At 61.4% G+C, this 54483-nt stretch carries 57 protein-coding genes and 2 tRNA genes (2 of these 59 cut by a window edge); 33 read left to right on the top strand and 26 right to left on the bottom strand.

The window, feature by feature from the left end; all coding sequences use genetic code 11:
- On the bottom strand, positions 1–825 hold the 5' portion of the coding sequence (locus N4Q37_RS08300; RefSeq protein ID WP_260956825.1) for a LysR family transcriptional regulator. Its footprint begins 87 nt before the window's first position; only the first 825 of its 912 coding nucleotides appear in the window; its start codon is at positions 823–825; the stop codon falls past the left edge of the window.
- Positions 826–930: 105 nt separating this feature from the next.
- On the opposite strand from N4Q37_RS08300, the gene N4Q37_RS08295 reads away from it, so the two are divergent.
- The 3 genes from N4Q37_RS08295 (at position 931) to N4Q37_RS08285 (ending at position 3989) form a co-directional block, all read left to right on the top strand.
- The gene (locus tag N4Q37_RS08295; RefSeq protein WP_260956823.1) at positions 931–1530 is read left to right on the top strand and encodes a short chain dehydrogenase; all 600 of its coding nucleotides are present in this window, start codon (positions 931–933) and stop codon (positions 1528–1530) included.
- A gap of 61 nt (positions 1531–1591) precedes the next feature.
- Positions 1592–2266, top strand: coding sequence for a COG3650 family protein (locus N4Q37_RS08290; RefSeq protein WP_260957050.1), 675 nt, complete (start codon positions 1592–1594; stop codon positions 2264–2266).
- Between the two features lie 109 nt (positions 2267–2375).
- Complete coding sequence (locus tag N4Q37_RS08285; RefSeq protein ID WP_260956822.1) at positions 2376–3989, top strand: NAD(P)/FAD-dependent oxidoreductase; 1614 nt, start codon at positions 2376–2378, stop codon at positions 3987–3989.
- Between the two features lie 54 nt (positions 3990–4043).
- Here the strand turns inward: N4Q37_RS08285 and N4Q37_RS08280 are convergent, their stop codons facing one another.
- Complete coding sequence (locus N4Q37_RS08280; RefSeq protein WP_260956820.1) at positions 4044–5138, bottom strand: PLP-dependent cysteine synthase family protein; 1095 nt, start codon at positions 5136–5138, stop codon at positions 4044–4046.
- A 265-nt stretch (positions 5139–5403) separates the two neighbouring features.
- Here N4Q37_RS08280 and nhaA point away from each other — a divergent pair, with 265 nt between their 5' ends.
- Positions 5404–6591 carry a Na+/H+ antiporter NhaA gene (gene nhaA / locus N4Q37_RS08275; protein ID WP_260956818.1) on the top strand — a complete coding sequence of 396 codons (1188 nt, stop codon included), beginning with the start codon at positions 5404–5406 and terminating at the stop codon, positions 6589–6591.
- Positions 6592–6922: 331 nt separating this feature from the next.
- Here nhaA and N4Q37_RS08270 read toward each other — a convergent pair whose 3' ends face one another.
- A complete protein-coding gene (locus N4Q37_RS08270; protein ID WP_041021792.1) occupies positions 6923–7387 on the bottom strand; it encodes an outer membrane lipoprotein in 465 nt (154 codons plus the stop codon).
- 169 nt (positions 7388–7556) lie between these two features.
- Between N4Q37_RS08270 and N4Q37_RS08265 the strand changes: the two genes are divergently transcribed.
- The gene (locus tag N4Q37_RS08265) at positions 7557–7841 is read left to right on the top strand and encodes a hypothetical protein (RefSeq protein WP_260956815.1); all 285 of its coding nucleotides are present in this window, start codon (positions 7557–7559) and stop codon (positions 7839–7841) included.
- On the opposite strand, the gene pdxH is transcribed toward N4Q37_RS08265, so the two are convergent.
- From pdxH to dinG, 4 genes are all read right to left on the bottom strand, one after another.
- On the bottom strand, positions 7789–8436 hold the full coding sequence (pdxH, locus tag N4Q37_RS08260) for a pyridoxamine 5'-phosphate oxidase (RefSeq protein WP_260956813.1): 648 nt from the start codon (positions 8434–8436) through the stop codon (positions 7789–7791). The two genes, N4Q37_RS08265 and pdxH, sit on opposite strands and share 53 nt — an antisense overlap.
- Before the next feature lie 23 nt (positions 8437–8459).
- Positions 8460–9473, bottom strand: a complete 1014-nt coding sequence (locus N4Q37_RS08255; protein ID WP_260956811.1) for an OmpA family protein — start codon at positions 9471–9473, stop codon at positions 8460–8462.
- 111 nt (positions 9474–9584) lie between these two features.
- Positions 9585–10730, bottom strand: a complete 1146-nt coding sequence (locus N4Q37_RS08250; protein ID WP_260956809.1) for a serine hydrolase domain-containing protein — start codon at positions 10728–10730, stop codon at positions 9585–9587.
- 237 nt (positions 10731–10967) lie between these two features.
- Entirely contained in the window at positions 10968–13112 is a 2145-nt protein-coding gene (gene dinG, locus N4Q37_RS08245) for an ATP-dependent DNA helicase DinG (RefSeq protein ID WP_260956808.1), read from the bottom strand.
- 98 nt (positions 13113–13210) lie between these two features.
- On the opposite strand from dinG, the gene N4Q37_RS08240 reads away from it, so the two are divergent.
- The gene (locus N4Q37_RS08240) at positions 13211–13675 is read left to right on the top strand and encodes a CopD family protein (protein ID WP_260956806.1); all 465 of its coding nucleotides are present in this window, start codon (positions 13211–13213) and stop codon (positions 13673–13675) included.
- Positions 13676–13749: 74 nt separating this feature from the next.
- Here N4Q37_RS08240 and N4Q37_RS08235 read toward each other — a convergent pair whose 3' ends face one another.
- The 3 genes from N4Q37_RS08235 to N4Q37_RS08225 form a co-directional block, all read right to left on the bottom strand.
- Positions 13750–14508, bottom strand: coding sequence for a collagen-like protein (locus tag N4Q37_RS08235; protein ID WP_260956804.1), 759 nt, complete (start codon positions 14506–14508; stop codon positions 13750–13752).
- Positions 14501–14773, bottom strand: a complete 273-nt coding sequence (locus N4Q37_RS08230; protein ID WP_260956802.1) for a DUF1145 domain-containing protein — start codon at positions 14771–14773, stop codon at positions 14501–14503. The genes N4Q37_RS08235 and N4Q37_RS08230 overlap by 8 nt, the downstream gene beginning before the upstream one ends.
- Before the next feature lie 178 nt (positions 14774–14951).
- Positions 14952–15647, bottom strand: coding sequence for an OmpA family protein (locus N4Q37_RS08225; RefSeq protein WP_260956800.1), 696 nt, complete (start codon positions 15645–15647; stop codon positions 14952–14954).
- Between the two features lie 192 nt (positions 15648–15839).
- Here N4Q37_RS08225 and N4Q37_RS08220 point away from each other — a divergent pair, with 192 nt between their 5' ends.
- From N4Q37_RS08220 to N4Q37_RS08205, 4 genes are all read left to right on the top strand, one after another.
- Positions 15840–16337 carry a DUF6231 family protein gene (locus N4Q37_RS08220; protein ID WP_260956798.1) on the top strand — a complete coding sequence of 166 codons (498 nt, stop codon included), beginning with the start codon at positions 15840–15842 and terminating at the stop codon, positions 16335–16337.
- Between the two features lie 14 nt (positions 16338–16351).
- Complete coding sequence (locus N4Q37_RS08215; protein WP_260957049.1) at positions 16352–16828, top strand: YchJ family protein; 477 nt, start codon at positions 16352–16354, stop codon at positions 16826–16828.
- A gap of 70 nt (positions 16829–16898) precedes the next feature.
- A complete protein-coding gene (locus tag N4Q37_RS08210; protein ID WP_260956797.1) occupies positions 16899–17384 on the top strand; it encodes an LEA type 2 family protein in 486 nt (161 codons plus the stop codon).
- Positions 17385–17389: 5 nt separating this feature from the next.
- Positions 17390–17593, top strand: coding sequence for an SEC-C metal-binding domain-containing protein (locus N4Q37_RS08205; RefSeq protein ID WP_053153014.1), 204 nt, complete (start codon positions 17390–17392; stop codon positions 17591–17593).
- A gap of 88 nt (positions 17594–17681) precedes the next feature.
- On the opposite strand, the gene N4Q37_RS08200 is transcribed toward N4Q37_RS08205, so the two are convergent.
- Positions 17682–18239: a cysteine hydrolase family protein gene (locus N4Q37_RS08200; RefSeq protein ID WP_260957047.1), complete on the bottom strand. Its 558-nt coding sequence runs from the start codon at positions 18237–18239 to the stop codon at positions 17682–17684.
- 161 nt (positions 18240–18400) lie between these two features.
- Here N4Q37_RS08200 and N4Q37_RS08195 point away from each other — a divergent pair, with 161 nt between their 5' ends.
- The 6 genes from N4Q37_RS08195 to N4Q37_RS08170 all read left to right on the top strand — a co-directional run bounded on the left by N4Q37_RS08195 (position 18401) and on the right by N4Q37_RS08170 (position 25340).
- Positions 18401–20851: a penicillin acylase family protein gene (locus tag N4Q37_RS08195; protein ID WP_260956793.1), complete on the top strand. Its 2451-nt coding sequence runs from the start codon at positions 18401–18403 to the stop codon at positions 20849–20851.
- 289 nt (positions 20852–21140) lie between these two features.
- Positions 21141–21923, top strand: coding sequence for a transporter substrate-binding domain-containing protein (locus tag N4Q37_RS08190; protein ID WP_260956792.1), 783 nt, complete (start codon positions 21141–21143; stop codon positions 21921–21923).
- A 57-nt stretch (positions 21924–21980) separates the two neighbouring features.
- Positions 21981–22709 (top strand): ABC transporter permease, encoded by a 729-nt coding sequence (locus N4Q37_RS08185; protein ID WP_260956790.1) that lies wholly within the window; start codon positions 21981–21983, stop codon positions 22707–22709.
- Positions 22706–23416 carry an ABC transporter permease gene (locus tag N4Q37_RS08180; RefSeq protein ID WP_260956789.1) on the top strand — a complete coding sequence of 237 codons (711 nt, stop codon included), beginning with the start codon at positions 22706–22708 and terminating at the stop codon, positions 23414–23416. The genes N4Q37_RS08185 and N4Q37_RS08180 overlap by 4 nt, the downstream gene beginning before the upstream one ends.
- 27 nt (positions 23417–23443) lie before the next feature.
- A complete protein-coding gene (locus N4Q37_RS08175) occupies positions 23444–24562 on the top strand; it encodes a succinylglutamate desuccinylase/aspartoacylase family protein (protein WP_260956788.1) in 1119 nt (372 codons plus the stop codon).
- Positions 24563–24575: 13 nt separating this feature from the next.
- Positions 24576–25340: an ABC transporter ATP-binding protein gene (locus N4Q37_RS08170; protein WP_260956787.1), complete on the top strand. Its 765-nt coding sequence runs from the start codon at positions 24576–24578 to the stop codon at positions 25338–25340.
- Between the two features lie 204 nt (positions 25341–25544).
- On the opposite strand, the gene N4Q37_RS08165 is transcribed toward N4Q37_RS08170, so the two are convergent.
- The gene (locus N4Q37_RS08165) at positions 25545–25751 is read right to left on the bottom strand and encodes a hypothetical protein (protein ID WP_260956785.1); all 207 of its coding nucleotides are present in this window, start codon (positions 25749–25751) and stop codon (positions 25545–25547) included.
- A gap of 100 nt (positions 25752–25851) precedes the next feature.
- The gene (gene dcd, locus N4Q37_RS08160; protein ID WP_260956783.1) at positions 25852–26418 is read right to left on the bottom strand and encodes a dCTP deaminase; all 567 of its coding nucleotides are present in this window, start codon (positions 26416–26418) and stop codon (positions 25852–25854) included.
- Positions 26419–26770: 352 nt separating this feature from the next.
- Between dcd and N4Q37_RS08155 the strand changes: the two genes are divergently transcribed.
- Entirely contained in the window at positions 26771–26980 is a 210-nt protein-coding gene (locus N4Q37_RS08155; RefSeq protein ID WP_002554837.1) for a cold-shock protein, read from the top strand.
- A 116-nt stretch (positions 26981–27096) separates the two neighbouring features.
- On the opposite strand, the gene N4Q37_RS08150 is transcribed toward N4Q37_RS08155, so the two are convergent.
- A complete protein-coding gene (locus N4Q37_RS08150) occupies positions 27097–28104 on the bottom strand; it encodes a DUF481 domain-containing protein (protein WP_260956781.1) in 1008 nt (335 codons plus the stop codon).
- A 147-nt stretch (positions 28105–28251) separates the two neighbouring features.
- Here N4Q37_RS08150 and N4Q37_RS08145 point away from each other — a divergent pair, with 147 nt between their 5' ends.
- The 4 genes from N4Q37_RS08145 to N4Q37_RS08130 all read left to right on the top strand — a co-directional run bounded on the left by N4Q37_RS08145 (position 28252) and on the right by N4Q37_RS08130 (position 33046).
- Positions 28252–28614 (top strand): MGMT family protein, encoded by a 363-nt coding sequence (locus tag N4Q37_RS08145; protein ID WP_390897914.1) that lies wholly within the window; start codon positions 28252–28254, stop codon positions 28612–28614.
- A 44-nt stretch (positions 28615–28658) separates the two neighbouring features.
- A complete protein-coding gene (locus N4Q37_RS08140; protein WP_260956778.1) occupies positions 28659–30230 on the top strand; it encodes an AmpG family muropeptide MFS transporter in 1572 nt (523 codons plus the stop codon).
- 129 nt (positions 30231–30359) lie between these two features.
- The gene (locus tag N4Q37_RS08135) at positions 30360–32075 is read left to right on the top strand and encodes a proline--tRNA ligase (RefSeq protein WP_260956776.1); all 1716 of its coding nucleotides are present in this window, start codon (positions 30360–30362) and stop codon (positions 32073–32075) included.
- A gap of 17 nt (positions 32076–32092) precedes the next feature.
- On the top strand, positions 32093–33046 hold the full coding sequence (locus tag N4Q37_RS08130; RefSeq protein WP_260956774.1) for a hypothetical protein: 954 nt from the start codon (positions 32093–32095) through the stop codon (positions 33044–33046).
- A 148-nt stretch (positions 33047–33194) separates the two neighbouring features.
- Here N4Q37_RS08130 and dinB read toward each other — a convergent pair whose 3' ends face one another.
- On the bottom strand, positions 33195–34256 hold the full coding sequence (dinB, locus tag N4Q37_RS08125; RefSeq protein ID WP_260957045.1) for a DNA polymerase IV: 1062 nt from the start codon (positions 34254–34256) through the stop codon (positions 33195–33197).
- 284 nt (positions 34257–34540) lie between these two features.
- Between dinB and N4Q37_RS08120 the strand changes: the two genes are divergently transcribed.
- From N4Q37_RS08120 to N4Q37_RS08105, 4 genes are all read left to right on the top strand, one after another.
- A tRNA-Met gene (locus N4Q37_RS08120) sits at positions 34541–34617 on the top strand.
- A gap of 231 nt (positions 34618–34848) precedes the next feature.
- Positions 34849–34925: transfer RNA gene (locus N4Q37_RS08115), tRNA-Met, on the top strand.
- A gap of 152 nt (positions 34926–35077) precedes the next feature.
- A complete protein-coding gene (gene mprF / locus N4Q37_RS08110; RefSeq protein ID WP_260956772.1) occupies positions 35078–37717 on the top strand; it encodes a bifunctional lysylphosphatidylglycerol flippase/synthetase MprF in 2640 nt (879 codons plus the stop codon).
- The gene (locus N4Q37_RS08105; protein ID WP_260956770.1) at positions 37717–39006 is read left to right on the top strand and encodes a virulence factor family protein; all 1290 of its coding nucleotides are present in this window, start codon (positions 37717–37719) and stop codon (positions 39004–39006) included. Before mprF ends, N4Q37_RS08105 begins: the two co-directional genes overlap by 1 nt.
- Before the next feature lie 69 nt (positions 39007–39075).
- Here N4Q37_RS08105 and N4Q37_RS08100 read toward each other — a convergent pair whose 3' ends face one another.
- Positions 39076–40917 carry a potassium transporter Kup gene (locus tag N4Q37_RS08100; RefSeq protein ID WP_390897913.1) on the bottom strand — a complete coding sequence of 614 codons (1842 nt, stop codon included), beginning with the start codon at positions 40915–40917 and terminating at the stop codon, positions 39076–39078.
- Positions 40918–41250: 333 nt separating this feature from the next.
- Here N4Q37_RS08100 and rimO point away from each other — a divergent pair, with 333 nt between their 5' ends.
- The 5 genes from rimO to tsaA all read left to right on the top strand — a co-directional run bounded on the left by rimO (position 41251) and on the right by tsaA (position 45255).
- Positions 41251–42591: a 30S ribosomal protein S12 methylthiotransferase RimO gene (rimO, locus tag N4Q37_RS08095; RefSeq protein ID WP_260956767.1), complete on the top strand. Its 1341-nt coding sequence runs from the start codon at positions 41251–41253 to the stop codon at positions 42589–42591.
- Between the two features lie 126 nt (positions 42592–42717).
- Positions 42718–43191 carry a GNAT family N-acetyltransferase gene (locus N4Q37_RS08090; RefSeq protein WP_260956765.1) on the top strand — a complete coding sequence of 158 codons (474 nt, stop codon included), beginning with the start codon at positions 42718–42720 and terminating at the stop codon, positions 43189–43191.
- A 65-nt stretch (positions 43192–43256) separates the two neighbouring features.
- Entirely contained in the window at positions 43257–43967 is a 711-nt protein-coding gene (locus N4Q37_RS08085) for an rRNA pseudouridine synthase (protein WP_260956763.1), read from the top strand.
- 58 nt (positions 43968–44025) lie between these two features.
- Positions 44026–44487 carry a YehS family protein gene (locus tag N4Q37_RS08080; protein WP_260956761.1) on the top strand — a complete coding sequence of 154 codons (462 nt, stop codon included), beginning with the start codon at positions 44026–44028 and terminating at the stop codon, positions 44485–44487.
- A 69-nt stretch (positions 44488–44556) separates the two neighbouring features.
- Entirely contained in the window at positions 44557–45255 is a 699-nt protein-coding gene (gene tsaA / locus N4Q37_RS08075) for a tRNA (N6-threonylcarbamoyladenosine(37)-N6)-methyltransferase TrmO (protein ID WP_260956759.1), read from the top strand.
- 88 nt (positions 45256–45343) lie between these two features.
- On the opposite strand, the gene fpr is transcribed toward tsaA, so the two are convergent.
- Positions 45344–46123: a ferredoxin-NADP reductase gene (fpr, locus tag N4Q37_RS08070; RefSeq protein ID WP_260956757.1), complete on the bottom strand. Its 780-nt coding sequence runs from the start codon at positions 46121–46123 to the stop codon at positions 45344–45346.
- A gap of 122 nt (positions 46124–46245) precedes the next feature.
- Between fpr and N4Q37_RS08065 the strand changes: the two genes are divergently transcribed.
- Positions 46246–47172 carry a LysR family transcriptional regulator gene (locus N4Q37_RS08065; protein WP_260956755.1) on the top strand — a complete coding sequence of 309 codons (927 nt, stop codon included), beginning with the start codon at positions 46246–46248 and terminating at the stop codon, positions 47170–47172.
- A 4-nt stretch (positions 47173–47176) separates the two neighbouring features.
- Here the strand turns inward: N4Q37_RS08065 and N4Q37_RS08060 are convergent, their stop codons facing one another.
- From N4Q37_RS08060 to N4Q37_RS08050, 3 genes are all read right to left on the bottom strand, one after another.
- Positions 47177–47539, bottom strand: a complete 363-nt coding sequence (locus N4Q37_RS08060; protein ID WP_260956753.1) for a diacylglycerol kinase — start codon at positions 47537–47539, stop codon at positions 47177–47179.
- 71 nt (positions 47540–47610) lie between these two features.
- A complete protein-coding gene (gene erdR, locus N4Q37_RS08055; RefSeq protein ID WP_260956751.1) occupies positions 47611–48264 on the bottom strand; it encodes a response regulator transcription factor ErdR in 654 nt (217 codons plus the stop codon).
- 93 nt (positions 48265–48357) lie between these two features.
- On the bottom strand, positions 48358–49104 hold the full coding sequence (locus N4Q37_RS08050; RefSeq protein ID WP_260956749.1) for a tRNA-uridine aminocarboxypropyltransferase: 747 nt from the start codon (positions 49102–49104) through the stop codon (positions 48358–48360).
- Between the two features lie 184 nt (positions 49105–49288).
- On the opposite strand from N4Q37_RS08050, the gene N4Q37_RS08045 reads away from it, so the two are divergent.
- Entirely contained in the window at positions 49289–49711 is a 423-nt protein-coding gene (locus N4Q37_RS08045; RefSeq protein WP_260956747.1) for a quorum-sensing-regulated virulence factor family protein, read from the top strand.
- Here the strand turns inward: N4Q37_RS08045 and N4Q37_RS08040 are convergent, their stop codons facing one another.
- Complete coding sequence (locus N4Q37_RS08040) at positions 49712–49906, bottom strand: hypothetical protein (protein ID WP_260956745.1); 195 nt, start codon at positions 49904–49906, stop codon at positions 49712–49714.
- Between the two features lie 447 nt (positions 49907–50353).
- On the opposite strand from N4Q37_RS08040, the gene N4Q37_RS08035 reads away from it, so the two are divergent.
- Positions 50354–51472, top strand: coding sequence for an LOG family protein (locus N4Q37_RS08035; RefSeq protein ID WP_260956744.1), 1119 nt, complete (start codon positions 50354–50356; stop codon positions 51470–51472).
- A 45-nt stretch (positions 51473–51517) separates the two neighbouring features.
- On the opposite strand, the gene recX is transcribed toward N4Q37_RS08035, so the two are convergent.
- The 5 genes from recX to N4Q37_RS08010 form a co-directional block, all read right to left on the bottom strand.
- A complete protein-coding gene (gene recX / locus N4Q37_RS08030; protein WP_260956742.1) occupies positions 51518–51985 on the bottom strand; it encodes a recombination regulator RecX in 468 nt (155 codons plus the stop codon).
- Between the two features lie 8 nt (positions 51986–51993).
- Positions 51994–53049 (bottom strand): recombinase RecA, encoded by a 1056-nt coding sequence (recA, locus tag N4Q37_RS08025; protein ID WP_260956741.1) that lies wholly within the window; start codon positions 53047–53049, stop codon positions 51994–51996.
- Positions 53050–53132: 83 nt separating this feature from the next.
- Positions 53133–53633: a CinA family protein gene (locus N4Q37_RS08020; protein ID WP_260956739.1), complete on the bottom strand. Its 501-nt coding sequence runs from the start codon at positions 53631–53633 to the stop codon at positions 53133–53135.
- Positions 53634–53716: 83 nt separating this feature from the next.
- Positions 53717–54181: a lysis protein gene (locus N4Q37_RS08015; protein WP_260957043.1), complete on the bottom strand. Its 465-nt coding sequence runs from the start codon at positions 54179–54181 to the stop codon at positions 53717–53719.
- A gap of 41 nt (positions 54182–54222) precedes the next feature.
- A protein-coding gene (locus N4Q37_RS08010) for a glycoside hydrolase family 19 protein (RefSeq protein ID WP_260956737.1) crosses the window boundary here: on the bottom strand, positions 54223–54483 show its final stretch. It continues 273 nt past the right edge of the window; only the last 261 of its 534 coding nucleotides appear in the window; the start codon falls outside the window, past its right edge — the gene reads right to left on this strand; the stop codon is at positions 54223–54225.

Here is a 54483-nt window from a genome sequence, read left to right as displayed (position 1 = left end):
ACCCTGATACGGATGCACCAGATACATTGGCATGCGACGGGTCTGAAAATCCCGCAGCAACCAGCGCAAGCGCCCGTCGGCCAATTCCTCGTTGAGCAGGTATGACGGCAACCGGGCGATTCCGGCGCCGGCCAGGGCGGCTTTCTTCAACAGGCTGTAATGGTTGCTGGCGAACGGCCCCGAGACGCGGACGCGCAACAGTTCATGGCGCTGGTGATACAGCCACTCCTCCCGACCGCTGTAATGGCTGTTGAGCAGGCAACGATGCTCCGCCAGGGCCTGAGGACTTTCAGGCTCGCCATACTGTTCAAGGTAAGCCGGGCTGGCGCAGGTCATTTCGTACCAGGCCAGCAGTGGACGGGCCACCAGCCGCTCATCGAGGGCGGCGTCGGAGCGAATCGCCAAGTCGAAGCCATCGCGGGACAGGTCGCGATAGCCATTGTTGAGTTCCAGCTCGATCTGCACGTCGGGGTAAACGCGAGCAAACTCCGTCAATAACCCTTCAAAGAAGGTTTCCCCCAACGAAACCGGAACGGTCATCCGTACCGGCCCGCAAATGTCATCCTTCAAACGGGCCAAGGCCTGACGCGCCCTTTCCACCTGGGTCAGCAGCGCCTGGGCCTGGGGCAACAAAGCCGCCCCAGCCGCCGTGAGGCTCAAACGCCGCGTGGTGCGCTGGAGCAACACCACGCAAAAGCGTTGCTCCAGCAAGCTGATGCGCTTGGACAACTGCCCCTTACTGCACCCCAATTGCTGCGCCGCCAACGTGAAACTGCCGGCCTCGATCAACACGGCGAACGCCGCCAGGTCATCCATTTCGCTCATTGGATTGTTTCCAATTGAAAACCAAAGGTTGCCCATTAGCGCGCTTATCAAGAAAAAAAACCACTCTAGACTGATACCTCGTTCAATCCACTCAAGGAGCACCCCATGAAAATCCTGTTGATCGGCGCCAACGGCACCATCGGTTCGGCCATCGATAACGAGTTGTCGCCGCGCCACGAGATCGTTCGCATCGGCCGTCACAGCGGTGAACTGCAGGTCGATATCAGCGACAGCGCGTCAATCCGTGCCCTGTTCGAAAAGACCGGGCGTTTCGATGCACTGGTTTGCGCAGCCGGCAATGTCACCTTTGCCCCCCTGGCTGACATGACCGCGGACAGCTTCGCCCTGGGCCTGAAGGACAAATTGATGGGCCAGGTCAACCTGCTGTTGATCGGCCGCGAATACGCCAACGACGGCGCTTCCTTCACCTTGACCACGGGCGTGCTCAGTCATGATCCGATCAAGAACGGCGCATCGGCCGCTTTGGTCAACGGTGCCCTGGACAGTTTCGTGCGCGCCGCTGCAATCGAGTTGCCGCGCGGGATGCGGGTCAACTCGGTCAGCCCCAACGTGTTGCTGGAAGCCATGGACAAATACGCACCTTACTTCCGCGGCTACAAACCTGTTCCCGCAGCGGATGTGGCATTGGCCTACGCCAAAAGTGTCGAAGGCCTACAGACCGGTCAGACCTTTCATGTGGGCTGACAGCCCTTGTGGCGCAGGATCAGTCTGAGTAACGTGGCGGCACTTATCTGGAGACCCAATGATGCGTGCCGCCCGTTCCCTGCTGTTCGTTGCCCTTCTGCCGCTGTTTGCCGGCTGCCAGTTGCTCGATGGCCCCCGCCAGAGTGCCTCCCACGCCGGCCAGACGCGCATGCAAGGCGAACTCACCGCGGCCGATGGCAAACTGGTTTTCCAGCCCTGCCAGGAACAGCGCCGCTACATCGTCAATGACAGCGGTAACACCAGCGTGCTGCAGCAAGCGGCCAGTCTCGCCAATGACCAGGGCAAGCTGTTTGCCGATGTGCGCGGGCGCATCGTCTCCAGCGCAGCCGCCGGTACCGACAGCCAGTTGGACCTGGAGCAGTTGTATCGCCTGGAGCGCTCGGGCACCGCTTGCGACGACCCGAATTTCAGGTTGTTGGTGCTGCGCGCCACCGGCCATGGCCCGGAATGGAGCCTCAAGGCCAGCGGCAAGGGGCTGGTGCTGGAACGCGAGGGCCAACCGCCACTGGCTGTGCCTTATCTTGAAGAGCAACTGGGCGACGGTCGCCTCAGCCTTAGCACCGAGGCCAACGGCCAGAAGGTCGACCTCTGGGTCGCGCCCCAGCGTTGCGTCGACAGCGTCAGCGGCAGCGTGCAGCACATGAGCGCCGAGCTGCGGGTCAACGGTCAGGTTCAGCGCGGTTGCGCCTACTTCGGCGGTGCACGCAACGATTGAGGCGACGGACAACCGTTTAAACCTCACGGGGATCGCCGATTGCGGCTTATAATCGCCGGTTTGAAAAACGCCCTGGCGCAGTTGTGCGCCCCGCGAACCGGACCCCGTCATGTTACGAATCACCGAACTCAAGTTGCCGCTCGACCATCCCGAAGAAGACCTGCGTGCAGCCATCGTGCAACGCCTGGGCATCGCCAGCGATGACCTGCTCGACTTCACCTTGTTCAAGCGCAGCTACGACGCGCGCAAGAAATCCTCCGAACTGTGCTTCATCTACACCATCGACCTGACGGTGCGCGATGAAGCCAGCGTGCTGCGCAAGTTCGCCGATGACCGTAACGTCAACGAAGCGCCAGATGTCAGCTACAAGATGGTCGGCCAGGCACCGGCGGACCTGAGCGAGCGGCCGATCGTGGTCGGTTTCGGCCCGTGCGGGATCTTCGCCGCGATGTTGCTGGCACAGATGGGCTTCAAGCCGATCATCCTCGAACGCGGTCCCGAGGTGCGCCAGCGCACCAAGGACACCTGGGGCCTGTGGCGCAAAAGCGTGCTCAATCCCGAGTCCAACGTGCAATTCGGCGAGGGTGGCGCGGGGACGTTCTCCGACGGCAAGCTCTACAGCCAGATCAAGGATCCGAAGTTCCTCGGCCGCAAGGTCCTGCACGAATTCGTCAAGGCCGGGGCGCCGGAAGAAATCCTCTACGTCAGCAAGCCGCACATCGGTACGTTCCGTCTGACCGGCGTGGTGGAAAACATGCGTGAGCAGATTCGCGCCCTGGGCGGTGAAGTACGCTTCCAGCAACGGGTTACCGACGTGTTGATCGAGGACGGCCAACTGGTCGGCGTCGAACTGGCCAGCGGCGAACGGATTCATTCCCGGCATGTGATCCTGGCCCTCGGCCACAGCGCCCGGGACACGTTCCGCATGCTCCACGGTCGTGGCGTGTATATGGAAGCCAAGCCGTTCTCGGTGGGGTTCCGTATCGAACACCCACAATCGCTGATCGACAGCGCGCGCCTGGGCAAGTACGCCGGCCACCCGAAACTCGGTGCCGCCGACTACAAACTGGTGCACCACGCCAAGAACGGTCGCTCGGTGTACAGCTTCTGCATGTGCCCGGGCGGCACCGTGGTGGCGGCGACGTCCGAGCCGAACCGCGTCGTGACCAATGGCATGAGCCAGTATTCACGCAACGAGCGCAACGCCAACTCCGGCATCGTTGTCGGCATCACCCCGGAAGTCGACTACCCGGGCGGTCCGCTGGCCGGGATCGAATTGCAGGAACGCCTGGAATCCCACGCCTTCGTGCTCGGCGGCAGCAACTACGAGGCTCCCGCGCAACTGGTGGGTGATTTCATCGCCGGCAAGCCGTCGACGGCACTGGGCAGCGTCGAACCGTCCTACAAGCCGGGCGTCTCGCTGGGCGACCTGGCCCTGGCCCTGCCGGACTTCGCCATCGAAGCCATCCGCGAAGCCTTGCCGGCCTTCGAGAAACAGATTCGCGGCTACTCGCTGCACGACGCCGTGCTGACCGGCATCGAAACCCGCACCTCGTCGCCGCTGCGCATTACCCGCGACGAATCGCTGCAGAGCTTGAACGTGAAAGGCCTGTTCCCGGCCGGCGAAGGCGCCGGTTACGCGGGCGGGATCCTGTCGGCGGGCGTGGACGGAATCCGGATCGCCGAAGCGGTGGCGCGGGATATTCTCGGCCTCAAAGCCTGACGTCCTGCCCCTTGCGGGAGCGAGCCTGCTCGCTCCCGCAAGGGGCTCTGTCGTTCAGATATTGGCCCGCAACACACTCTCCGGCAGCGCCTCACCCCGCTCCGCACTTGCCGCCACGGCCGCGATCAATCCGCTCAGCTCATAGCCCTGTGCCGCCAACCACGCCGGGTCGTAATACGTCGTCGCGTAGCGTTCGCCACCGTCGCACAAAATCGCCACGATCGAACCCGATTCCCCCGCGTCCACCATCTGCCGGGCCGCCATGAGCGCGCCGATCAGGTTGGTGCCGCTGGAGCCCCCGACCCGCCGCCCCAGGCGCTGCGCCAGGTAGTGCATGGCCGCCAGCGACAACGCATCTGGAACCTTGACCATCGCATCGATGACCTTGGGCAAGAACGACGCCTCGACCCGCGGCCTGCCAATGCCCTCGATCCGCGAACCGCAATCGAGGCGCAGGCTGGCATCGCCGCTGCGGTAGCAGTCGAAGAACACCGAACGCTCGGCATCGGCGCATAGCACCCGGGTGCGGTGTTGGCGATAACGCACATAGCGCCCCAAAGTCGCGGTGGTGCCGCCCGTGCCGGGGCTGGAGATCAACCAGCTCGGCTCCGGATACCGCTCGAAACGCATCTGCTGGAAAATCGACTCGGCAATGTTGTTGTTCGCTCGCCAGTCCGTGGCACGTTCGGCGTAGGTGAACTGATCGATGAAATGCCCATCATGCTCGCGCGCCAGGCGCTCGGACTCGGCGTAGATCTGCGTAGGATCGTCCACCAGATGGCTCTGGCCACCGTAGAACGCGATCTGTGCGATTTTTTCCTTGGAGGTGGTCGCCGGCATCACCGCGATGAAAGGCAGGCCCAGCAACCGTGCAAAGTAAGCCTCGGAGATCGCCGTCGAACCACTGGAAGCCTCGATCACCGGAGCGCCGGGCTTGAGCCAGCCGTTACACAGCGCATAAAGAAACAACGAGCGAGCCAACCGATGCTTGAGGCTGCCGGTGGGATGGCTGGACTCATCCTTGAAATACAACTCGATGCCCGGCAGGCCAGGCAAAGGCAGCGGAATCAGGTGGGTATCGGCGCTGCGCTGGAAATCAGCCTCGATGATGCGGATCGCTTCGCGCACCCACTGACGGTGGTCATTCATGGTGTGTTCTCACTGGATCGATTCAACGCGTTTGGGAAACCTGGCGCGCAAGCACGGCGGTTCTCGGAAAAAGCAGTCGCAAGCTTAGGAAAAAACCGACATCACGCACAGGTACAGCTAAGGTCCAATAGTGCGCAGCAACTGCCCGACCTATGGCAGAGGCCTTGTTACCACATATAACAAAAAAGAATATAACTTTTGTTTTAACAACTATGGCCACGGGTTAGGGTGTTGCCCACTTTTGATTTGAAATGGAGAGCATCCCTTGGCTCTACGTAACTCTCTGACACGCTTTTTCCAGCTGGAAGCCGCCAGCGGCTTGCTGTTGATCGCCGCCGCCGTGCTGGCCCTGGCCATCAACAACTCGCCCCTTGCCTGGCTGTACGGCGGCCTGCTGGATACACCGGTGGTGGCCCAGGTCGGCGCATTGAAAATCGCCAAGCCGTTGCTGCTGTGGATCAATGACGGCCTGATGGCGATGTTCTTCCTGCTCATCGGCCTGGAAGTCAAACGCGAGGTGCTCGACGGGCAACTGTCGAAACCGTCGCAGATCGTCTTGCCGGGCGCGGCGGCGATCGGCGGCATGGTGGTGCCCGCCCTGATCTACGGGTTCCTCAACCGCGACAATCCGGCCGCCCTCGCAGGCTGGGCGATTCCGACCGCCACCGACATCGCCTTCGCCCTCGGCGTGCTGGCCTTGCTGGGCAAGCGGGTGCCGGTATCGCTCAAGCTGTTCCTCATGACCCTGGCGATCATCGACGACCTGGGCGCCATTATCATCATTGCCATCTTCTACTCCGGCGCGTTGTCGTCGCTGTCCCTGATGCTGGCCGCTGGCTGCATCGCCGTGCTGGTAGCGATGAACCGGATGGGCGTGGTCAAGCTCGGCCCCTACATGGTGGTGGGCCTGATCCTCTGGGTCTGCGTACTCAAGAGCGGCGTCCACGCCACCCTGGCCGGCGTGACCCTGGCGTTCTGCATTCCGTTGCGCACCAAAAACGCCGAAAGCTCACCGCTGCTGACCCTGGAACATGCGCTGCATCCGTGGGTGGCCTACGGCATCCTGCCCTTGTTCGCCTTCGCCAACGCCGGCCTCTCACTGAGCGGCGTCACCGTCGAGAGCTTCACCCACGACGTGCCGATGGGCATCGCGATCGGCCTGCTGCTGGGCAAGACCGTGGGCGTATTCGGCCTGACCTGGCTAGCGGTAAAAATCGGCATCGCCAGCCTGCCCGTCGGCGCCAACTGGGGCCAGGTGCTGGGCGTGGCGATCTTGTGCGGTATCGGCTTCACCATGAGTCTGTTCGTCGGCTCCCTGGCGTTCGAGCCTGGCGCCAGCGAATATGCCGGCATGGACCGGATGGGGATTCTCACGGGGTCGATATTGGCGGCGTTGTTGGGTTATGCGGTGACGGCGATGGCTAGCCGTAAGCAGGCAGGGTTGCCGGGCTGATCAGATGGTGATCCTGGCCTCGCCACGGGATTTGCGGGTGTCTGGACTGACGTCATCGCGAGCAAGCTTTGCTCCCACAGCGGTTTGAGCAGGTGTTCACAGATATGATGTTCATCATAGCTTCCTGTGGGAGCAAAGCTTGCCCGCGATAGCAATACATCAGGTATGGATAACCGGGCTTTGGCTTTGGAAAGTGACCCGCCGTTGGGCGGAACCCTAAGTGGCCGTTACCGCAGCAACGGATATACACACCAACCCCGAAAACGAAGCCCCAAAAAAAACGGCGCCCCTCCCTTCCAGGAAGAAGCGCCGTCTCTCCAATCATTCCCGCTTAGTGCGAAACGCGACTCGTACCACCCACGGTGGAGATCCGCACCCGCTCACCCACACGGAACACTTCGTTCTCCTGAACCTGTTGGACATAGGCACGCATGCTGCCGTCATCTTCACGAACAGTGATCTCCACGCCCTGGGTACGGGTCAGGCCTTCTTCAGTCGCGGAACCGATCAAGCCACCGGCGACGGCGCCGATCACAGCGGCGACGATGCTGCCACGGCCACCACCGACGGCGCTGCCGCCAACACCACCGACCACCGCACCGGCAGCACCGCCGATCGGCGTCTTGGTGCCTTCGATCTTGACCGGACGCAGGGATTCGATGGTCCCCATGCGAATCGTCTGCACGCGACGCGCTTCGTCACGGGAATAAGAGTCACCGGTCAGGCTCGACTGACAGCCAGTGAGCAACATCGCCATCGTGGAAAAGGAAGCAACCAGCAAAACAGACTTACGCATAGAATCAGCTCCAAAAGACAGGGATCCATTAAACTCCGCAGCTTGACGCCTGTCACGGCCTCGCCGGGATAAAAATGCTCTCATTCAGGTGGGATACAGGCACACCCGAAAAACTCACCAAACAGTAGCGCCAATTCCAGAACCTGCACCATCGACCCAGGGATTTTTCATGGATTATTTCATCATAATCGCGACCACCGTGGCGGGTTTGTACTTCCACTGGTGGCTGTACAGGCGCATCAAGCGCTGGGTAGACCGCGACTTGGCACTGTCGCTGGCGGGTCAGGATGCGCAGAAAAAAGTCTACATGCTGCAACAATTGGCCCGCGCCCACGAGCAAGGCATCAAGCGCCGGGACCTGCCGCAATGGCTGCAAACCGCCGCGGCAGGTTATGGCGATGCTACGGCGCCAGACGCTCGCGAGTCCAGTCCGCCCCTTGCAGGCGGTAATTGAGGCGATCGTGCAGGCGGCTCGGACGGCCTTGCCAGAATTCGATACGCTCGGGCAGCAAGCGATAACCGCCCCAGTGCTCCGGACAATGGGGTTGGTTGTCACTGAACCGCTGCTCGGTGGCCTTGAGCAAGTCTTCCAGTTCACTGCGCCCGGCGATGACCTGGCTCTGGGGTGACGCCCAGGCGCCGAGACGACTGCCCAGTGGCCGGACCTGATAGTAGGCATCCGATTCCTGCGCAGTCACCTTCACCACCTTGCCCTCGATGCGTACCTGGCGTTCCAGGGTCGGCCAGAAAAACGTCATGGCCGCGAATGGATTCGCGGCCAGGTGCTGGCCCTTGGCACTGTCGTAGTTGGTGAAGAAGGTGAAGCCCTGCTCGTCCAGGCCCTTGAGCAGCAGAATCCGACAGTGCGGACGCCCTGCTTCATCCACGGTCGCCAAGGTCATGGCGTTGGCTTCCACCGGGGCCTGCTCGGTCTTCACCGCGTCGGCGAACCACTGGTGGAACAGTGCAAACGGCTCGGCCGGGGCTTGCGCCTCGCTCAGGCCGTCGCGGGTGTAGTCGCGGCGCATATCAGCCAGCGTTTGGGTCATGACGCATTCCTTGTGTTAGCCAATCACTGCTTGGGGGTATCGGCGGCCGCGACTTTCTTGGTATCGGTAGCGGCTTTGGCCGGTTGAGTCTTCTTCGCCGCGGTGGTGGTCTTGGCCGAGGCTTTCTTGGCTGGGGCCTTGGCGGTGGCTTTCTTCGCAGGCGCCTTGGTCGAGGCCTTTTTGGTCGCGGGGGTCACGGCTTTCTTGACCGCGGGCGCCGGAGTCGCTGGCTTGAAGTCCTGGGCCGCGACCATCGTCACCGGAGCAGGTGCCGGCATGTTGTATTTGCCCAGCAGCGCAACCAGGGTGTTTGCCGGGGTGACCAGCAACTCCACGCGACGGTTCAAGGCTCGACCCTCGACGCTGTCGTTGGTCGCACGCGGCTCCACCGCGCCCATGCCACGCAGCATCAAGCGATCACGTTGCAAGCCGCTGAGGCGGAAGATGGCCGCAACGGATTGGGCACGTTCCTGGCTGAGCTTGAGGTTGGCCGGAGCAGCACCGGAAGTATCGCCGTGGCCAAGGATCAACACCGCGGTCTTCGGGTCGGCTTCGAGTACTTTCGCCACTTGGGTGAACGGCCCGAGTGTCACCGGTAGCAGCATGGCCGGACGGTCGGGATTGAAGGAACTGTCCACCGGCGCAGTGACTACCAGCACATTGTCACGACGCGACAATTCGAGCTTGCTGCCCTTGATGGCCGTGCGCAATTTCGGCTCGTAGTCATCGAGCCAGGCCTGGGTGACTTTCGGGTCGGGAGCAGGCGCCGCCTTGGCGACTTCCTGATCCTTGCCACCGAATGGCCACCACCAATGCGTGGACCCCTCTTCCTTGGCCTGTTCCTTGGCTTGCTCCTTGAGTTGCGGTGCGGCAGCGACCGGCTTCAGCGCAGTGGGCGCCACATCGTTGTTCACAATCTTTTCGGAGGACCCGAACGGCCACCAGCCACCGCCGCCCTCGGCATCATTGCGTGGAGTTTGTGCGCAACCGGTAATCGCGAAGCACAGCGCCAGGGCGAGGGTTTTATTCGAAGACATGGGATATCCACAAAATGTTGTAAATGAAAAAAATCAGGTTCGGCCGCATAAACAGACGCTTGGAGACTGAAAAGGGTGCCAGGTTCCTGTATCCACGCCTTCAACGGCGTTTTACAGACAAGTGGCAAGCACTCTCGCCAGGTTCTGCGCGCGCGGATCCATCAGCACGTAGGGCCCCAGCGTGTTCGTCACGAAGCCGAACGCCACGTCATGCTCCGGATCGGCAAAGCCGATGGAGCCACCCGCCCCCGGATGACCGAATGCCCGCGGCCCCAGGCCATAGGTCGCGTTCGGTACATCGGGTTGGTCGAGCATGCAACCCAGGCCGAAACGGGTCCGGGTCAATAAAGTCTTGTCCTCGCCCAGGCTGTGCTGGCGAGTCAGTTCGTCGAGCATTTCGCCTTCCAGCAGGCTGCCGTCCAGCAGCCCGGCGTAGAACCCGGCGAGACTGCGGGCATTGCCATGGCCGTTGGCGGCCGGTTGCTGCATACGCCGCCACTCCGGTTTGTTGGTGCTGGTCATGATCGACGGCGGATTGGTGAAGGCGCGAGTGGTCATCGCCGTGGGCTCGCGCATGGTCACCTGCAACAGGCGCTGGGCTGCCGCATCGCCGACGTTGCCTTTGCCCCGGGCAATGTGGGCCACGCGATGAAACTCTTCATCGGCCAGGCCAACGTGGAAGTCCAGGCCCAATGGCTTGGCAACCCGGGCCACGATCGACTCTCCGGGCCCGCGACCGTCTGCCCTGCGCAGCAGCTCGCCGACCAACCAGCCGTAGGTGATCGCGGCATACCCATGGCCTTCGCCCGGCGTCCACCACGGTGTTTCGGCGGCCAGGGCATCGACCATGGTTTGCCAGTCGTAAAGGGCCTCGGGGGGGAGCAAGTCGTGCAACGCCGGCAACCCGGCCTGATGACACAGCAGTTGGCGCAAGGTGATGGACTGCTTGCCGGCGGCGGCAAACTCCGGCCAGTACTGGGCGACCGGGGCGTCCAGTTGCAACTTGCCTTCGGCCACCAGTTGCAGGGCCGTGACGGCGGTGAATGTCTTGGTGCAGGAGAACAGGTTGGCAATGGTGTCGCTGTGCCAGGCCTCATGGCCATCCTTGTCGGCGGTGCCGGCCCACAGGTCGATCACCGTCCGGCCACCCACCTGGATGCACAACGCAGCACCGCGCTCCTGGGGATCGTCGAACAGCGCCGCGAACGCTTCACGCACCGCCTCGAACTGAAGCTCATAATGGCCTTGAATCTGCACCCGTAACTCCCTTGAAATAAACACTTTTAAGGTGGCTGGCATTGTTTCAGCCATTCAGGGTTTTGGGAACCGCCACAGGACGGCTGGCTAAGCATGGCCCCCTGTAGCAGGAGGATCCTGTGGGAGCAAGGCTTGCCCGCGATGAAGGCACCGCGGCTTCAGAAAGACCACGTCGGCCGAATCGCGGGCAAGCCTTGCTCCCACAAACACATTGCTTCGCTACAAAACCGCAACAGCCTAGGAAATCTCCCGCCGAAACGGCGGCAACGCATTGAGAATCGCCTTGCCATAGCGCTGGGTGACCAGTCGGCGATCAAGCAAGGTGATCGTGCCGCGGTCTTCTTCGGTGCGCAGTAACCGGCCACAAGCCTGGACCAGCTTGAGCGAAGCATCCGGCACGGCGATCTCCATGAACGGATTGCCGCCGCGAGCCTCGATCCATTCGGACAACGCCGCTTCCACCGGATCGTCCGGGACCGAGAACGGGATCTTGGCGATCACCACGTGCTCGCAATAGGCCCCGGGCAAATCCACGCCTTCGGCAAAGCTGGCCAGGCCGAACAGCACGCTGGAATCCCCGCCATCGACCCGCGCCTTGTGCTTGTTCAGGGTTTCCTGTTTCGACAGGTTGCCCTGGATGAACACTTGCTTGCGCCAGTCGCGGTCGAGACCGTCGAACACGTCCTGCATTTGTTTGCGCGAGGAAAACAGCACCAGGGTGCCTCGCGAACCTTCCACCAGTTCCGGCAGGTCACGGATGATCGCCGCCGTGTGACCGGCGGCATCCCGTGGGTCGGCCTTGAGGTCCGGCACCCGCAACACACCGGCATCGGCATGATGGAAGGGGCTGGGCACCACGGCGGTCACGGAATGTTTCGGCAGCCCGGCGCGCATGCGGAAGCGGTCGAACGTGCCCAGGGCGGTCAGGGTGGCGGAGGTCACCAGCGCGCCGTAGGCCACGTTCCACAGGTTGCGTCGCAACATGTCCGCCGCCAGGATGGGGCTGGCATTGACCTCGATGTCGAACAGCGAACCGCTTTCGGCCAAGGTCAGCCACCGCGCCATCGGCGGGTTGTCTTCCGGGTCTTCGGTGGTGAACGCCGTCCACAGTTCCCAATTGCCCTGGGAGCGGGACAACAGGCTGCCGAACAGCGGGTACCACTCCTCGGCCTGGTTGCTGGCAATGCCGATGTTGACCTCGCCGTCCATGCCTTCCTTGAGCAAATCGGTCAGGCGGGTGAACAGGTCCGTCAGGCGGGCGAAACCTTTCTTGAGCTCGATGCCCATTTCGCGCATGTGCTCGGGAATCACCCCGCCGACAAAACGATGGCGTGGCCGCTCACGGCCCTCGACGTCTTCGCCGGGCTTGAAATCGGCCACCTGCTCGCAGGCGCTGAACATGAACTGCTGGTTGGCCTTGATCTCGCGCGCCAGCTCCGGCACCTGCTCGATGAACTTGCCCAGGTCGCCCGGCAGCGGGTGCTGGGCCAGTAGCTTGGTGAGGTTCTTGGCGGTGCTTTCCAGCCAGTCGGCGGTGGAGCGCAGCCGGGTGTAATGGGCGAAATGGCCGATGGCCTTGTCGGGCAGGTGATGGCCTTCGTCGAACACATACACCGTGTCGCGCGGATCCGGCAGCACCGCGCCGCCGCCCAGGGCCAGGTCGGCCAGGACCATGTCGTGGTTGGTGACGATCACGTCGACCTTGCCCATGCCCTCGCGGGCCTTGTAGAAGGCGCACTGGCCGAAGTTCGGGCAGTGGCGGTTGGTGCATTGGCTATGGTCGGTGGTCAGGCGCGCCCAGTCGGCATCTTCCAGGGTCGTGGGCCAGCTGTCACGGTCGCCGTCCCACTTGTTGCCGGCCAGTTTCTCGATCATCGTGGTGAACAGCTTCTGGCTGGCTTCATCGACTTCGATCTTGAAGCCTTCTTCCTCGAACAATTGCGCCGTGGCCGTTTGTGCCTGGCCTTCCTGCAACAACATATCGAGCTTGGACAGGCACATGTAGCGCCCACGGCCCTTGGCCAGCGCAAAGCTGAAATTCAGCCCACTGTTGCGCATCAGGTCGGGCAGATCCTTGTAGACGATCTGTTCCTGCAGGGCGACGGTGGCCGTGGCGATCACCAGGCGTTTGCCGGCGGCCTTGGCAGTCGGGATCGCCGCCAGGCTGTAGGCCACGGTCTTGCCGGTACCGGTGCCGGCCTCCACCGCCACGATGGCAGGCTCGCCGCTGCGCCGGCCTTCGTCGTCGGTGTCGATGTCCCCCAGGACCTTGGCCACTTCGGCAATCATCAGGCGCTGGCCGTATCGCGGCTTGAGGCTCTTGGCTTCGAGAAAACGCGAATAGGCGCCCTGGATCGTTGTTTTGAGTTCGGTGCTGATCATGAATGTCGCGCGCAAAAAACGCTGGATAAATTTTCAGTGGTTCGGATCGGCGGCTATCATACCCCGCTAATGCATCCTGCGCAGAACGGAGTAACGCAATGACACCCTTTGCCCTCATCTACACCCTGCATTTGCTCGCGGCCCTGGTCTGGGTCGGCGGCATGTTTTTCGCCTGGATGATCCTGCGCCCCGCCGCAATCACGGCACTTGAAGGGCCGGCCAGGCTCAAGCTGTGGATTGAAGTGTTTCAACGTTTCTTCGTCTGGGTCTGGATCGCGGTGGTGATTTTGCCGATCAGCGGCACAGGGTTGATCCACCTGCGCTTCAGCGGTTTCGAAACCGCGCCGCGTTATGTACAGGTCATGATGGGTTTGTATGTGGTGATGACGGCTCTGTTTATCCGCATCCAGGGCCTGCAATTGCCAGCCTTGCGCAACGCGGTGATGGCCCAGGATTGGCCGGCGGGTGCGGCGGTGCTGGGCAAGATTCGTCGGCTGGTGGGAATCAATCTGCTGATCGGCTTGCTGGTGGTGGCGCTTGGCGCGGCTCGGCCGCTGTTCTGAAGCGATTATCCAGCAATGGTGTGCCCCCTTTGTGAGCGAGCAGGCTCGCTCACAAAAGTAGATTCGAGCGGATCTTAGAACCGCTGCACCGTCACCACCCCCTCCGCTCCAGCAGGCCCTGGCAGGCCATCGGCACCCGGACGGCCACTTTTGCCGCCGTCGGCTGTGTAGACAATGCATCCCTTGGCCTTGCCCCCGGCGCCAGGCTTGCCCCCGCGTCCCGCCGCACCACCAGCGCCGCCATCCACCGTCACTTTGATCTGTTCGGCCGGGTACGCGCGGGGCAGTTCGAGGCGCACCAGGGCGCCGCTCGCGCCCGGCTGGCCATCGCTGCCGTTGCTGCCATCGGCACCACGCCCAGCCGAACCCCAGGTGCACCCCGGCGCCTGGCCGTTGGCACCATCCAGGCCCACATAGCCCGGCGCCCCAGCGCCACCGCGGGCATCCACCGACAACACCGGCGCATTCAAGGCTTCGAAACTCAGCTCGAGATTGCGCCCCGGCCGCGCCGCCTTTGTATAGGAGCCCGCCGCCCCGCGAGAAGTGATCTGGCTGCCGTCGGCCAGCTCAGCCCGGACCACTTTCATCGCCAACGGCTGTTGCGCGGGCACGATGGCAATCCGTGCCTCGCGCCCCAGGTGCAACTGTTCGATGGACAGTTGCGTGACGTTCGAAGGCACCAGCAACGTGCCATAGTCGGCCACCTCCAACCGCTCAAGGGTCAGGACACTGGCGGTATTGGGCAGGCGCATCACCGAATGGCTTTCCACCTGGACCACCTGGGCCGAGGCCCACGGGCATACGAATAGGGCGAGCAAACACAGTTTACGCATGGGAAGCCTCTGGCGCGGTCGGGAGGGTTTGCAAGTGGAAGACGCCGAACAGCAGCACCCTGAGGCGATCACGGCCTGGCGCGGGGCGGCCACGAAAACTGCCCCGGCACCACAAAAGCTCCAGCAGATGGACCGCCAGCAACAGCGACCCGGCCAGATTGACCAGCAGATGCAGCGGATGGACGAACGGCAAGACCAGGTTGACCAGCACCACCAGCCAGAACAGCAGGGTCAGCAAGCGCCCCAGCCCCCAAAACACCTTCATACGCCCCCCGATGAATATTTATTCTTTGGGCTCACAGTAACGGCTTGCGCAAAGGATAAGCCAGAGGGGTGGGCAAATTTAATGGAGTGTCGAAGGCTCCTGAGTGACCGGCCCATACCGGTCACTCAGGAGAAAGGACCTGCATCCGCAACTCTACAAGCCACGGATGGCAAGGGTTTCAGCGGTTTATCCGGATTTCCGTGCGACGATTCATCGCCCGACCTTCGGCGGTCTTGTTATCGGCCACCGGTTGGCTCTCGCCCGCACCGCTCACCGAGACGAAACTGGCGCGCGGTACGCCGCTTTCGACCAGGTACTGCACCACCGAATTGGCCCGTTTTTCCGACAGCCTACGGTTGTAGGCATCACTGCCGACACTGTCAGTGTGGCCGGTGACCCGCAGTTGCGCGGAGGCATTTTCTTGCTTGAGCCGGGTGGCGACCGAACTCAGGACTTCTTTGTCGGCGGCGGTCAGCGTGGCTTTGTTGAACTCGAAGTGCACGTCACGGATCACCAGGGTTTCTTCCTTGGGCGCCATAGGCTCTTCAACCACCGGGGCCGGCGCGGGCGGAGGGCAACCATCGGCATCGACCTGCACACCCTTCGGTGTGCCCGGGCATTTGTCACGGCTGTCCGGCACACCGTCGCCATCTTCGTCGCCATCACCATGGGCCCAGCACCAGGCTCCCGCCACGGTACCGGCCACCAGGGCTCCCGGTCCGATCCAGGAACTGCTTTCGATGGCGCCCAATCCCGCGCCAACGACACCGCCTGTGGCCGCACAGATCGGCCAGTCGGTTTTCTGCAAACCTGCGCAACCAGTCAACACGCTGGTTAGCAGGACCAGGGGTAACGCTGTCCGAACTATGCTCATCGGTTCTTCTCCTTGAGGGATCGGCCTGACGCCGATTCCGGAAAGTAAAGACCCGAGCTCGGATCTGCGCCAGTCGGGGCTGATCGCAGGTTTTTCCCCGCGTTTGCGACCGTTCGATACCTCCAGGCGTAAACCGCTCTAGGGTTTGCTGCCCGGGCACGCTATCGTGGGGGTTCTGATTGAGGAATTTCGATGACCGTTGCCATTTCTTCGCGCACCCCCCAACAAGCCCTGGCGGCCGTGCTTGACCGTTATGCCCCGCAAAAACTGCTGCTGGTCGGCGCCAGCGGCTTTCCCGCGCTCGAGGCATTTCAGCAGGCACATCCCGACACCGAAGTGGTCGTCGCCGGCCCCGGCCCGCTGCCGGCTGGCGTTGCCGCCCAAAGGTTCGACCTGGCCCTGGCCCTCGACTGCCTGGAACACCTGCCCAAGCGCGACGGTCTGAACCTGCTGGGCGGCATTCGCAACCTCAACGCCAGCCGCATCGTCGTGCTGGCCGACCTCGATGCCTGCGGCTGGCAGGAGACGGATTTCTTTTCCCTGGCGCTGCAAGCCAGCGAACGGTTCCAGCGCGAGGAACAGGTGCTGACGCTGTTTACCTACGATCTGCTTGAATACAAGCAAGTCCCCGACTGGCTCAACTCACGTTTCTGGGCCAACCCGGAAAATTTCGGAAAATACTGGTGGTAGCCGTGAACATAAGCTTGCAGACAACCATTTGCCCCTGCGGCAGTGGCAACCCCTTGGACGCCTGTTGCGGCCATTACCACGACGGTCACCCGGCGCCTTGCGCCGAAGCCTTGATGCGTTCGCGCTACAGCGCCTATGTGCTGGGGCTGGTGGACTATCTGGTAAGCACCACGCTCCCGGTCCAGCAAGAGGGTCTCGATCGCCAGTCCATGGGCGAGTGGAGCGCCAACAGCACCTGGTTGGGGCTGGAAGTGGAAAGCAGCGAAGTGTTCGGCGGCCAGCCGGAACATGCCTTTGTCACCTTCACCGCACGCTGGCACGACGGCCAGGGGGAACACAGTCACCGCGAACAGTCCTCGTTCGTGCAGAACGGCGGGCGTTGGTACTTCATCGATCCGACCGTTGCGGTCAAGGCCGGGCGCAACGACAGTTGCCCGTGCGGCAGTGGGCATAAATTCAAGAAGTGCTGCGCCAGCTACTTCAATCGTTGATTTTCCGAAACGTCCGACGCACGGCCTTCGGTCCGGAGGGCTAGACTGGAGATAAACCAGAGGCGCGGACATGACCCACTCATCACGCTGGCTACGCACTGTTTGCCTGCTGCTTTTCATCGGGCTCGGGGGCTGTGCGTCCTGGTGGGGTGAAGAAGCCCCTGACCCACAGGTTCACCTGGTGAAGGTCGACGTAGTACGGGCCCGCCTGCTGGAACAGAAGTTCATCCTGAACTTTCGCGTCGACAACCCCGGCGACAGCGACCTCACCGTGCGCAGCCTGGCCTATCGCATCCACCTGGGCGGTCTGTTGTTGGCCGAAGGCGAGCATGAGCATTGGTTCACGGTAAGCCCCAGGCACAGCGCCTATTTCAACGTGCCGATCCGCACCAACCTGTGGCCGCAGGTGCGTGAACTGGTGAAACTGCTCGAAAAACCCCGAGAGGAGATTCCCTATCGTCTGGAAGGTGAGCTTGAAACCGGATTATTCATCGCTCACTACGTGCACCTGGCGCGCAATGGCGTGATAATCGCCGCCGATTTTATTGCGGAGTAACCCCGATGACCCAGCAACCCCATGTCCACGGCCCTGATTGCAACCACGATCATGACCATCATCACGATCATGACCACGGCCACGTCCACGGCCCCCACTGTGGCCACGCCCATCAGGAACCGGTGCGCAACGCACTGAAGGATGTCGGCCGCAACGACCCATGCCCATGCGGCAATGGCAAGAAATTCAAGAAGTGCCACGGGGCTTGATCTTGCAGGCGCAGCGTATCTTCGCCTGTTGAGTCGTCATGTCGGGTCCCCCCCCGGAGCAGGCTCTCTATGAGGCCGACGCGTTCAATCAGTTGGCCTCAATGATCTGCCTCGAGCTGACCACCGTCGCATACTCCCCGTGCAAGTTCCCCAGCGACATGGCGTGCACCTCGGCGGCCGTGCGGGCAAGGCCGAAATAATCGGCCTTGTCGAACGTGAAGCAGGCATCCTCGGCCACCCAGGTGTCGAAGCCCAGATTCCCGGCCGTGCGCGCCGTGGACTCCACCGAATTGTTCGTCGCCACACCCACGATCACCAATTGCCCGATCCCAGCCCCGCGCAGGTCCTGCTCCAGAGGCGTGCCGCAGAACCCATCCGGCACCTGCTTTTGCACCAGCCACTCGCCGGCCATCGGTTCGAAGCGTGGCTGGACCTCTACACCCGATTGCCCAGGCCAGAACACCGAGTCCGGCGAGCGGGAGAGATGGTGGACATGGATCACCGGTCGCGCCGTGTGTCGCCAAAACGCCAGCAATTCCAGCATGCGTAACTCCGCCTCGGGGTTGTTACGCGGACCGAGCCGTGGCTCCAGAATGCCTTTTTGCTGGTCGATCAGGATCAGCGCCGCGTCGCCCTTTAGCTCCATATCGGTGTTCCCTTGCTCGGTCATTGAATTTCCACACTTGAGCATCAAGGGGTTTCATCGCCAAATCAACAAATAACCCCCGCCCCCGCTTGCGCGCCCCCCTCCCGCTCACTAACGTAGCGCCTTTATCGCTGCCACCCCCCTCCCGCAGGAGCTTTGCCATGGCCTCGCCAGCCTCGATTTCTTCTTTTCCCCGGCTCGGCGTCGCCGCCGCAGTGGCCAGTGTGCTCGGTTTGAGCGGTTGCCAGTCCTGGAACGCCCAGGACACTGTCTTGCCCACTTCCGGCGTGCAGCCGCTTAAAGGGCTGGCGCAGAATGTCACGGTCCGGCGCAATGCCATGGGCATGCCGCTGATCGAAAGCAGCAGCTTCCATGACGCACTCTTCACCCTCGGCTACGTCCACGCCAGCGACCGCATCAGCCAGATGGTGACCCTGCGCCTGCTGGCCCAGGGCCGATTGGCGGAAATGTCCGGCGCCGAGCGCCTGGACGTCGACCGCTACATGCGCGCGATCAACCTGAAGAAAAACGCTGACGAGCTGTACAAGGCCTCCTCCCCCCGGCTCAAGCGCTTCTTCGAAGTCTATGCCCGGGGCGTCAACGCCTACCTGTTCCGCTACCGCGACAAATTGCCGGCCGACCTGGCTGCCACCGGCTACAAACCCGAGTATTGGAAGCCGGAAGATTCAGCGCTGATGTTCTGCCTGCTGAATTTCAGCCAATCGGCCAACCTGCCGGAAGAAATCGCCAGCCTGGTGCTGGCCCAGACCGTTCCCCACGACAAACTGGCCTGGCTGAGCCCATCCTATCCAGACGAGCAACTGCCGCTGGCCGAGGCCGACAAGCTCCAGGGCATCGCGCTCAACGGCCAGGTTCCGGGCCTGAACGAATTGCGCAAGGCCACTGAGCAGTTGACCGGGCTGAACCTGTTGAACAATTCGTCTTCGAGCAACTGGGCCATCGCGCCGCAACACAGCCGCAGTGGCAAGAGCCTGCTGGCCGGCGACAGCCATGGGCCGTTGGGTGTGCCGTCGCTGTGGAGTCCCGTGCAAATCCGGGCACCGCGGTATCAGGCCGCCGGGGTTTCGGTGGCGGGCATTCCCATGATCCTGCAAGGCTTCAACGGCAAGGTGGCCTGGAGCATGACCAGTGTCCTGGGGGACAACCAGGACCTGTTTCTGGAAAAAATCCGACGCCAGGGCAACGGCCTGTCCTACGAGGTCAATGGCAAGTGGCAACCCGCGGTGGTGCGCAACGAAACCTATTTCGTCAAAGGCCAACGGCCGATCCGTGAAGCGGTGTTCGAGACCCGCCATGGCCCGCTGCTCAACAGTGCCCAAGGCCTGGCGGCGGCCAGCGGCCTTGGCCTGGCCTTGCAGTTGCCAAGCTTTTCCGAAGACAAGACCCTGGATGCGTTCTTTGACCTGTCCCGGGCGCAGAACGTCGAGAAAGCCTCCGATGCCAGCCGGGAAATCCGGGCCCTGGCGGTGAACATGCTGTTCGCCGATGCCAACCACATCGGCTGGCAAGTCACCGGGCGCTACCCGAACCGTCGTGAAGGCGAAGGCCTGTTGCCGTCGCCGGGTTGGGAAGGTCGCTACGATTGGGACGGTTACGCCGACCCCATGCTCCATCCGTACGACCAGGATCCGGCCCTGGGCTGGCTCGGCACCGCCAACCAGCGGGTCATTCCCCACGGCTATGGCATGCAACTGTCCAACTCCTGGGCTTCGCCGGAGCGCGGCGAGCGCCTGGCGGAGCTGGCCGGCGCGGGCAAGCACGACGCCCGCAGCCTGACCGCCATGCAGTATGACCAGACCACGACCTTCGCCGCCAAACTCAAGAAAGTCTTCGAGGCCCCAGGCATAGCCCAGCCGCTCAAGCAGGCCATCGACGCACTGCCAGAGGCGGACCGGGCCAAGGCCCGCGAAGCCTACACCCGCCTGATGGCGTTCGATGGCCGGCTGAGCCCGACCTCCGCCGACGCGGCGATCTATGGGTTGTTCCTGCAAGAGAGCATGAAGCAGATCTTCCTCGACGAACTGGGACCGGACAGCAGCCCGGCGTGGAAGGCGCTACTTGCCAATGGCCAGCTCTCTTATTCGGCGCAGGCCGATCATCTGTTGGGACGTGAAGACAGTCCGTTCTGGGACGACGTTCGCACGCCGCAAAAAGAAGACAAGGCCGTCATCCTCGCTCGCAGCCTGGCCGCGACCATCAGCGCCGGCGATAGCCAATTGGGCGGTGATCACAAGGCCTGGCAGTGGGGCAAGCTGCATCAATACGCCTGGAGGAACGGCAGCGGCCAAGTCGTACGCGGCCCGATGGCGGCCGGCGGCGACGCCACCACGCTCAACGCGTCGGCCTTTGCCTGGGGCCAGGATTTCAACACCACACTGGCGCCGGCCATGCGCCTGATCGTTGACTTCGGCCAGCCCGAACCGCTGATGATCCAGGGCGGCACCGGCCAGGCCGGCAACCCGGCCAGCCCGAACTACGTCAACGGCATCGATCCGTGGCTCAAGGGGCAGTACCAGAACCTGCCCTTGCAGCCGCAGAATTTCGATCGGGCCTATGGCAAGACGCGGTTGACCCTGGTGCCCGGTAAATAAGGCATTCCCTGTTGCAAGGGGGTGCTTGTTGTGGCGAGGGAGCTTGCTCCCCTCGCCACAAAAGCAGGTCCGTTTCAGAACTCACTTGAGCTCCATCCTGGTGCATTTTTTGATGTACGCTCATCTCCGCGCACCAGCGCATTCCGCCGCCTGCCACGCAAGCTTTTAAAACGCTTGTTCGGTACTCTGGTTCGGAAATTGCTACCTTTATGTCGTCATACCTGTTCTGACCTTTACCGGTAACAACTTACGCGCCACAAGCGCCCATTTAGGTTCTAGGGACTCAATAATGAAAAAAGCACTGCTGACCCTTTCTGCACTGGCGTTGTGCATGGCCGCCGGCGTCGCCACGGCCAAGGAATACAAGGAACTGCGTTTCGGTGTCGACCCTTCCTACGCCCCGTTCGAGTCCAAGGCCGCCGACGGCAGCTTGGTCGGTTTCGACATCGACCTGGGCAACGCGATCTGCGAAGAGCTGAAGGTCAAATGCAAATGGGTCGAAAGCGATTTCGACGGCATGATCCCCGGCCTGAAGGCCAATAAATTCGACGGTGTGATCTCCTCCATGACCGTTACCCCGGCCCGTGAGAAAGTCATCGACTTCTCCAGCGAGCTGTTCTCCGGCCCCACCGCCTATGTGTTCAAGAAAGGCTCGGGCCTGAGCGAAGACAAGGCTTCGCTCAAAGGCAAGACTGTCGGCTACGAGCAAGGCACCATCCAGGAAGCCTATGCCAAGGCCGTGCTGGACAAGGCTGGTGTCAAGACCCAGGCCTACCAGAACCAGGACCAGGTCTACGCCGACCTGACGTCCGGTCGCCTCGATGCGGCGATCCAGGACATGCTGCAAGCCGAACTGGGTTTCCTGAAATCGCCCAAAGGCGCCGACTATGAAGTCAGCAAGCCAGTGGACAGCGAACTGCTGCCTTCCAAGACCGCCATTGGTATCAAGAAAGGTAACAACGATCTGAAGGCGCTTTTGGATAAAGGTATCAAAGCGTTACACGACGACGGCAAGTACGCCGAGATCCAGAAAAAACACTTTGGCGATTTGAATCTGTACAGCGGCAAATAATGCGCTGCGCCCATCCGGTCACGGATGGGCGCTTTTTTCCTGCCAAAGGCTTCTTTCATGTTCGAACAATTCCTACAAAATCTGGGGCTCTCGGCCTTCAGCCTGCAGGGCTTTGGCCCGTTGCTGATTCAGGGCACCTGGATGACCATCAAATTGTCGGCGCTGTCCCTGTTGTTGAGCGTGCTGCTCGGCCTGTTGGGCGCCAGTGCCAAGTTGTCCAGCGTCAAGCTGCTACGCATTCCCGCCCAGCTCTACACCACGCTGATCCGCGGCGTACCGGACCTGGTGCTGATGCTGCTGATTTTCTACAGCCTGCAAACCTGGCTGACCTCGTTGACCGACTTCATGGAATGGGAATACATCGAGATCGACCCGTTCAGTGCCGGGGTGATCACCCTCGGCTTCATTTATGGCGCGTATTTCACTGAAACCTTTCGCGGCGCGATCCTCGCGGTCCCCCGAGGCCAGGTCGAAGCCGCCACGGCGTATGGCCTCAAGCGTGGCCAACGCTTCCGTTTCGTGGTGTTTCCACAAATGATGCGTTTTGCCCTGCCGGGTATCGGCAACAACTGGATGGTCATGCTCAAGGCCACCGCGCTGGTGTCGATCATCGGCCTGGCCGACCTGGTCAAGGCTGCCCAGGATGCGGGCAAGAGCACCTACCAACTGTTTTATTTCCTGGTGCTGGCAGCATTCATCTACCTGCTGATCACCAGTGCGTCCAATGTCATCCTGCGCTGGCTGGAACGCCGCTACGCTGCCGGAGCCCGGGAGGCGGTGCGATGATCGAACTTCTACAGGAATACTGGCGCCCGTTCCTCTACAGCGACGGCGTCAACGTCACCGGCCTGGCCATGACCCTATGGCTGCTCAGCGCCTCGCTGCTGATCGGCTTCATGGTGTCGATCCCATTGTCCATCGCCCGTGTCTCGCCCAAGGTCTACGTCCGCTGGCCAGTGCAGTTCTACACCTACCTGTTCCGCGGCACGCCGCTCTATATCCAGCTATTGATCTGCTATACCGGCATCTACAGCATCGCCGCGGTGCGGGCACAGCCCTTGCTCGACAGTTTCTTCCGCGATGCGATGAACTGCACGATCCTGGCCTTTGCCTTGAACACCTGCGCCTACACCACGGAAATCTTCGCCGGGGCGATCCGCAGCATGAACCATGGCGAGGTCGAAGCGGCCAAGGCCTACGGCCTGACCGGCTGGAAGCTGTACACCTACGTGATCATGCCGTCGGCGCTGCGCCGCTCGCTGCCGTACTACAGCAACGAAGTGATCCTGATGCTGCACTCGACGACCGTGGCATTCACCGCTACCGTTCCAGACGTGCTGAAAGTCGCCCGGGATGCCAACTCGGCCACGTTCCTGACGTTCCAGTCGTTCGGAATCGCCGCGCTGATCTACCTGACCGTCACCTTTGCACTGGTAGGCCTCTTCCGTCTCGCCGAACGCCGCTGGCTGGCGTTTCTCGGGCCAACCCATTAAGGCTTTCGTTCCAGGACACTCACGCAAATGCGCCACCAGATCCATGACTTGCTGGCCCCGGTACCGGGGACCGCACGCAAGGTCCACAGTTTTCACTTCGGTCCGGAACAAGCCGCCGGGAAAATCTATATCCAGTCGTCCCTGCATGCCGATGAACTGCCCGGCATGCTGGTGGCCTGGCACCTCAAGCAACGCCTGGCCGAGCTGGAGGCGTCCGGCCACCTGCGCCACGAAATCGTCCTCGTGCCCGTGGCCAACCCCGTCGGCCTCGAACAAGTGCTGATGGACGTGCCACTGGGTCGCTATGAACTGGAGAGCGGGCAGAACTTCAACCGCTGGTTCATCGACCTGAGCGAAGAGATCGGCAACGAAATCGAAGATCTGCTCACTGACGATCCACAGCACAACCTGATGCTGATCCGCACCAGCTTGCGCGACGCCCTCGCCCGGCAGACGCCGGGAACGCAACTGCAATCGCTGCGCCTGGTCCTGCAACGGCTGGCATGCGACGCCGACATGGTGCTGGACCTGCACTGCGACTTCGAAGCCGTGGCCCACCTCTACACCACGCCCGAGGCCTGGCCGCAGGTCGAGCCGCTTGCCCGCTACATCGGTGCCGAGGCCTGCCTGCTGGCCACCGATTCGGGCGGCCAGTCGTTCGACGAATGCTTTACCCTGCTCTGGTGGCAACTCAAGGAACGCTTCGGCGATCGGTTCGATATTCCCATGGGCAGCTTCTCGGTCACCGTGGAACTGCGCGGCCAGGGTGACGTCAACCACGGGTTGGCGAGCCTCGACTGCCAGGCCCTGATCGAATACCTGATTCGTTTCGGCGCCATCGACGGCGAGCCCGCGCCGATGCCCGACCTGCCGTATCCTGCCACCCCGCTGGCCGCTGTCGAGCCGGTGGCCACGCCCGTGGGCGGGTTGCTGGTCTACAGCGCCCTGCCCGGCGAATACCTGGAGGCGGGGCAACTGATCGCCGAGATCATCGACCCGGTCAACGACACCGTCACCCCCGTTCATTGCCGTAACGCCGGGCTCATGTATGCCCGTTCGCTGCGTCGCATGGCCACGGCCGGCATGGTGATCGCCCATGTCGCCGGCACCGAAGCCTACCGCAGCGGCTACCTACTTTCGCCTTGAGGATCCATGCTCCATGTACAAACTGACCATCGAAGGCCTGCACAAAAGCTATGGCGACCATGAGGTGCTCAAGGGCGTGTCGCTCAAGGCCAAGACCGGCGACGTCATCAGCCTCATCGGCGCCAGCGGCTCGGGCAAGAGCACCTTCCTGCGCTGCATCAACTTCCTGGAACAGCCCAACGACGGCACCATGAGCATGGACGGCCAGCCGATCCAGATGATCAAGGACCGCCACGGCATGCACGTGGCCGACGCCAACGAACTGCAACGCATCCGCACCCGCCTGGCCATGGTGTTCCAACACTTCAACCTGTGGAGCCACATGAACGTGCTGGAAAACATCACCATGGCGCCGCGCCGGGTGCTGGGGGTCAGCAAGCAGGAAGCCGAAGACCGCGCCCGCCGCTACCTCGACAAGGTCGGCCTGCCGGCACGGGTGGCCGGACAATACCCGGCATTCCTCTCCGGTGGCCAGCAACAACGCGTGGCCATTGCCCGGGCACTGGCGATGGAGCCGGAGGTCATGCTGTTCGACGAACCGACCTCGGCCCTCGACCCGGAACTGGTAGGCGAAGTCCTGAAAGTGATTCAGGGCCTGGCCGAGGAAGGCCGGACCATGATCATGGTGACCCATGAAATGAGCTTCGCCCGCAAAGTCTCCAACCAGGTGCTGTTCCTGCACCAGGGCCTGGTGGAGGAAGAAGGCGCACCGCAAGACGTGCTGGGCAACCCTCGGAGCGAGCGGCTCAAGCAGTTTCTCAGTGGTAACTTGAAGTAAACCTTGTGGCGAAGGGATCTTGTGGGAGCAAGGCTTGCCCGCGACGGGTGCGATGCGATCTTTCAGGGATCGAGGCGCCTGCTTCGCGAGCAAGCTTTGCTCCCACATAAATCCCTTTCACGGTCGAGCAGGACAGCGATTGCAGGATTTTTTGTCATCGGCGATAACGAAATAGGGCCGATCAACTGAAACCTGACGCTGATGTCATGCAACGGGCGCAGGAGGCGGCTCGTCCGGCAGGGTCGGCTCGCCGGGTTCGGTGGGTTCTTCGTTGGGGGTATCAGGATCGGGCTGGCCAGGAATGCCGCCCGCCGCTTCAACGGGGTGGGCCAGCAAGGACCAGGCGAGGACGCCGATCTGGTTGGGCTCAAGCCTTGCCAGTTCGGCACTGATTCGCGGATCGATCTTCATGGAGCAACTCCTGAGCGAAGGCCCGTTGCGCTGGCGCAAGAAGCGGGCAGTACCCCAATAGAGTATAGGCCCGCCCAGGAATTCCCACAGTTCATCAGAATCAGGTGCGTGGCAAGGTCACGCCGCGCTGGCCCTGGTATTTGCCGCCGCGGTCCTTGTAGGACACTTCGCACTCTTCATCGGATTCCAGGAACAACATTTGCGCCACGCCCTCGTTGGCGTAGATCTTCGCCGGCAGGGTCGTGGTGTTGGAGAACTCCAGGGTCACGTGGCCTTCCCATTCCGGCTCCAGCGGCGTGACGTTGACGATGATGCCGCAACGGGCATAAGTGCTTTTACCCAGGCAGATGGTCAGCACGTTGCGCGGAATGCGGAAGTACTCGACGGTGCGGGCCAGGGCGAAGGAGTTCGGCGGAATGATGCAGACGTCGCTCTTGATGTCGACGAAGCTCTTTTCATCGAAATTCTTCGGGTCGACGGTGGCCGAATTGATGTTGGTGAACACCTTGAACTCGTCGGCGCAACGCACGTCGTAGCCGTAGCTGGACACGCCGAAGGAGATCAGCCGGTCGGCGCCCTCGCCACGCATCTGGCGCTCGACGAAGGGCTCGATCATGCTGTGCTCTTGCGCCATGCGGCGAATCCACTTGTCCGATTTGATGCTCATGGCGGGTTTCCTGAATGCGAGGTGAAAAAAAGACGTCCGGCATCTTACCGGGGCACGGGTCCGGGTTCAAAGCGCGGGACGCAAATCTCACCGATCCGCCAGGGTTTACGGTCCCACCGGTCAATGCCTGCGCCGTCAGTCACCAAAAAAGAGAAACCTTCGCAAAGACCATTGGCACGTTCTGGAAAAAGGGTTAAGGTGGCGCCACTGTGCTGCTTGTGTCACTGAGAATCTCTACACGATATGTTGAATTTCGATCCAACCGTCTACAAGAATTTTTCCTGCTCTTTGCACTCAGTCTCGGCCAGGGTTCTTCCTGAGTCGCAGTTATCTTTGTTCAAGGAGTTACACCATGTCTAATCGCCAAACCGGTACCGTCAAGTGGTTCAACGATGAAAAAGGCTTCGGCTTCATCACCCCACAATCCGGTGACGATCTGTTCGTTCACTTCAAAGCTATCCAATCCGACGGCTTCAAAAGCCTGAAAGAAGGCCAACAGGTTTCTTTCATCGCTACCCGCGGTCAGAAAGGCATGCAAGCTGAAGAAGTTCAAGTTATCTAACTTGTCCTTGCTTTAGTAAAAAGCCCCGCTCTCAACAGCGGGGCTTTTTTGTGCCTGTCATTTTTTTGCCAGTCACACAAAAGCCTGTGGGAGCAGGTTTCCCACAGGCTCCATGACTACCACGTCACGCCAAACCCCGCCGTATAGCGCGTCTTGCTCAAATCACTGTCCTCACTCCCTTCAATGACATCCTTCTCGGCCTTGAGGTTGAGCGACGCCCAGTCGGTCACCTTGTAGCGCAGTCCCATTTCGGCATCGTAGGCGTATTCCGCAACGCCAGACAGCGGCTTGCCCACCTCGCCATTGGTAAAGAACTCGACCCGCTTGCCCACCAGATAACGGTTGTAGTCCCACTTCATGGCGACGGAATAGAAATTGTCCTTGCCGCCATCGCGGTATTCATAATCGGTGTGGTTCAACAACGAACCCAGCGAGAACGCACCTAACTCGTCATCCCAGAACTGATAGCCCGGACCGGTACCCACCACCCGCTGGCGGGCCAGGTCTTCGACCTTGTCGCGCTTGTAGTTCAGGCGGCCCTGCCAGAACCATTTGTCCGTGATGAAACGGTCGAGGGAATATTCCAGCCGCCAGTTGTCGGCCGACACCACATCGTCCTGGAATTCACGGTTGTATTCGCCCTCGGCGGTGTGCCGCCAGCGACCGTGGCGCGCCGAGGTCTTGAAGTCGACGTCATAATCGTCGGTGTCTTTTTCCGCTCGCTGGTAATCCAGCGCTGCATCGATATTGCCTTTCCAGACCAGGTCCTCGACCACCGGCTTGGGCTTGAGGATCTGCTGGATACTCGCCAGTTCGACGGTCTTGGGCGCATCGCCGTTGGCCAGGGTCACTTTGCCATCCTCGGCCGCGTGCAGCGCCTTGGCTTTTTCACCGGTGTAGGCGTCCTGCTTGACCAATAGCTGCTGGTCACTTTCCAGGGTCTTGACCTGTTTCCAGTCGACGGGAATCGCGCCGGCGTATTCGGTCTGGATCAGCAATTTGCCGCCATCGAAAACGGTAATCTTGCCGCTGAGTTTGTCCCCGTTCTTCAACCAGACGGTATCGGCGAGCAAGGGCATGGAAGCGCCGGTAATGGCGAGGCACAACAAGGTTCTGGACAACATAAGCGTACAAAGAGCTCAAGTTTGCGGTGAAAAGACGGCATTCTCCAAAGGAAGGCACCTGAGCAACGACTGACCCGAGCATTTCGAATGAGTTCATTTCTCAATCAGCCGTACTGCGATTAATCTACAGACGGTCCTTTTCCAGGAATTTTCGACGTGACCCAGCCCCTTGCAGACGCCGAGAGCGCCGCCCAGATCCGCCGCACCACGCTCTACCTGACCCTGGCACAGGTGCCCACCGGCAAGGTCGTGACCTACGGCCAGCTCGCCGAAATGGCCGGCCTGGGCCGTGCGGCGCGCTGGGTCGGGCGCACCCTGAGCCAGTTGCCGGACGACACCAAGCTGCCCTGGCACAGGGTCCTGGGTGCCGGCGGTCGGATCAGCCTGCCCGCCGGAAGCGTCTCGGGGGATGAACAGCGCGCGCGCCTGCGCATGGAAGGAATCAGTGTCCTGAATAATCGTGTTGATATTCAGCGCCATGGCTGGCGCCCGGTAGAGCACAGCGGTTAGAGTGCGCGCTTTGTTTTCGCAATTTTTGAGGCAGACTCCAGCCCATGCCCCGTAAAACCTGGCGCGCCGCCCTCGCCGCCTATGCCAGTCCCTCGACGCTCGTGCTGTTGCTGCTTGGCTTCGCCGCCGGCTTGCCGTACATGCTGGTGTTTTCCACGCTTTCGGTCTGGTTGCGCGAGGCCGGCGTGGCCCGCGAGACCATCGGCTACGCGAGCCTGATCGGCCTGGCCTACGCCTTCAAATGGGTCTGGTCGCCGCTGCTCGACCAATGGCGCCTGCCATTGCTGGGCAAACTGGGACGGCGCCGCTCATGGCTCGTGCTCTCCCAGGCCCTGGTGATCCTAGGCCTGGTCGGGATGGGTTTCTGCGATCCACAAAAACACCTGTCCTGGTTGATCGCCATCGCCGTGATCGTGGCCTTTGCCTCGGCCACCCAGGACATCGCCGTCGACGCCTATCGTCTGGAAATCGTCGATAACACCCGCCAGGCGGCCCTCGCTGCCAGCTACATGTCCGGCTATCGCGTCGCTGCGCTGCTGGCCACGGCCGGCGCACTGTTCTTCGCCGAAGGGTTCGGCTCCACCGGTTTCAACTATAAACACTCGGCCTGGACCGGTACGTACCTACTGTTCGGGGTGCTGATGGTCCCGGCGCTGCTGACCTCGCTGTTCATGCGCGAACCGCCGGTGCCGCTGCGCACACAGCTGCAGGCCGGACGCTACACGTTCGTCCACCAATTGGCGTCGGTGTTCGTGCTGATCGTGCTGCTGGTGTCGGTACCCGCCATGTTCACCCAGCTCTATAACACCGACTTCGCCAGCGTCCTGTTCGAAGGCGTCAGCCTGCTTGACCTGCTGCTCGAAGACCGTGCCTTCCTGCGCGCCATCCTCTATATCCTCCTGACCGCCCTGTGCCTCTCGACCATGGGCCGGCGCGGGCTCGCACCCGTGCTCACCCCCGTCAACGACTTCATCCTGCGTTATCGCTGGCAAGCCCTGCTGCTGCTCGGGCTGATTGCAACCTATCGGATGTCCGACACGGTCATGGGCGTCATGGCCAATGTGTTCTACATCGACCAGGGTTTCACCAAAGACCAGATCGCCAGCATCAGCAAGATTTTCGGGCTGATCATGACCCTCGTCGGCGCCGGCATGGGCGGCCTGTTGATCGTGCGCTTCGGCATCCTGCCGATCCTATTCATCGGCGGCGTCGCCTCGGCCGCCACCAACATCCTGTTCCTGATGCTGGCCGACATGGGCGCCAACCTGAAGATGCTGATCCTCACCATCTCCCTGGACAATTTCAGTTCCGGCCTGGCCACCTCGGCGTTCGTCGCCTACCTGTCGAGCCTGACCAACCTGAAGTTCTCGGCCACCCAATACGCCCTGCTCAGCTCGATCATGCTGTTGCTTCCCCGCCTGATCGGTGGTTATTCAGGGGTCATGGTGGAAAAATTCGGTTACCACAATTTCTTCCTGATCACGGCATTGCTCGGGGTCCCGACGCTGATCCTGATCGCCCTGCACTGGTACCAGGAAAACCGCCACAAGGGCTCGACCGTCACCTCGGAAGCGACGCCGGCCCGGCCCGCGGAAGAAACGCAGGAAACTTCGTAGGAAACGTCAGAAAACCTCGACGAAACCGGCGCTTGCGTCCGGCCACCGGCCACGCGCCTGTACGCCGGGGCATCTCGCCCGTACAATGCTTCGTCACTTCCCGTCATCAGCAACCGACAACGGCCAACCATGCGCACCAGTCAATTTTTGCTCGCCACACTCAAAGAAACACCTTCCGACGCCGTCGTGATCAGCCATCAGCTGATGCTGCGTGCCGGCATGATCCGCAAACTCGCCTCGGGTCTCTACACCTGGCTGCCGATGGGCTTGCGAGTGATGCGCAAGGTGGAAGCCATCGTGCGCGAGGAAATGAATGCCGCTGGCTGCCTGGAAGTGTTGATGCCGGGCACCCAGCCAGCCGAGTTGTGGCAGGAGTCGGGGCGCTGGGAAGAGTACGGCCCGGAGCTGCTGCGCATCAAGGACCGCCACGGTCGTGATTTCTGCGCAGGCCCGACCCACGAAGAAGTGATCACCGACCTGATGCGCAACGAGTTGAGCAGCTACAAGCAGTTGCCCATCAACCTGTATCAGATCCAGACCAAATTCCGTGATGAGATCCGCCCACGCTTCGGCCTGATGCGTGGTCGCGAATTCATCATGAAGGACGCCTACTCGTTCCACGCCGACCTGGCCTCGCTGCAGGTGACCTACGATCGCATGCACGAAGCGTACTGCAACGTGTTCACGCGCCTGGGCCTGAAATTCCGCCCGGTCGAAGCCGACAACGGCTCCATCGGCGGCGCAGGTTCCCACGAGTTCCACGTACTGGCCGAATCCGGCGAAGACGACATTGTCTTCAGCAACGGCTCGGACTACGCCGCGAACATCGAGAAAGCCGAAGCCGTGCCACGGGAAACGTCCCGCCCTGCGCCGAGCGAAGCCTTGCGGCTGGTCGACACCCCGAACGCCAAGACCATCGCCCAGTTGGTGGAAGGCTACGACCTGCCGATCGAACGTACCATCAAGACCTTGATCGTCCATGCCGAAGAAGCCGGCAAGCTGATCGCCCTGATCGTCCGTGGCGATCATGAGCTGAACGAAATCAAGGCCGCCAACCAGCCAGGCGTTGCCAGTCCGCTGGTCATGGCCTCCGACGCGGAACTGCGCGACGCCATTGGCGCCGGTGCCGGTTCCCTCGGCCCGCTGAATCTGCCGCTGCCGATCATCATCGACCGTTCGGTGGCGCTGATGAGTGACTTCGCCATTGGTGCCAATATCGACGACAAGCACTACTTCGGCGTGAACTGGGAGCGCGACCTGCCCGTCCCGACCATCGCGGACCTGCGCAACGTCGTGGCCGGTGACCCGAGCCCGGACGGCAAGGGCATCCTGGAAATCAAGCGCGGCATCGAAGTCGGGCACATCTTCCAGCTGGGCAACAAGTACAGCAAGGCGATGAAATGCGAAGTGCTGGGCGAGAGCGGCAAGCCAGTCACCCTGGAAATGGGCTGCTACGGCATTGGCGTCTCCCGCGTGGTGGCGGCTGCCATCGAACAGAACAACGACGAGAAAGGCATCATCTGGAGCGACACCCTGGCCCCGTTCCAGATCGCCCTGGTACCGCTGCGCTACGAGACCGATCTGGTTCGCGAAGCCACGGACAAGCTCTACGCCGAACTGACGGCCGCTGGCTTCGAAGTGCTGCTCGACGACCGCGACAAGAAAACCAGCCCAGGCATCAAGTTCGCCGACATGGAACTGATCGGCATCCCGCATCGGATCGTCGTCAGTGATCGTGGCCTGGCCGAAGGCAACCTGGAATACAAGAGCCGCACCGAGGCCGAGCCACAAGCGCTGCCAGTTGCCGATGTGCTGTCATTCCTCCAGGCCCGTATCCGCCGCTGACACCAGATAGAGACGTCATGTTCAAGCGAAACACCTTAGGCCTCGGGGGCGCCGCGCTGTGCGGCGCCCTGCTGGTCAGTGGCTGCGCCAACCAGATGTCGCAGCGCAGCGAGCACGAAGAGCGGGTCGAGCGCAAACTGCTCGACCATAGCCTGCAGATCGATGTGGGCGAACCCAAGGTGCTCGACCTGCCGCAACGTCGGATCCGGATCAACGAACAGAAGACCTTCGAGGTCACCGAGTTCGAAGTCACCCGTCACTACGATCGCTACACACCGTACCAACCCTGGCGGGAAATCTACGAGATCCCGCTCGGCGCGGTGGCCGTGGTGGCCGGCGTCGGTGCGAACGTGGTCAACGTATTCGCCCTCGGCAACCTGCCGGACAGCGTGACTCGTGACTGGCTCAGCTACGGTTTCGCCGGGCTCAACCCGTTCATGAACGTGCCCTCCCACGGTCGCGCCCAGCAGAACCTGGCAGGCATTGACGAGGTCCAGCGTGACAAGCGCACGGAACACTCGAGCCTGCCCTGGAGTGAGCGCCCGGTGGAGGTCAAGGTTGCCCGGCAGACGTTCGAACTGAGCACCGACCGCAATGGCGTGTTGCGCCTGAACCTGCTGGAGAGTCCATTCGCCGAGCAGGACCTGAACCAGTTCGGCAAATTGCAGATCAGCGTGACGGACGCCCAGGACGAGGTACACACCGATTCGTCCCTGAGCATCAGCAGCACCTTGCGCAGCAAGCTGCTGGAAGCCCACACCCTGATCTACGACGACTTGGAAGACGACGAAGTGAGCCAGTGGGTCCACCGGGTCAAGCGCCTGTCGCAACTGGGGCTGGAGGAAGAAGCCAGCGAGCTGGAACAGAGCCTGATCGAACTGACCCGCAATGACCCGGAGCTGCAAGCCGAATTCATGAAGGCACTGACCAAGGATGGCGGACGGTTGGTGGCGGATCCTGGCTCGCACTGACCACCCCAGAATACTGTGTGAAAACAAGGCTTGTGGGAGCAACGCTTGCTCGCGATAGCGGTGGGTCAGCCTCCAATGAGGTGCATGTGCCGCCGCCATCGCGAGCAAGCTTTGCTCCCACAGGATTTCCTCGCGGCCAACAGCGGCCTCACCGCTCGAACAACTCCAACTGCTCGAACCCACCACGCAAATCCTCCAGCCGCACGCCTATCCCCAGCAACCGCACCGGCTTGCCGCCCCGGTTGAACGCCTGGGTCAATAACAACTGGTAACTGCCCAGGTCCCGCCCTGCCCCGGCCTGTTCCAGCGTGGTCTGGGTGAAGTCATGGAATTTCACTTTGACGAACGGTTTGCCGGGTCGATAACTGCTGTCGATCCGCGCCATGCGCCCGCTGAGGGTTTGCATCAGTTCCGGCAGTTTGTCGAGGCAGCTCGCCAGGTCAGGCAAATCGACATCGTAGGTGTTTTCCACACTGATGGATTGCCGCCGGCTGTCGTTATGCACCAGACGCTCGTCGATGCCTCGGGCCAGGCTCCAGAGCCGCTCGCCAAAGCTGCCGAATTCGCGCACCAAGGCCAACTTGTCCCACTCGCGCAACTGCAGGCAATCGCCGATGCCGAGCCGGCTCAGCTTGTCGGCGGTGACCTTGCCGACGCCATGGAGCTTGCTCACCGGCAGGGCTGCGACAAAATCCTCGACCTGGTCCGGCGTGATGACGAACAAACCGTTAGGTTTTTTCCAGTCGCTGGCAATCTTGGCCAGGAACTTGTTCGGCGCAACACCAGCGGACACCGTGATGTGCAACTGATTGGAAACGCGCCGGCGGATGTCCTGGGCGATGCGGGTGGCGCTGCCAGCGAAATGGGTGCTGGCAGAAACATCCAGATAGGCCTCGTCCAGAGACAGCGGCTCGATCAGGTCGGTGTAATCGCTGAAAATCGTATGAATTTCCTTCGACGCTTCCCGATAGGCATCCATCCGTGGCTTGACGATGGTCAGGTCCGGACAGAGCTTCAAGGCATGGCCGGAGGACATGGCCGAGCGCACCCCATAAGCCCGCGCTTCGTAATTACACGTGGCAATCACACCGCGTCGGTCCGCCGATCCACCCACCGCAAGGGGTTTACCGGCCAGCCGTGGGTCATCACGCATCTCGATAGCGGCGTAGAAGCAGTCACAGTCGACGTGGATGATCTTGCGTTGTGTCATGGAAAAAGCGGCGTGCGCGGCGGATCGGGTCATCAGTATCTCACCGGCACCTGTATATAGCACCAGTGGTTTGAAAATTCCTTCTATGATGAGGGAAGAGGCCTACGCAGAATTTATCCATTCAATCACCGCACCCCCTTCAATAGAGCACAAACCCTTGCCCCGCTTGCGTCACAACGCGATCACGATGCCCCGGCTCCCGGCTAAGCAATTGAAGCTGAACAGTTTTTTCTGCCGTAGGGGTTGACAGCCTGGCGATCCTCTGTAGAATGCCGCCTCACAGACGCGGGATGGAGCAGCCTGGTAGCTCGTCGGGCTCATAACCCGAAGGTCGTCGGTTCAAATCCGGCTCCCGCAACCAAACATCAAAGAAGGCTACTCGAAAGAGTGGCCTTTTTTGTGCGCCTCTGTTTTCGTCCATGACCACATAGGCCGTCGGTGCGACGACGCTGCCGGCTCGCAGTTGTAGGACAATTTTCTTTTTGATTTCGCGCATTTAGGACAATCCCAGGCAGATCGACCGATAATTTGGGATTGAAGACGTTTACTGGTTGACACTCTGGCGTTCGCCTGTAGAATGCCGCCTCACAGACGCGGGATGGAGCAGCCTGGTAGCTCGTCGGGCTCATAACCCGAAGGTCGTCGGTTCAAATCCGGCTCCCGCAACCAAATATCAAGAAAGGCCATTCGAAAGAGTGGCCTTTTTTGTATCTGTCGAAAAAAGGCTTTATTACAAATATTTTGTAATTTTTTTCTGCCGAAGGGATTGGTAACTTGGCCGGATAGCCCCATCCTGTCGCGCATAGCTCAAGAGGTGATTGATGCGCGCCCACTCTGACCCGCAAGATCCTGTTACCGCAACACCACCCGTCAAGGCCGAGCGACTGCGCTGGCTCGACCGTATCAGTCAATACCGCCAACCCATTGGCCTTGCCGTCACGCTGTTGTTATTTGCAATTGCACTGATTGCCTGTCGCCACCTGCTGAGCGAGCTCGACCTCTACGCGCTGCACGATTCGATTCTGGAAGTGCCCCGGCCAGCCCTGCTCGGTGCGATTGCCGCCACAGTGGCCGGCTTCGTCATCCTGCTGGGCTATGAATGGTCCGCCAGCCGTTATGCCGGCGTGACACTGCCGCCGCAAACCTTGATCCTGGGTGGATTCACCGCTTTCGCCATCGGCAATGCCATTGGCCTCTCGCTGCTGTCCGGCGGTTCGGTGCGCTACCGTCTGTACGCGCGCCATGGCCTGGGAGCTGCGGACGTCGCCCACATGACGTTGTTTGCCAGCCTGTCGCTGGGCTGCGCCCTGCCCCCGCTGGCGGCATTGGCCACCCTCAGCAACCTGCCGGCCGCGTCCGCCGCGCTGCACTTGCCCGCCAGCCTGCTGGCCGCGATTGCAACGGCTGTGCTGCTGCTCACCAGCGTATTGGCTATCGGCATCTACCGTCGACGCCTGCCGGAACAACCCCGGCGCGACAGCCTGCTGGTCAAGGCCGGGCGCCGCACCCTGCGCTTGCCGGGCCGACGACTGACGTTCCTGCAACTGGTCATCACCGCGCTGGACGTGGCCGCCGCCGCCACGGTGTTGTACCTGCTGCTGCCCGAAGCGCCTCCGTTCGGCGCATTCCTGCTGGTGTACCTGTTGGCGCTGGCTGCTGGCGTACTCAGCCATGTACCCGGCGGCGTCGGGGTGTTCGAAGCGATCCTGCTGGCCGCTTTCGCCGACAAGCTGGGCGCCGCACCACTGGCCGCCGCCCTGTTGCTCTATCGCCTGATCTACGTGCTGCTGCCCATGCTGGTGGCCTGCGTGCTGCTGCTGATCAACGAAGCGCAGCGCTTGTTCCAGACACGCCAGACCCTGCGGGCCGCGTCCGGCTTCGCCGCGCCGATCCTGGCGGTGCTGGTGTTCCTGTCCGGCGTGGTGCTGCTGTTTTCCGGCGTGACGCCGGAAATCGACACGCGCCTGGAGCACATCGGTTTCCTGATTCCTCATCGGCTGGTGGACGCCTCGCACTTTGGCGCCAGCCTGGTGGGCGTGCTCTGCCTGTTGCTCGCCCAGGGCCTGCGCCGTCGCCTGTCGGCCGCCTGGATGCTGACCACCGTCTTGCTGCTGGTGGGCGCCCTGCTCTCGCTGCTCAAGGGGTTCGATTGGGAAGAGGCCACGCTGCTGACCCTGACCGCAGCACTGCTGGCGGTGTTCCGGCGCTCTTTCTATCGCCCGAGTCGCCTGACCGAACTGCCCTTTTCCCCACTGTTCCTGATCGCCAGTCTGTGCGTGCTCGGTGCATCGATCTGGCTGCTGCTGTTTGCCTACCAGGACGTGCCCTATAGCCATCAACTGTGGTGGCAGTTCACCCTCGACGCCGATGCCCCGCGTGGCCTGCGCTCGCTGCTGGGGGCTGCGGTGCTGCTGGTGGTGGTGTCGCTGACCTGGTTGCTGCGTACCGCGCGGCCGGTGATTCACCTGCCGACGGCCGAAGAGCTGGAGCGGGCCAAGACGATTCTCATGACCTCCTCGCAACCCGACGGCGGCCTGTCCCTGACCGGCGACAAGGCGTTGCTGTTTCACCCCAACGACGAAGCGTTCCTGATGTATGCCCGTCGCGGTCGCAGCCTGGTGGCGCTGTATGACCCGATCGGCCCGGCCCAGCAACGAGCCGAGATGATCTGGCAATTCCGTGACCTGTGCGACGTCCACCACGCCCGCCCGGTGTTCTACCAGGTGCGCGCCGAGAACCTGCCGTACTACATGGACATCGGTCTGACGGCAATCAAGCTGGGTGAAGAAGCCCGGGTCGACCTCAAGCGTTTCGACCTCGAGGCCAAGGGCAAGGAAATGAAGGACTTGCGCTACACCTGGAACCGCGGCACCCGCGATGGCCTGTCGCTGGAGATCCATGAGCAGGGCGAGGCACCGATGGATGAGCTCAAGGTGATTTCCGATGCCTGGCTCACCGGCAAGAACGTACGCGAGAAAGGCTTTTCCCTGGGCCGTTTCAGCGATGATTACCTCAAGCACTTCCGCATCGCGGTGATTCGTTTCGAGGGGCGTCCGGTGGCGTTCGCCAACCTGCTGGAAACCCATAACCCGGAACTGGCCAGCCTCGACCTGATGCGCGCCCACCCCGATGCGCCAAAGCTGACCATGGAATTCATGATGGTCGGCCTGATCCAACATTATAAAAACCATGGCTACGCCCGCTTCAGCCTTGGCATGGTCCCGCTGTCGGGCCTGCAACCGCGGCGCGGCGCGCCATTGACCCAACGCCTGGGCTCGATGGTGTTCCGTCGCGGCGAGCAGCTCTACAATTTCCAGGGGCTGCGCCGCTTCAAAGACAAATTCCAGCCTGACTGGGAACCTCGTTACATGGCTGTGCCCGCCGGACTCGATCCGCTGGTGGCGCTGGCCGACACTGCCGCCTTGATTGCAGGCGGCCTGACTGGACTGGTGAAACGCTGATGATGCAACGCTCCTGGCGATACGTAGTGGCCGCCCTGCTAGTGCTGGCGGTGATTCTCGGTGGCGGTTACTGGTATTGGAACCGCCCGGCCCCACAACCCACCCTGGAACAACTGGCGCCCGCTGGCGGCGCGCCGATGACCCGCGTCACTCCCGGCACCAAGCCCCGTGCCCAGGTCCTGGTGGCGGTCAATGAAGACCAGAAGCTCAGCGACACTCAATTGACGACCCTCAGCCGCAGCGGCTCGGCGCTGATCGTCCAGGTGATCCTGCCTCAGGACTGCATGCTGCAAGGTCGTGCCTTGCAAGCCGGCCTGCGCGAGCTCCAGGGACCCGCCACGCTGGTCAGCGGCATTGGCCCTGGCGCCGTACTGGCCTGGCGCTGGCTGGCGGAGCAGAAAGACGACAACGCCAAGGCTGTTTCGGTCGACCTGGCCCTGGAAAAGCCCGGCTGCACCCACCTGCTGCCTAAAACCGCAGCCCACGGGCACTGGCTGGTTGCCTGGAACGACAACCCCGACGACACCAGTGCCGCTTTCGTACGGGATCAGAAGAACGCCGAGACCAGCATCAGCGACTATGACATCAACCTGCCGCAAGTGCTGAACAACGAACTACGCAAGATCCTCGTCGGCACCGAGAAGGGCAAGGGCGGCCTGGCCATTCCCGTGGTGGAAGTACCGGCCAGCCAAGCGCGGGACACCGTGACCCTGTTCCTCTCTGGCGACGGCGGCTGGCGCGACCTGGACCGTGACGTGGCCGATGAAATGGCCAAGATCGGTTATCCCGTGGTCGGCATCGACACCCTGCGCTACTACTGGCAGCACAAAAGCCCCGAGCAGAGCGCGGTGGACCTCGCCGAATTGATGCAACACTACCGCCAGGTCTGGGGCACCAAGCGCTTTATCCTGACCGGCTATTCCTTCGGCGCTGACGTACTGCCGGCCATCTACAACCGTCTGCCGGCCACCGAACAACAGCGGGTCGATGCGATCATCCTGCTGGCCTTCGCCCGCACCGGCAGCTTCGAGATCGAAGTCGAAGGCTGGCTCGGCAACGCCGGCACCGAAGCCGCCACCGGCCCGGAAATGGCCAAGCTGCCCGCCGACAAGGTGGTATGCATCTACGGCGGCGAAGAGGCCGACGAAAGCGGTTGCACCGACAAGACCGCGGTCGGCGAAGCCATCAAGTTGCCGGGCGGCCACCACTTCGACGAAAACTACCCGGCCCTGGCCAAGCGCCTGATCGATGAGATCAACGAACGGCAAACCAAGGTGGCCGAGCAGTGATCTGACAGACGACCAACAAAAAGCCCCTGCTGTCGCAAGACAACAGGGGCTTTTTGTTTCATGGTGCTGCTACATCTCGACCTGCGTCCCCAGCTCGATCACCCGGTTCAACGGCAGGTTGAAAAAGCGCAGGTTGCCATTGGCGTTTTTCAGCATGAAGGCGAACAACGCCTCGCGCCAGCGGGCCATGCCTTCGAGTTTCGAGGCGATGACCGTTTCGCGGCTGAGGAAATACGTGGTCCGCATCGGGCTGAAGTCCAGGTCATCCAGATGGCAGAGCTTGAGTGCCTGCGGGACATCCGGCTCGTCGGTGAAGCCAAAGTGCAGGATCACCCGGAAGAAGCCCTCGCCATAGGCATCGACCTCGAAACGCCGCTGTGGCGGCACCCGGGGAATGTCTTCGTATACCACCGTCAGCAACACCACCTGCTCATGCAGAACCTGGTTGTGCAGCAAATTGTGCAACAACGCGTGGGGGACGGCGTCCGAACGCGCGGTCAGGAACACGGCTGTACCCTGCACGCGATGCGGCGGCTGCACGCGGATGCTGCTGATAAAGATCGGCAACGGCAACGCACCTTCGTCCAAGCGCTCCACCAGCAACTGCTTGCCGCGCTTCCAGGTGGTCATCAGCACGAACAAGGCGATACCGGCGATCACCGGGAACGCACCGCCCTGGACGATCTTCGGCACGTTGGCCGCGAAATACAGGCCATCCACCAGCAAGAAGCCGATCAACACCGGCACCGCCAGCACCGGTGGCCATTTCCACAGCAGCAGCATGACCGCCGAGACCAGGATCGTGGTCATCAACATGGTGCCGGTCACGGCCACGCCGTAGGCCGACGCCAACGCGCCAGAGGACTCGAAACCCAGCACCAGCAGCACCACGCCGACCATCAGCGACCAATTCACCGCGCCGATGTAGATCTGGCCCTGTTCGTCGCTGGACGTGTGCTGGATGTACATGCGTGGAATGTAGCCAAGTTGGATCGCCTGGCGCGTCAGGGAAAACGCGCCGGAAATCACCGCTTGCGACGCGATCACCGTGGCCAGGGTCGCCAGGCCCACCAACGGGATCAACGCCCAGCTTGGTGCCAGCAGGTAGAACGGGTTGCGTGCCGCTTCCGGATCACCCAGCAACAACGCGCCCTGGCCGAAATAATTCAGCATCAGTCCCGGCAGCACCAGCATGAACCAGGCGCGGGCGATCGGCTTGCGGCCGAAGTGCCCCATATCGGCGTACAGCGCTTCGGCACCGGTCAGCGCCAGTACCACGGCGCCGAGGATCGCCACGCCCATGCCGGTATGGACAAGGAAAAAACGCACGGCCCAGACTGGGTTCACCGCTTGCAGCACCTCCGGGTGCTGGCTGATGCCATAGACGCCAAGGGCACCGAGCACCAGGAACCAGGTCACCATGATCGGGCCGAACAGGATGCCGATGCGCGCGGTGCCATGGCGCTGGATGATAAAGAGCCCTACCAGCACCACCAGCGACAGCGGCACCACCCAGTGATCAATGCCCTCGTACGCCAGGCCAAGGCCTTCGATCGCCGAGAGCACGGAAATCGCCGGGGTGATCATGCTGTCGCCATAGAACAGTGCCGCGCCAATCAGGCCGCAGACCACCAGCAAGGTACGCAATCGCTTGCGCGTGCCCGCCGCTCGGCGCGCCAAGGCGGTGAGCGCCATGATCCCGCCCTCGCCCTGGTTGTCGGCCCGCAGGACGAACATCATGTACTTGATCGACACGACCCAGATCAGCGACCAGAAAATCAGCGACAGGATCCCCAGCACCCCATCATGGTTGACTGGCACGCCATAGCCGCCGGAAAACACCTCCTTGAGGGTGTACAACGGGCTCGTGCCGATGTCGCCATAAACCACCCCGACCGCCGCCACCAGCATGCTAAGCGGCTTGGCCGCCGATTGCTCGGCGCCTGCCGCCTGACTACTTGCATGACCCATCCAACACTCCTGATTCCCAGACCTGTCTTCTTGTACGAAGCACGTTGCGCAGTAATGCAACCTGCGCTGTTTCACATTGTGTTACAGGTCTTTTGTTGACTGTAGAACCCAGTAAGGCACAAAGGCGCGAAGCATAGCGCAGCACTCGTCGTTTTTCCCCGTTTAAAGCTGGTCAAGTGCCTCCACCATCGCTAGAATTGCGCACTTTTTGATCAGAGGCGCGCCAGGCGCCCTGTCTCGGCAAGAGACGATCCCCCTACACCGAGGTTAGACATGTCCACCAATAATGCGCCAGCCAATCCGAAGGTCGGCTTCGTTTCCCTGGGTTGCCCGAAGGCTCTGGTCGACTCCGAGCGCATCCTGACCCAGCTGCGCATGGAAGGTTATGACGTCGTGTCCACGTATCAGGACGCCGACGTGGTCGTGGTCAACACCTGCGGCTTCATCGATTCGGCCAAGGCCGAGTCCCTGGAAGTGATCGGCGAAGCCATCAAGGAAAACGGCAAGGTCATCGTCACCGGCTGCATGGGCGTGGAAGAAGGCAACATCCGCGAGGTCCACCCGAGCGTGTTGTCCGTGACCGGCCCGCAGCAGTACGAGCAAGTGGTCAACGCGGTACACGAAGTAGTGCCGCCCAAACAGGACCACAACCCGCTGATCGACCTGGTGCCGCCACAAGGTGTCAAGCTGACCCCGCGTCATTACGCCTACCTGAAGATTTCCGAAGGCTGCAACCACAGTTGCAGTTTCTGCATCATCCCGTCGATGCGCGGCAAGCTGGTGAGCCGTCCGGTGGGTGATGTGCTCGACGAAGCCCAGCGCCTGGTCAAGGCCGGCGTCAAGGAGCTGCTGGTGATCTCCCAGGACACCAGTGCCTACGGCGTCGACGTGAAGTACCGCACCGGCTTCTGGAACGGCGCACCGGTGAAAACCCGCATGACCGAGCTGTGCGAAGCCCTCGGCACCCTCGGCGTCTGGGTCCGCCTGCATTACGTCTATCCTTACCCGCACGTCGACGAACTGATCCCGTTGATGGCTGCCGGCAAGATCCTGCCGTACCTGGACATCCCGTTCCAGCATGCCAGCCCGAAAGTCCTCAAGGCCATGAAGCGGCCGGCGTTCGAAGACAAGACCCTGGCCCGCATCAAGAACTGGCGCGAAATCTGCCCGGACCTGATCATCCGTTCGACCTTCATCGTCGGCTTCCCCGGCGAAACCGAAGAAGATTTCCAATACCTGCTGGACTGGCTGACCGAAGCCCAGCTCGACCGCGTCGGCTGCTTCCAGTATTCGCCCGTCGACGGTGCACCGGCCAACGACCTGGACCTGGACGTCGTCCCGGACGAGGTCAAGCAGGACCGTTGGGAGCGCTTCATGGCGCACCAGCAGGCCATCAGCTCGGCGCGCCTGCAAATGCGCATCGGCCGTGAAATCGAAGTGCTGGTGGACGAAGTGGACGAGCAAGGCGCCGTCGGCCGCAGCTTCTTCGACGCCCCGGAAATCGATGGCAACGTGTTCATCGACAACGGCAGCAACCTCAAGCCGGGTGACAAGGTCTGGTGCAAGGTGACCGACGCCGACGAATATGACTTGTGGGCTGAGCAGATCGGCTGATCCGCCCCACAGGTCTGTTCACCAGCCGAAAAACAGAGAAGCCCCGCCCTTGCGACAAGATGCGGGGCTTTTTTACGACTATCGTATGGAGACATCCAAGGCATAGAGCAAAAGGAACAGGCGAGCATGCGTCAGCATTCGGTCATCCATACACCGAAACCGAGCGACTATCAGGAACTGACGCAAGTCTGGGAGGCTTCCGTACGTGCCACCCATGATTTTCTACCGGACAGCTACATCGAGTTGCTGAAGAACCTGGTGCTCACCCGCTACCTGGACGCCGTGATGCTCATCTGCACCCGCGATACCCGCCAACGGATCACCGGTTTCGCCGGCGTCGCGGCCGGCAAGGTCGAGATGCTGTTCATCGATCCGCAGCACCGCGGCCAGGGCCTGGGCAAGCAACTGCTGCGCTATGCCATGGAAAACCTCAACGCCGACGAGCTGGACGTCAACGAACAGAACCCGCAAGCCCTGGGTTTTTACCTCAAGCAGGGGTTCGAAGTAATCGGCCGCTCGGCACACGATGGCATGAACCAACCGTACCCATTGCTGCACATGCGCTACAAGCAGCCCGACCTCAAGGCCGGGCGCGGCTAAAAGACCCGCGATTAACCTGCTCCGGGCAGGTACAATGCCCACCCTCTTTTTGTTACGGCCCTGTCATGACTGACCCGATTCGTCTCTCCAAACGCCTCATCGAACTGGTCGGCTGTTCTCGCCGGGAGGCGGAGTTGTTCATCGAGGGCGGCTGGGTCACCGTGGATGGCGAAGTCATCGACGAACCGCAGTTCAAGGTCACCACCCAGAAGGTCGAACTCGACCCCGAGGCCAAGGCCACCGCACCGGAACCGGTGACGCTGTTGATGAATGTCCCGGTGGGCATGGACGTGGACACGGCAATGGCCACCCTGGGCCCGCAGTCCCTGAGCGAGGAGCATCGCTTCGGCAAACGACCGCTCAGGGGGCACTTCCTGCGCCTGACCGCCAGCGCCGACCTGCAAGCCAATGCCAGCGGCCTGCTGGTGTTCACCCAGGACTGGAAGATCCTGCGCAAGCTCACCGCCGACGCCGCCAGGATCGAACAGGAATATGTGGTGGAAGTCGAAGGCGAGATGGTCGCCCATGGCCTGAATCGCCTGAACCATGGCTTGAGCTACAAAGGCAAGGAATTGCCGGCGGTCAAGGCCAGTTGGCAGAACGAGAACCGCCTGCGCTTCGCCATGAAGAACCCGCAACCGGGCATCCTCGCCCTGCTCTGCCAGGCCGTCGGCCTCAAGGTGGTCGCCATTCGCCGTATCCGCATCGGTGGCGTGTCCATTGGCAAGGTACCGCTGGGCCAATGGCGCTACCTGTCCGCCAAAGAGAAGTTCTAATTTTTTCGGCGCCACCGCTGGCTGGGGCGCCCATTGCCGATCGATCAGGATTGCCCACATGATTCACAACGACGTACTGCGCAGCGTGCGCTACATGCTCGACATCAGCGACAAGAAAGTCATCGAGATCATCAAGCTCGGTGGCCAGCAAGTGACCCTGGCCGACCTGGCGGGCTACCTCAAGAAAGACGAGGAAGAAGGCTTTGTGTTCTGCCCTGACGAGGTCATGGCGCACTTCCTCGACGGTTTGGTGATCTTCAAACGCGGCAAGGACGAAAGCCGTCCGCCGCAGCCGATCGAAGTGCCGGTGACCAACAACATCATCCTCAAGAAGCTGCGGGTGGCCTTCGAACTGAAGGAAGACGACATGCACGCCATCCTCAAGTCTGCTGACTTCCCGGTATCCAAACCAGAACTCAGCGCACTGTTCCGCAAGTTCGGCCACACCAACTACCGTCCGTGTGGCGATCAGTTGCTGCGCAATTTCCTCAAGGGGCTGACGCTACGCGTCAGAGCTTGAACAATAGCTCCAAGCCTCAAGCGGCAAGCTTTCCACTTGCGGCTTGAAGCTTGAAGCTCGAGACTTAAAATGACCTACACCGTCTCCCCCATCGGCTTCGTCCGCTCCTGTTTCAAGGAAAAGTTCGCCATCCCCCGCCAACCGCAATTGGCCCCGGCCGCCCGCGGCGTGCTGGAGCTGGTGGCGCCGTTCGATCAGGGTGAAGCGGTGCAGGGCCTGGAACAGGTCAGCCATGTCTGGTTGCTGTTCCTGTTCCACCAGGCCCTGGAAGACAAGCCACGCTTGAAAGTGCGACCGCCGCGCCTGGGTGGCAACAAGTCTGTCGGGGTGTTTGCCACCCGCGCCACCCATCGCCCCAACGGCATCGGCCAGTCGGTGGTGAAACTGGAACGAGTCGAAGCCGGTCGGCTGTGGATTTCGGGCATCGACCTGCTCGATGGCACGCCGGTCCTGGACATCAAGCCCTACGTGCCTTACGCCGACATTGTCGGCTCGGCGACCAACCACATCGCCAGCGCGGCGCCTGAACCCATCCCAGTGCAATGGACAGACTCAGCCCTGCTCCAAGCCCACGAGCATGCCACGCGCCTGGGAGAGCCCTTGGTCGAGCTCATTGAGCAATGCCTGGCGCAGGACCCACGTCCGGCTTACCAGACGCCTGTCGCCGAACGCGAATATGGTGCGCAGTTCTGGGACGTGGACGTTCGCTGGCATTATCCGCAGCCGGGGTTGATTCGGGTGCTGGAAGTGATTCCGGCGAAACCGTAACCACCAGAAACGACAAAGCCCGCGCCGCCTTCATCAGGCGGCGCGGGCTTTCAGGGTCTGTCAGCCAGACCGAGTTGTCTTCATCGACTTACTTCTCGACGAACGCCCGCTCGATCAGGTAATCGCCCGGCTCGCGCATACGCGGCGAAACGGTCAGGCCGAAACTGTCGAGCACCTGGCTGGTTTCCTCGAGCATGCTCGGGCTGCCGCACAGCATGGCACGGTCGTCCTGCGGGTTGATCGGCGGCAGGCCGATGTCGCTGAACAGCTTGCCGCTGCGCATCAGGTCGGTCAGGCGGCCTTCATTTTCGAACGGCTCGCGCGTCACGGTCGGGTAGTAGATCAACTTGTCACGCAGCGCTTCGCCGAAGAACTCGTTCTGCGGCAGGTGCTCGGTGATGAATTCGCGGTACGCGACTTCATTGACGTAGCGCACACCGTGGCACAGGATCACTTTTTCGAAACGCTCGTAGGTTTCCGGATCCTGGATCACGCTCATGAACGGCGCCAGGCCGGTGCCGGTGCTGAGCAGGTACAGGTGCTTGCCCGGCTTGAGATCGTCCAGCACCAGGGTGCCGGTGGGTTTCTTGCTGATGATGATCTCGTCGCCTTCCTTCAGGTGCTGCAGCTGGGAAGTCAGCGGGCCATCCGGCACCTTGATGCTGAAGAACTCCAGATGCTCTTCCCAGTTCGGGCTGGCAATCGAGTAAGCGCGCATAAGCGGGCGGCCGTTGGGCTGTTGCAGGCCGATCATCACGAACTGACCGTTCTCGAAGCGCAGGCCCGGATCGCGGGTGCACTTGAAGCTGAACAGAGTGTCGTTCCAGTGATGAACACTGAGGACACGCTCGTGGTTCATGTTGCTCATGTACGGGGGACTCCTGGAAATGTTGCCTGCGCCGATAAGGTGCGCGATTGCAGCGCATTCTAATGGCGGCGACAATATCTGTTAAATGAATTATCAAGATAAGGGTTATCGGTTATATAGATATGCGATTCACTCTACGCCAACTTCAAGTCTTCGTCGCCGTCGCCCAGCAGGAGAGCGTGTCCCGCGCTGCGGGCCTGCTCAATCTGTCGCAGTCGGCCGCCAGCACATCTATCACTGAACTGGAGCGTCAATCCAGCTGCCAGCTGTTCGACCGCGCCGGCAAACGCCTGAGCCTCAACGCCCTGGGCAAGCAGTTGCTGCCCCAGGCGGTGGCGCTGCTGGACCAGGCCAAGGAGATCGAAGACCTGCTCAACGGCAAGTCCGGTTTCGGCTCACTGGCGGTCGGCGCCACGCTGACCATTGGTAACTACCTGGCCACGCTGTTGATCGGTGGCTTCATGCAGCGCCATCCGGAAAGCCAGGTGAAGCTGCATGTGCAAAACACTGCCAATATCGTGCACCAGGTTGCCCATTATGAAATTGACCTGGGTCTAATCGAAGGCGATTGCAACCACCCGGATATCGAGGTGCAGAGCTGGGTCGAGGACGAACTGGTGGTGTTCTGCGCCCCTCAGCACCCGCTGGCCAAGCGCGGCCAGGCGACCATAGAGGAGCTGACCCATGAAGCATGGATCTTGCGTGAACAGGGTTCAGGCACGCGACTGACCTTCGACCAGGCCATGCGTCATCATCGCAGTGCCCTGAACATCCGCCTGGAACTGGAACACACCGAAGCCATCAAGCGTGCCGTGGAGTCCGGCCTGGGCATCGGCTGCATTTCGCGCCTGGCCCTGCGCGATGCCTTCCGCCGCGGCAGCCTGGTGGCCGTGGAAACCCCAGGCATGGATTTGGCCCGGCAGTTTTACTTCATCTGGCACAAACAGAAATACCAGACCTCAGCCATGCGCGAGTTTCTCGACCTGTGCCGGGCCTTCACCGCCGGGGTCCGACGCAGCGACGAAATCGTGTTGCCGACCATCGCCTGAGCGATCAAAGCAGCACCACACCCCATACCAGCGCGATCATCGTCAACGCGACAAGCTGGGCAGCGCTGCCCATGTCCTTGGCGTTTTTCGACAACGGGTGCCGTTCCAGGGAAATGCGGTCAATGGCCGCCTCGACCGCCGAGTTGAGCAATTCCACGATCAACGCCAACAGGCAGACCGCAATCAGCAGGGCCTGCTCGACGCGACTGACATTCAGAAAAAACGACAGCGGGATCAAGATAACGTTAAGCAGCACTAACTGCCGGAATGCCGCTTCGCCGACAAACGCCGCACGCAGCCCGTCAAAGGAATAGCCAGAGGCATTGAGGATGCGTTTCAAGCCGGTTTGGCCTTTAAAAGGTGACATAAATTGGGCACTGATCAAAAAGGAGTGGAGAAGCTAATTCACGCCCGGTCAAAAAAGCGTGAACATCCGCATCAGGGCTGCGGTGAAATTGACTCAAGTTGTTGCAGAAGCAACGCTGCCTGGGTCCGGGTTCGCACATTCAGCTTACGGAATATTGCCGTCACGTGGGCCTTGATGGTGGCCTCCGAGACATTCAGCTCATAGGCAATCTGCTTGTTCAGCAGGCCTTCGCAGACCATGGTCAACACACGGAACTGCTGCGGCGTAAGGCTGGCCAAGCCTTCGCTGGCGGCCTTGGCTTCCTCGGACACACTGACCGCCTCAAAGGCCTGGGCCGGCCAGGATACATCGCCATCGAGCACCGCCTTCACGGCCTGCTGGATCATTTCCAACGAACTGGATTTAGGTATGAAACCGCTGGCGCCGAACTCCCGAGCCTTGACCATGACCGAAGCTTCTTCCTGGGCCGAGACCATCACCACGGGAATCTGTGGGTATTGGCCGCGCAGCAGCACCAGCCCGGAAAAACCGTAGGCACCTGGCATGTTCAGGTCCAGCAAAACCAGATCCCAGTCGGCCTTTTCGGTCAACCGGGCCTCCAGTTCCGCGATGCTGGCCACCTCCGTCAGCCGGACATCCGGTCCAAGGCCCAGGGTCACTGCCTGACGCAACGCGCTGCGAAAAAGCGGGTGGTCATCGGCAATCAGGATTTCGTATGTGGCCATTGTTCAAATGATCCTGTTTTTTCGGCGCCAAGCATGCCCAGCGAAGACGGGGTGGTCAAGCAGCACGACCGCCGCTGCGTACAGTATGGGCCACTACTGCGCCAACACGGGCGGAGCAGTACGGATAAAGGGCTGCAACTCGGCGTGGGCCGGGGTCGACACATTCACCTCCTGCTGACGCTTGGCACCCAGGTAATGTTGGCTGAACACATCGAAATAGGCGTCCAGGGCCGCCGCTGCATCACTGTCCCCGGCCAGTTCCAGACACAGCGCCGCGACTTCGGCGGTGCACAGGTGCTCGCTGCGGGTCGAGCGGCGCAAGCGGTAGCGCGACAGCCTGTCGGGCAACAGGCTCAGGATCGGCAAACGATCGAAGTACGGGCTTTTACGGAAAATCTTGCGCGCCTCGGTCCAGGTCGCGTCCAACAGAATGAACAGCGGACGTTTGGAGCGGTCCAGGTCGACCGTATGAGTCACTCGCGCGGGTTCGACGTATTCACCAGGAAAGACCAGGTAGGGCTGCCACTGCGGATCATCGAGCAGGGCCAGCAGTTGCTCGTCGACTTCGGTGCGTGACCAGATGAACGCGTGATTGTCACGCACCACGTCGGCGATCAGCCAACCGGTGTTGCTGGGCTTGAACACTTCCTTGTTGGTCATGATCAGGCAGATCCCGGAGCGGGCCTCGACGCTCGGACGCCAGGCACACAGACAGTGGCTTTCGATCACCCGGCAAGCACTGCAACGAGGGGCGCGCCAGCCCCGGGCCTGGAGCGGCTTGATGCCTTCGTCGATACGCTGGTCGCGCAGACGGGCTACGGCGTTAGGGGCATGGGTCATCGCAAACGACGCCAGCAGACAGAAAAACTCGACACGAACGACACTCGGCAGGGCAATAAAGGCCGGCAGTCTACCAGAGCGGGCAAGCCTGTACCGCTCAGGCAGGCTCCCCTATAATTCCCCGCCACTGAACGCACAGTCAGGTGACGGGTCGAACCACTCGTCACCGAACCAGGAGAGTTTCATGCTGCGCCTTATCGTCCCTACCGTTGCCGTTCTGCTGGCGACGTCCTTCAGCGCTCAGGCTGCCTCGCTGAAAGAACTCGAACTGAACAAGATGCTGCAGAACGTCGCCAGGGAAAGTAGCGTCGGTACGCCACGGGCGATCAACGAGGACATTCTCGACCAGGGTTATACCGTCGAAGGCACCGAACTGATCAATCACCTCAGTGTACAAAGCAGCCACGCCCAGCAAATGCGCGCCGACCCGAAAGCGGTTTATTTCCAATTGGGGTCCACGGTGTGTACCAACCCGGGTTTTCGCAAGCTGATGGCCAAGGGCGCGACGCTGCGTTATGAGTTCACCGAGGTCAAAAGCAACCGCCCGGTCGCGACCGAGCGCTTCCAGGAATCGGATTGCCCGAAACCGGCCAAGACGAAAAAATAATCAACCCGAGCTTGCGCGCCGCTGCTCATCGTCGGCGCGCAGTTCCGCCACCAGCGCCTGGAGATAGCGCGAGCGCCACGTCCTGCCTTCCAACCGACGGCAGCATTCTTCTTCAAGACTGACCCGATTGGCCTGAGCTGCTTCCAACAACATCAGGTACAACTGGGTATCGAGCTCCAGAGTTACCCTGGTCATTTCTTCCGCCTCCATGCCCCAGCTACATCAATCCATCGTTTGACGCCCAACCCCGAACGTCGATTGCATTGGCATACCTTTCTTCAGTAAATCAGAGCGACACACAACCGGTCGATAATCTGACGAGCGGCGCAGTATTTCCATGACTCGCATCCAGCGGTTGCAAACGGTCACTTTTGAGCGTCATGATCAGGACACCGAAGATCCACTCTCGGATCTGATTCAGGATAACGGGCAGAAAAGGCTGCCTGCCAATGTCTTGCCGCGTGTTTATTTTTCGTCCCAGGGAAAAGCGGAACCCGATGGATGGCTTGATCGCTTTGCTACAGGCCGCGTCGAGCCAGGTCGAACCCAGGTACTTGCCTGGGTTGACAACGACACACGGAGTGTCGAGGCCCGACGAATCTCTCGTTCGGGCCGGGGGTTCTGGTCAGAAGGAGAAGCTGAATGCCGTACAAACCGAATGACTTGCTCAGCCGTCATTTTGAAAACCATGGCCACGACCTCACCCAAAAGGTTGAAGAGCTGCTCAGCCTGGTGTCATCCAACAGCCCGAATCTGCCCATTTACCGTGACATGATCCTGACGGTGCTACGCATGGCCCAGGAAGATCACAACCGCTGGAATGCCAAGATCACGTTGCAAGCACTGCGGGAACTGGAACAAGCATTTCGCACCCTCGAACAGTTCAAGGGACGGCGCAAGGTCACGGTTTTCGGCTCGGCCCGCACGCCCATCGAGCATCCTTTGTACGGTATGGCCAAGGAGTTGGGGGCCGCGCTGGCCCGTTCGGACATGATGGTCATCACCGGTGCCGGCGGCGGTATCATGTCCGCCGCCCACGAAGGCGCAGGAAGGGACCACAGCCTGGGCTTCAACATCACCCTCCCCTTCGAACAGCATGCCAATCCCACCGTCAACGGCACGCCGAACCTGCTGTCATTCCACTTTTTCTTCACCCGCAAGCTGTTCTTCGTCAAGGAGGCTGATGCGCTGGTCCTCTGCCCTGGCGGTTTTGGCACCCTCGATGAAGCGTTGGAAGTCCTGACGTTGGTGCAAACCGGCAAAAGCCCCCTGGTGCCCGTGGTACTGCTGGACGTTCCCGGGGGCACGTTCTGGCAAGGAGCCCTGGAGTTCATCCGCGCACAGTTGGAGGAAAACCGCTACATCCTGCCAACCGACTTGAACCTGATGCACCTGGTACACAGCGCCGAAGAGGCCGTGGAAGAGATCAACCAGTTCTATCGCAACTTCCATTCCAGCCGCTGGCTCAAGCATCAGTTCGTGATCCGTATGCATCACAAGCTGAACGAACAAGCGCTGCAACAGATGCAGGTGGAATTTGCCGACCTGTGCCTGAACGACTGTTTTCACCAACATGACCACAGCGCCGAAGGGCCCGACGAGGCTCAATTCAATCACTTGACGCGACTGGCCTTCACCTTCAACGCCCGCGATCACGGCCGTTTGCGCGCCCTGGTGGACTACATCAACTTGCCGGAAAACTGGGTCCAGCCCGCCCAGAAGACACAACGCCTGGCGTGGGAGCAGATCAAGGTGAGCTGAGCCCATGAAAAAAACGGCCCGCTATCGAAATAGCGGGCCGTTTTTTCAGTCTTCCATACCGCGACCGTTGAACAAGCGGTTGATCATTTCCATGGAATACCCTCGATACGCCAGGAAACGCCCTTGCTTGGCCCGCTCTCGTGCATCGATGGGTAAATGCCCCGAGAACTTGCGTCGCCAGGTGTCCGTCAACTGTTCCTGCCAATTGATGTCACTTTCCCGTAGAGCCAATTCGATATCCGGACGGGACAGGCCACGTTGGCCCAACTCCTCACGGATTCGCAACGGACCGTAGCCGGAGCGAGCACGCGAAGAGACGAAACTTTCAAGGTAACGGGATTCCGATAACAGCCCCTCTTCCATCAAGCGGTCGAGGGCTGTTTCGATCAACTCATCGGCAGCGCCGCGCTGGCGCAATTTACGCGTCAGCTCGACTCGACCATGCTCGCGCCTGGCAAGCAGGTCCATCGCAGTTCGCCGCACCGCGACGAGGGTATCGAGTACGGCGGTCATCGAAGCGATCAGATATCAGCGTCAGCCAGATCGTCGGCGGTCTCATCACGACTGACCGCTGCCTTGGTGTCCGCGGCCGGGCTCAGCAACTTGCCACGCAGTTGCTTCTCGAGCGCTGCGGCAACTTCCGGATTGTCCGCCAGGAACTTGGCCGAGTTGGCCTTGCCCTGACCGATCTTGGTGCCGTTGTAGGCATACCAGGCGCCGGACTTCTCCACGAAACCGTGCAGCACGCCCAGGTCGATCATTTCGCCATTGAGGTAGATACCCTTGCCGTAAAGAATCTGGAACTCGGCCTGACGGAACGGCGAAGCGACCTTGTTCTTCACAACCTTGACGCGGGTTTCGCTGCCAACCACCTCGTCCCCTTCCTTCACCGCACCAGTACGACGGATGTCCAGGCGAACCGAGGCGTAGAACTTCAGGGCGTTACCACCGGTGGTGGTTTCCGGGCTACCGAACATCACGCCGATCTTCATGCGGATCTGGTTGATGAAGATCACCAGGCAGTTGGCGTTCTTGATGTTACCGGTGATCTTGCGCAGGGCCTGGGACATCAGGCGAGCCTGGAGGCCCACGTGCGCGTCGCCCATTTCACCTTCGATTTCAGCTTTTGGCACCAGGGCGGCCACGGAGTCGACGATGATCACATCAACCGCGTTGGAACGCACCAGCATGTCGGTGATTTCCAGGGCCTGTTCGCCCGTGTCCGGCTGGGACACCAGCAGATCGTCGACGTTGACGCCCAGCTTGCCGGCGTACTCAGGGTCCAGGGCGTGCTCGGCGTCGACGAAGGCGCAAGTGGCGCCGGCCTTTTGAGCCTGGGCGATCACCGACAGCGTCAGCGTGGTCTTACCGGAAGATTCAGGACCGTAGATTTCAACGATACGGCCTTTTGGCAGGCCGCCGATGCCCAGCGCGATGTCCAGGCCCAGAGAGCCGGTGGAGATGGAAGGAATAGCCTGACGGTCCTGATCGCCCATACGCATTACGGCACCCTTGCCGAATTGACGTTCGATCTGACCCAAGGCCGCAGCCAAGGCTTTCTTCTTGTTGTCGTCCATTAAAGTCCTCACGTAATCAATAGGGCCTGACGGCCGACACCTGTATAAGTAGCCAGTATTATTCCACAGCGTTTGAGGATCGCCTACCCCCGATTTGCGATTTCTGCCCCAGCATGTTGCAGCAACCCCTCTAGCGCGGCCCTCACCGTTTGTCGGCGGACCTCGTCGCGGTTGCCCGGGAAGAATCGCTGCTCGCTGATGACCCTGTCGCCAATGCCCCAGGCGAGCCATACGGTGCCCACCGGTTTGTTCGGCGAACCGCCATCCGGCCCGGCCACGCCGCTGACCGCCACGGCAAACCGCGCCTGGCTGTTGTGCCGGGCCCCTTGCACCATGGCTTCGACCACCTCGCGGCTGACTGCGCCCACTGTCTGGAACAGCTCGACCGGCACGTTCAACTGTTGGGTTTTCTGGCGATTGGAATAAGTGACGAAACCGGCCTCGAACCAGGCCGAGCTCCCGGGAATCCGGGTGATCGCCTCGGCAATCCCGCCACCGGTACAGGACTCAGCGGTGGTGACGTGGGCGTTGAGCACTTGCAGGCGCCTGCCCAGCTCCGCGGCCAGTTCGGTAATGTCGTCCACGTCGTTCTCCTGATTCCATCCAATTTGAGGCCTACCGTACACGAGCATCGGCAGCTTGCAAGGCTGGCACTATTACAGAGTGATTACTGACTCAGTGCCCTGACGTAGGCCTGACAAGCCTGCAAAGCGATCAATCCCCGATCGCCTTCGTCGGTGATGGCGATAATTCGTTGAGCATGCGCCGGGTCAAGTCGGGCGCGCGGGGCGCCATGATCCATGCGGCCGGGGCTGGTGGCGGCAGGCAGCGCACAACCGGCGAGGGCGTCGCCGGCATCAAGGAGGACTGACAGCCGGACATCGGCAGTAGCAAGGCGATCGCGCAGGCGAGCTTGATCTTTCTGGGCATTGGTCAATGTCTCGTGATGGGTTTGATCACTGGTCGACAGCCGCTGCTCTAACGTCAACCGCTTGTTCAGCTCGACCTGGGCCTGGACGGCGGCTACTGTGCTGATCTTTTTCAGGTCCGACTGGTAAAGACTGGACTGTTCTGCCAACCGTTTACCATAGCGCCAGTCTTGGACTTTCCACGTTAAGCCGGTCAGCACCATGGACAGCACGCCGAAAACCAGTAACTTCAATGCCAAGGGGTTCACGCCAACACCCCAAGTGCCCGTTCGTACAGAACCCGGCGGTCTGCCGCGCCGTTCTGGCCGCCATTGATTCTTCGCGTGATCTTATCGAAGGCACCAACATCCGCTAGGGCGTTGAGATCGCGAATAGACCAGAACCAAGCAGCCGACTTCGCTGCCCACTCAGGCTGCTCCAGCATTTGGGGATTGCTGATCAAGTCCAAGTCCAACGCTTCGCCGCACTCTGCATAGTTGACTCGACCGGTGATTTGGATCAGGCC

It is taken from the genome of Pseudomonas citri (assembly GCF_025336485.1).
Lineage (GTDB): Bacteria > Pseudomonadota > Gammaproteobacteria > Pseudomonadales > Pseudomonadaceae > Aquipseudomonas > Aquipseudomonas citri.
This window is presented reverse-complemented; position numbering and strand designations above follow the sequence as displayed.

What these genes read in the sequence shown, in the direction of transcription:
- N4Q37_RS08295 (WP_260956823.1), top strand. Translation starts at nt 931, where the DNA reads ATGAAAATCCTGTTGATCGGCGCCAACGGCACCATCGGTTCGGCCATC.
- N4Q37_RS08290 (WP_260957050.1), top strand. Translation starts at nt 1,592, where the DNA reads ATGCGTGCCGCCCGTTCCCTGCTGTTCGTTGCCCTTCTGCCGCTGTTT.
- N4Q37_RS08285 (WP_260956822.1), top strand. Translation starts at nt 2,376, where the DNA reads ATGTTACGAATCACCGAACTCAAGTTGCCGCTCGACCATCCCGAAGAA.
- N4Q37_RS08280 (WP_260956820.1), bottom strand. Translation starts at nt 5,138, where the DNA reads ATGAATGACCACCGTCAGTGGGTGCGCGAAGCGATCCGCATCATCGAG.
- N4Q37_RS08270 (WP_041021792.1), bottom strand. Translation starts at nt 7,387, where the DNA reads ATGCGTAAGTCTGTTTTGCTGGTTGCTTCCTTTTCCACGATGGCGATG.
- N4Q37_RS08265 (WP_260956815.1), top strand. Translation starts at nt 7,557, where the DNA reads ATGGATTATTTCATCATAATCGCGACCACCGTGGCGGGTTTGTACTTC.
- pdxH (WP_260956813.1), bottom strand. Translation starts at nt 8,436, where the DNA reads ATGACCCAAACGCTGGCTGATATGCGCCGCGACTACACCCGCGACGGC.
- N4Q37_RS08255 (WP_260956811.1), bottom strand. Translation starts at nt 9,473, where the DNA reads ATGTCTTCGAATAAAACCCTCGCCCTGGCGCTGTGCTTCGCGATTACC.
- dinG (WP_260956808.1), bottom strand. Translation starts at nt 13,112, where the DNA reads ATGATCAGCACCGAACTCAAAACAACGATCCAGGGCGCCTATTCGCGT.
- N4Q37_RS08240 (WP_260956806.1), top strand. Translation starts at nt 13,211, where the DNA reads ATGACACCCTTTGCCCTCATCTACACCCTGCATTTGCTCGCGGCCCTG.
- N4Q37_RS08235 (WP_260956804.1), bottom strand. Translation starts at nt 14,508, where the DNA reads ATGCGTAAACTGTGTTTGCTCGCCCTATTCGTATGCCCGTGGGCCTCG.
- N4Q37_RS08230 (WP_260956802.1), bottom strand. Translation starts at nt 14,773, where the DNA reads ATGAAGGTGTTTTGGGGGCTGGGGCGCTTGCTGACCCTGCTGTTCTGG.
- N4Q37_RS08225 (WP_260956800.1), bottom strand. Translation starts at nt 15,647, where the DNA reads ATGAGCATAGTTCGGACAGCGTTACCCCTGGTCCTGCTAACCAGCGTG.
- N4Q37_RS08220 (WP_260956798.1), top strand. Translation starts at nt 15,840, where the DNA reads ATGACCGTTGCCATTTCTTCGCGCACCCCCCAACAAGCCCTGGCGGCC.
- N4Q37_RS08210 (WP_260956797.1), top strand. Translation starts at nt 16,899, where the DNA reads ATGACCCACTCATCACGCTGGCTACGCACTGTTTGCCTGCTGCTTTTC.
- N4Q37_RS08205 (WP_053153014.1), top strand. Translation starts at nt 17,390, where the DNA reads ATGACCCAGCAACCCCATGTCCACGGCCCTGATTGCAACCACGATCAT.
- N4Q37_RS08200 (WP_260957047.1), bottom strand. Translation starts at nt 18,239, where the DNA reads ATGGAGCTAAAGGGCGACGCGGCGCTGATCCTGATCGACCAGCAAAAA.
- N4Q37_RS08195 (WP_260956793.1), top strand. Translation starts at nt 18,401, where the DNA reads ATGGCCTCGCCAGCCTCGATTTCTTCTTTTCCCCGGCTCGGCGTCGCC.
- N4Q37_RS08190 (WP_260956792.1), top strand. Translation starts at nt 21,141, where the DNA reads ATGAAAAAAGCACTGCTGACCCTTTCTGCACTGGCGTTGTGCATGGCC.
- N4Q37_RS08185 (WP_260956790.1), top strand. Translation starts at nt 21,981, where the DNA reads ATGTTCGAACAATTCCTACAAAATCTGGGGCTCTCGGCCTTCAGCCTG.
- N4Q37_RS08180 (WP_260956789.1), top strand. Translation starts at nt 22,706, where the DNA reads ATGATCGAACTTCTACAGGAATACTGGCGCCCGTTCCTCTACAGCGAC.
- N4Q37_RS08175 (WP_260956788.1), top strand. Translation starts at nt 23,444, where the DNA reads ATGCGCCACCAGATCCATGACTTGCTGGCCCCGGTACCGGGGACCGCA.
- N4Q37_RS08170 (WP_260956787.1), top strand. Translation starts at nt 24,576, where the DNA reads ATGTACAAACTGACCATCGAAGGCCTGCACAAAAGCTATGGCGACCAT.
- N4Q37_RS08165 (WP_260956785.1), bottom strand. Translation starts at nt 25,751, where the DNA reads ATGAAGATCGATCCGCGAATCAGTGCCGAACTGGCAAGGCTTGAGCCC.
- dcd (WP_260956783.1), bottom strand. Translation starts at nt 26,418, where the DNA reads ATGAGCATCAAATCGGACAAGTGGATTCGCCGCATGGCGCAAGAGCAC.
- N4Q37_RS08155 (WP_002554837.1), top strand. Translation starts at nt 26,771, where the DNA reads ATGTCTAATCGCCAAACCGGTACCGTCAAGTGGTTCAACGATGAAAAA.
- N4Q37_RS08150 (WP_260956781.1), bottom strand. Translation starts at nt 28,104, where the DNA reads ATGTTGTCCAGAACCTTGTTGTGCCTCGCCATTACCGGCGCTTCCATG.
- N4Q37_RS08140 (WP_260956778.1), top strand. Translation starts at nt 28,659, where the DNA reads ATGCCCCGTAAAACCTGGCGCGCCGCCCTCGCCGCCTATGCCAGTCCC.
- N4Q37_RS08135 (WP_260956776.1), top strand. Translation starts at nt 30,360, where the DNA reads ATGCGCACCAGTCAATTTTTGCTCGCCACACTCAAAGAAACACCTTCC.
- N4Q37_RS08130 (WP_260956774.1), top strand. Translation starts at nt 32,093, where the DNA reads ATGTTCAAGCGAAACACCTTAGGCCTCGGGGGCGCCGCGCTGTGCGGC.
- dinB (WP_260957045.1), bottom strand. Translation starts at nt 34,256, where the DNA reads ATGACACAACGCAAGATCATCCACGTCGACTGTGACTGCTTCTACGCC.
- mprF (WP_260956772.1), top strand. Translation starts at nt 35,078, where the DNA reads ATGCGCGCCCACTCTGACCCGCAAGATCCTGTTACCGCAACACCACCC.
- N4Q37_RS08105 (WP_260956770.1), top strand. Translation starts at nt 37,717, where the DNA reads ATGATGCAACGCTCCTGGCGATACGTAGTGGCCGCCCTGCTAGTGCTG.
- N4Q37_RS08100 (WP_390897913.1), bottom strand. Translation starts at nt 40,917, where the DNA reads ATGCTGGTGGCGGCGGTCGGGGTGGTTTATGGCGACATCGGCACGAGC.
- rimO (WP_260956767.1), top strand. Translation starts at nt 41,251, where the DNA reads ATGTCCACCAATAATGCGCCAGCCAATCCGAAGGTCGGCTTCGTTTCC.
- N4Q37_RS08090 (WP_260956765.1), top strand. Translation starts at nt 42,718, where the DNA reads ATGCGTCAGCATTCGGTCATCCATACACCGAAACCGAGCGACTATCAG.
- N4Q37_RS08085 (WP_260956763.1), top strand. Translation starts at nt 43,257, where the DNA reads ATGACTGACCCGATTCGTCTCTCCAAACGCCTCATCGAACTGGTCGGC.
- N4Q37_RS08080 (WP_260956761.1), top strand. Translation starts at nt 44,026, where the DNA reads ATGATTCACAACGACGTACTGCGCAGCGTGCGCTACATGCTCGACATC.
- tsaA (WP_260956759.1), top strand. Translation starts at nt 44,557, where the DNA reads ATGACCTACACCGTCTCCCCCATCGGCTTCGTCCGCTCCTGTTTCAAG.
- fpr (WP_260956757.1), bottom strand. Translation starts at nt 46,123, where the DNA reads ATGAGCAACATGAACCACGAGCGTGTCCTCAGTGTTCATCACTGGAAC.
- N4Q37_RS08065 (WP_260956755.1), top strand. Translation starts at nt 46,246, where the DNA reads ATGCGATTCACTCTACGCCAACTTCAAGTCTTCGTCGCCGTCGCCCAG.
- N4Q37_RS08060 (WP_260956753.1), bottom strand. Translation starts at nt 47,539, where the DNA reads ATGTCACCTTTTAAAGGCCAAACCGGCTTGAAACGCATCCTCAATGCC.
- erdR (WP_260956751.1), bottom strand. Translation starts at nt 48,264, where the DNA reads ATGGCCACATACGAAATCCTGATTGCCGATGACCACCCGCTTTTTCGC.
- N4Q37_RS08050 (WP_260956749.1), bottom strand. Translation starts at nt 49,104, where the DNA reads ATGACCCATGCCCCTAACGCCGTAGCCCGTCTGCGCGACCAGCGTATC.
- N4Q37_RS08045 (WP_260956747.1), top strand. Translation starts at nt 49,289, where the DNA reads ATGCTGCGCCTTATCGTCCCTACCGTTGCCGTTCTGCTGGCGACGTCC.
- N4Q37_RS08040 (WP_260956745.1), bottom strand. Translation starts at nt 49,906, where the DNA reads ATGACCAGGGTAACTCTGGAGCTCGATACCCAGTTGTACCTGATGTTG.
- N4Q37_RS08035 (WP_260956744.1), top strand. Translation starts at nt 50,354, where the DNA reads ATGCCGTACAAACCGAATGACTTGCTCAGCCGTCATTTTGAAAACCAT.
- recX (WP_260956742.1), bottom strand. Translation starts at nt 51,985, where the DNA reads ATGACCGCCGTACTCGATACCCTCGTCGCGGTGCGGCGAACTGCGATG.
- recA (WP_260956741.1), bottom strand. Translation starts at nt 53,049, where the DNA reads ATGGACGACAACAAGAAGAAAGCCTTGGCTGCGGCCTTGGGTCAGATC.
- N4Q37_RS08015 (WP_260957043.1), bottom strand. Translation starts at nt 54,181, where the DNA reads ATGGTGCTGACCGGCTTAACGTGGAAAGTCCAAGACTGGCGCTATGGT.